General features: G+C 35.2%; 53 protein-coding genes and 4 tRNA genes (2 of these 57 cut by a window edge). 31 read left to right on the top strand and 26 right to left on the bottom strand.

Annotation, left to right across the window (positions count from 1 at the left end):
• The 5 genes from leuA to J3U63_RS08205 form a co-directional block, all read left to right on the top strand.
• A protein-coding gene (gene leuA, locus J3U63_RS08225) for a 2-isopropylmalate synthase (protein ID WP_267333502.1) crosses the window boundary here: on the top strand, nt 1-606 show its 3' end. It extends 942 nt beyond the left edge of the window; 606 of the gene's 1548 nt are visible here — the last part of the coding sequence; its start codon lies off the left edge, out of view; the stop codon is at nt 604-606.
• Between the two features lie 62 nt (nt 607-668).
• Nucleotides 669-1748 (top strand): 3-isopropylmalate dehydrogenase, encoded by a 1080-nt coding sequence (gene leuB, locus J3U63_RS08220; RefSeq protein WP_065633829.1) that lies wholly within the window; start codon nt 669-671, stop codon nt 1746-1748.
• A 64-nt stretch (nt 1749-1812) separates the two neighbouring features.
• Nucleotides 1813-3222 (top strand): 3-isopropylmalate dehydratase large subunit, encoded by a 1410-nt coding sequence (gene leuC / locus J3U63_RS08215; RefSeq protein WP_267333503.1) that lies wholly within the window; start codon nt 1813-1815, stop codon nt 3220-3222.
• Nucleotides 3223-3233: 11 nt separating this feature from the next.
• Nucleotides 3234-3836: a 3-isopropylmalate dehydratase small subunit gene (leuD, locus tag J3U63_RS08210; RefSeq protein ID WP_267371225.1), complete on the top strand. Its 603-nt coding sequence runs from the start codon at nt 3234-3236 to the stop codon at nt 3834-3836.
• Nucleotides 3837-3878: 42 nt separating this feature from the next.
• Entirely contained in the window at nt 3879-4643 is a 765-nt protein-coding gene (locus tag J3U63_RS08205; RefSeq protein WP_267371223.1) for a class I SAM-dependent methyltransferase, read from the top strand.
• 35 nt (nt 4644-4678) lie between these two features.
• On the opposite strand, the gene J3U63_RS08200 is transcribed toward J3U63_RS08205, so the two are convergent.
• The 10 genes from J3U63_RS08200 to manD all read right to left on the bottom strand — a co-directional run bounded on the left by J3U63_RS08200 (nt 4679) and on the right by manD (nt 14791).
• On the bottom strand, nt 4679-6094 hold the full coding sequence (locus J3U63_RS08200) for an RNA polymerase factor sigma-54 (protein ID WP_416381304.1): 1416 nt from the start codon (nt 6092-6094) through the stop codon (nt 4679-4681).
• The gene (gene lptB, locus J3U63_RS08195) at nt 6094-6819 is read right to left on the bottom strand and encodes an LPS export ABC transporter ATP-binding protein (protein WP_267371218.1); all 726 of its coding nucleotides are present in this window, start codon (nt 6817-6819) and stop codon (nt 6094-6096) included. Before lptB ends, J3U63_RS08200 begins: the two co-directional genes overlap by 1 nt.
• Before the next feature lies 1 nt (nt 6820).
• Nucleotides 6821-7372, bottom strand: a complete 552-nt coding sequence (lptA, locus tag J3U63_RS08190; RefSeq protein ID WP_267333508.1) for a lipopolysaccharide transport periplasmic protein LptA — start codon at nt 7370-7372, stop codon at nt 6821-6823.
• Nucleotides 7373-7375: 3 nt separating this feature from the next.
• Complete coding sequence (lptC, locus tag J3U63_RS08185; protein ID WP_267333509.1) at nt 7376-7939, bottom strand: LPS export ABC transporter periplasmic protein LptC; 564 nt, start codon at nt 7937-7939, stop codon at nt 7376-7378.
• Between the two features lie 99 nt (nt 7940-8038).
• Nucleotides 8039-8317, bottom strand: a complete 279-nt coding sequence (gene yccX / locus J3U63_RS08180) for an acylphosphatase (protein ID WP_267333510.1) — start codon at nt 8315-8317, stop codon at nt 8039-8041.
• Nucleotides 8318-8819: 502 nt separating this feature from the next.
• A complete protein-coding gene (locus J3U63_RS08175; protein WP_267371216.1) occupies nt 8820-9503 on the bottom strand; it encodes a GntR family transcriptional regulator in 684 nt (227 codons plus the stop codon).
• 137 nt (nt 9504-9640) lie between these two features.
• Nucleotides 9641-11122: a mannitol dehydrogenase family protein gene (locus J3U63_RS08170; RefSeq protein ID WP_267347618.1), complete on the bottom strand. Its 1482-nt coding sequence runs from the start codon at nt 11120-11122 to the stop codon at nt 9641-9643.
• A gap of 12 nt (nt 11123-11134) precedes the next feature.
• Nucleotides 11135-12478: an MFS transporter gene (locus tag J3U63_RS08165; RefSeq protein ID WP_267371255.1), complete on the bottom strand. Its 1344-nt coding sequence runs from the start codon at nt 12476-12478 to the stop codon at nt 11135-11137.
• 67 nt (nt 12479-12545) lie between these two features.
• Nucleotides 12546-13562: a Zn-dependent oxidoreductase gene (locus tag J3U63_RS08160; RefSeq protein ID WP_267371214.1), complete on the bottom strand. Its 1017-nt coding sequence runs from the start codon at nt 13560-13562 to the stop codon at nt 12546-12548.
• Between the two features lie 14 nt (nt 13563-13576).
• Nucleotides 13577-14791 carry a D-mannonate dehydratase ManD gene (manD, locus tag J3U63_RS08155; protein ID WP_267366770.1) on the bottom strand — a complete coding sequence of 405 codons (1215 nt, stop codon included), beginning with the start codon at nt 14789-14791 and terminating at the stop codon, nt 13577-13579.
• 288 nt (nt 14792-15079) lie between these two features.
• On the opposite strand from manD, the gene J3U63_RS08150 reads away from it, so the two are divergent.
• Together J3U63_RS08150 and pabB are read left to right on the top strand one after the other, a co-directional pair.
• Nucleotides 15080-15649, top strand: coding sequence for an anthranilate synthase component II (locus tag J3U63_RS08150; protein WP_267333515.1), 570 nt, complete (start codon nt 15080-15082; stop codon nt 15647-15649).
• A gap of 8 nt (nt 15650-15657) precedes the next feature.
• A complete protein-coding gene (gene pabB, locus J3U63_RS08145) occupies nt 15658-17403 on the top strand; it encodes an aminodeoxychorismate synthase component I (RefSeq protein WP_267371213.1) in 1746 nt (581 codons plus the stop codon).
• Between the two features lie 49 nt (nt 17404-17452).
• On the opposite strand, the gene J3U63_RS08140 is transcribed toward pabB, so the two are convergent.
• From J3U63_RS08140 to J3U63_RS08130, 3 genes are read right to left on the bottom strand one after another with little or no spacing between them, the layout of a single operon-like run.
• On the bottom strand, nt 17453-18037 hold the full coding sequence (locus tag J3U63_RS08140) for an ABC-type transport auxiliary lipoprotein family protein (protein ID WP_267371212.1): 585 nt from the start codon (nt 18035-18037) through the stop codon (nt 17453-17455).
• Nucleotides 18037-19674, bottom strand: a complete 1638-nt coding sequence (gene pqiB, locus J3U63_RS08135; protein ID WP_267333518.1) for an intermembrane transport protein PqiB — start codon at nt 19672-19674, stop codon at nt 18037-18039. Before pqiB ends, J3U63_RS08140 begins: the two co-directional genes overlap by 1 nt.
• Nucleotides 19675-19684: 10 nt before the next feature.
• Complete coding sequence (locus J3U63_RS08130) at nt 19685-20935, bottom strand: PqiA/YebS family transporter subunit (RefSeq protein WP_267366776.1); 1251 nt, start codon at nt 20933-20935, stop codon at nt 19685-19687.
• Between the two features lie 473 nt (nt 20936-21408).
• Here J3U63_RS08130 and recA point away from each other — a divergent pair, with 473 nt between their 5' ends.
• From recA to rarD, 10 genes are all read left to right on the top strand, one after another.
• Complete coding sequence (gene recA, locus J3U63_RS08125; RefSeq protein ID WP_267333520.1) at nt 21409-22455, top strand: recombinase RecA; 1047 nt, start codon at nt 21409-21411, stop codon at nt 22453-22455.
• 2 nt (nt 22456-22457) lie between these two features.
• Complete coding sequence (locus tag J3U63_RS08120) at nt 22458-22961, top strand: regulatory protein RecX (protein WP_267333521.1); 504 nt, start codon at nt 22458-22460, stop codon at nt 22959-22961.
• 206 nt (nt 22962-23167) lie between these two features.
• On the top strand, nt 23168-25801 hold the full coding sequence (gene alaS, locus J3U63_RS08115) for an alanine--tRNA ligase (RefSeq protein ID WP_267371209.1): 2634 nt from the start codon (nt 23168-23170) through the stop codon (nt 25799-25801).
• A 141-nt stretch (nt 25802-25942) separates the two neighbouring features.
• Nucleotides 25943-26143 carry a carbon storage regulator CsrA gene (gene csrA, locus J3U63_RS08110; RefSeq protein ID WP_065633847.1) on the top strand — a complete coding sequence of 67 codons (201 nt, stop codon included), beginning with the start codon at nt 25943-25945 and terminating at the stop codon, nt 26141-26143.
• Between the two features lie 124 nt (nt 26144-26267).
• Nucleotides 26268-26360: transfer RNA gene (locus tag J3U63_RS08105), tRNA-Ser, on the top strand.
• A gap of 21 nt (nt 26361-26381) precedes the next feature.
• A tRNA-Arg gene (locus J3U63_RS08100) sits at nt 26382-26458 on the top strand.
• 19 nt (nt 26459-26477) lie between these two features.
• Nucleotides 26478-26554: transfer RNA gene (locus J3U63_RS08095), tRNA-Arg, on the top strand.
• 19 nt (nt 26555-26573) lie between these two features.
• Nucleotides 26574-26650 (top strand) — tRNA-Arg (locus tag J3U63_RS08090).
• A 154-nt stretch (nt 26651-26804) separates the two neighbouring features.
• Nucleotides 26805-28097, top strand: coding sequence for a serine--tRNA ligase (gene serS, locus J3U63_RS08085; protein ID WP_267333523.1), 1293 nt, complete (start codon nt 26805-26807; stop codon nt 28095-28097).
• A gap of 68 nt (nt 28098-28165) precedes the next feature.
• Entirely contained in the window at nt 28166-29062 is an 897-nt protein-coding gene (gene rarD / locus J3U63_RS08080; protein ID WP_267333524.1) for an EamA family transporter RarD, read from the top strand.
• A 44-nt stretch (nt 29063-29106) separates the two neighbouring features.
• Here the strand turns inward: rarD and pflA are convergent, their stop codons facing one another.
• The 5 genes from pflA to J3U63_RS08055 all read right to left on the bottom strand — a co-directional run bounded on the left by pflA (nt 29107) and on the right by J3U63_RS08055 (nt 35061).
• Nucleotides 29107-29883, bottom strand: coding sequence for a pyruvate formate lyase 1-activating protein (pflA, locus tag J3U63_RS08075; protein WP_267333525.1), 777 nt, complete (start codon nt 29881-29883; stop codon nt 29107-29109).
• A gap of 254 nt (nt 29884-30137) precedes the next feature.
• Nucleotides 30138-32420 (bottom strand): formate C-acetyltransferase, encoded by a 2283-nt coding sequence (gene pflB / locus J3U63_RS08070; RefSeq protein ID WP_267343943.1) that lies wholly within the window; start codon nt 32418-32420, stop codon nt 30138-30140.
• A gap of 69 nt (nt 32421-32489) precedes the next feature.
• Nucleotides 32490-33338, bottom strand: coding sequence for a formate transporter FocA (focA, locus tag J3U63_RS08065; RefSeq protein ID WP_267333527.1), 849 nt, complete (start codon nt 33336-33338; stop codon nt 32490-32492).
• A gap of 374 nt (nt 33339-33712) precedes the next feature.
• Entirely contained in the window at nt 33713-34783 is a 1071-nt protein-coding gene (gene mltC / locus J3U63_RS08060; RefSeq protein WP_267333528.1) for a membrane-bound lytic murein transglycosylase MltC, read from the bottom strand.
• 8 nt (nt 34784-34791) lie between these two features.
• The gene (locus tag J3U63_RS08055) at nt 34792-35061 is read right to left on the bottom strand and encodes an oxidative damage protection protein (RefSeq protein ID WP_267333529.1); all 270 of its coding nucleotides are present in this window, start codon (nt 35059-35061) and stop codon (nt 34792-34794) included.
• Between the two features lie 212 nt (nt 35062-35273).
• On the opposite strand from J3U63_RS08055, the gene argD reads away from it, so the two are divergent.
• The 3 genes from argD to J3U63_RS08040 all read left to right on the top strand — a co-directional run bounded on the left by argD (nt 35274) and on the right by J3U63_RS08040 (nt 38167).
• On the top strand, nt 35274-36488 hold the full coding sequence (gene argD, locus J3U63_RS08050; protein WP_323849523.1) for a bifunctional acetylornithine/succinyldiaminopimelate transaminase: 1215 nt from the start codon (nt 35274-35276) through the stop codon (nt 36486-36488).
• Between the two features lie 68 nt (nt 36489-36556).
• Entirely contained in the window at nt 36557-37168 is a 612-nt protein-coding gene (gene yihA, locus J3U63_RS08045; RefSeq protein ID WP_065798425.1) for a ribosome biogenesis GTP-binding protein YihA/YsxC, read from the top strand.
• Nucleotides 37169-37180: 12 nt separating this feature from the next.
• Nucleotides 37181-38167, top strand: coding sequence for a serine/threonine protein kinase (locus J3U63_RS08040; RefSeq protein WP_267371206.1), 987 nt, complete (start codon nt 37181-37183; stop codon nt 38165-38167).
• Between the two features lie 47 nt (nt 38168-38214).
• On the opposite strand, the gene J3U63_RS08035 is transcribed toward J3U63_RS08040, so the two are convergent.
• A complete protein-coding gene (locus J3U63_RS08035) occupies nt 38215-38511 on the bottom strand; it encodes a GIY-YIG nuclease family protein (protein WP_267366783.1) in 297 nt (98 codons plus the stop codon).
• A gap of 185 nt (nt 38512-38696) precedes the next feature.
• Between J3U63_RS08035 and J3U63_RS08030 the strand changes: the two genes are divergently transcribed.
• Complete coding sequence (locus J3U63_RS08030; protein WP_267371204.1) at nt 38697-39401, top strand: lipopolysaccharide core heptose(II) kinase RfaY; 705 nt, start codon at nt 38697-38699, stop codon at nt 39399-39401.
• 200 nt (nt 39402-39601) lie between these two features.
• Nucleotides 39602-40189, top strand: coding sequence for a hypothetical protein (locus tag J3U63_RS08025; protein ID WP_267343947.1), 588 nt, complete (start codon nt 39602-39604; stop codon nt 40187-40189).
• A gap of 175 nt (nt 40190-40364) precedes the next feature.
• Here J3U63_RS08025 and J3U63_RS08020 read toward each other — a convergent pair whose 3' ends face one another.
• Nucleotides 40365-41024, bottom strand: coding sequence for an alpha/beta fold hydrolase (locus J3U63_RS08020; RefSeq protein WP_267347604.1), 660 nt, complete (start codon nt 41022-41024; stop codon nt 40365-40367).
• A gap of 223 nt (nt 41025-41247) precedes the next feature.
• Here J3U63_RS08020 and J3U63_RS08015 point away from each other — a divergent pair, with 223 nt between their 5' ends.
• From J3U63_RS08015 to J3U63_RS07975, 9 genes are all read left to right on the top strand, one after another.
• Complete coding sequence (locus tag J3U63_RS08015; protein WP_323849522.1) at nt 41248-42300, top strand: ABC transporter substrate-binding protein; 1053 nt, start codon at nt 41248-41250, stop codon at nt 42298-42300.
• A gap of 9 nt (nt 42301-42309) precedes the next feature.
• Nucleotides 42310-43323 carry a FecCD family ABC transporter permease gene (locus J3U63_RS08010; protein WP_267343949.1) on the top strand — a complete coding sequence of 338 codons (1014 nt, stop codon included), beginning with the start codon at nt 42310-42312 and terminating at the stop codon, nt 43321-43323.
• 1 nt (nt 43324) lies between these two features.
• On the top strand, nt 43325-44089 hold the full coding sequence (locus J3U63_RS08005) for an ABC transporter ATP-binding protein (protein WP_267343950.1): 765 nt from the start codon (nt 43325-43327) through the stop codon (nt 44087-44089).
• Nucleotides 44076-44831, top strand: a complete 756-nt coding sequence (gene modA / locus J3U63_RS08000; protein ID WP_267347601.1) for a molybdate ABC transporter substrate-binding protein — start codon at nt 44076-44078, stop codon at nt 44829-44831. Before J3U63_RS08005 ends, modA begins: the two co-directional genes overlap by 14 nt.
• A 96-nt stretch (nt 44832-44927) precedes the next feature.
• Nucleotides 44928-46247, top strand: a complete 1320-nt coding sequence (locus J3U63_RS07995; protein WP_267371202.1) for a 2-hydroxycarboxylate transporter family protein — start codon at nt 44928-44930, stop codon at nt 46245-46247.
• Nucleotides 46248-46372: 125 nt separating this feature from the next.
• On the top strand, nt 46373-47533 hold the full coding sequence (locus J3U63_RS07990) for an NAD(P)-dependent malic enzyme (protein WP_267366793.1): 1161 nt from the start codon (nt 46373-46375) through the stop codon (nt 47531-47533).
• 125 nt (nt 47534-47658) lie between these two features.
• Nucleotides 47659-49278 (top strand): DcuS/MalK family sensor histidine kinase, encoded by a 1620-nt coding sequence (gene dcuS, locus J3U63_RS07985; protein WP_267333538.1) that lies wholly within the window; start codon nt 47659-47661, stop codon nt 49276-49278.
• Nucleotides 49278-49949 (top strand): response regulator, encoded by a 672-nt coding sequence (locus J3U63_RS07980; RefSeq protein WP_267333539.1) that lies wholly within the window; start codon nt 49278-49280, stop codon nt 49947-49949. The genes dcuS and J3U63_RS07980 overlap by 1 nt, the downstream gene beginning before the upstream one ends.
• Before the next feature lie 122 nt (nt 49950-50071).
• On the top strand, nt 50072-52525 hold the full coding sequence (locus J3U63_RS07975; protein ID WP_267343953.1) for an autotransporter outer membrane beta-barrel domain-containing protein: 2454 nt from the start codon (nt 50072-50074) through the stop codon (nt 52523-52525).
• Between the two features lie 82 nt (nt 52526-52607).
• On the opposite strand, the gene yfbR is transcribed toward J3U63_RS07975, so the two are convergent.
• The 6 genes from yfbR to J3U63_RS07945 form a co-directional block, all read right to left on the bottom strand.
• Nucleotides 52608-53195 carry a 5'-deoxynucleotidase gene (yfbR, locus tag J3U63_RS07970; protein WP_267343954.1) on the bottom strand — a complete coding sequence of 196 codons (588 nt, stop codon included), beginning with the start codon at nt 53193-53195 and terminating at the stop codon, nt 52608-52610.
• A gap of 87 nt (nt 53196-53282) precedes the next feature.
• Complete coding sequence (lpxC, locus tag J3U63_RS07965; protein ID WP_065633869.1) at nt 53283-54197, bottom strand: UDP-3-O-acyl-N-acetylglucosamine deacetylase; 915 nt, start codon at nt 54195-54197, stop codon at nt 53283-53285.
• 65 nt (nt 54198-54262) lie between these two features.
• A complete protein-coding gene (gene ftsZ / locus J3U63_RS07960; RefSeq protein ID WP_416379582.1) occupies nt 54263-55390 on the bottom strand; it encodes a cell division protein FtsZ in 1128 nt (375 codons plus the stop codon).
• 93 nt (nt 55391-55483) lie between these two features.
• Nucleotides 55484-56737, bottom strand: coding sequence for a cell division protein FtsA (ftsA, locus tag J3U63_RS07955; protein ID WP_267333542.1), 1254 nt, complete (start codon nt 56735-56737; stop codon nt 55484-55486).
• A gap of 21 nt (nt 56738-56758) precedes the next feature.
• Nucleotides 56759-57592, bottom strand: coding sequence for an FtsQ-type POTRA domain-containing protein (locus J3U63_RS07950; RefSeq protein ID WP_267333543.1), 834 nt, complete (start codon nt 57590-57592; stop codon nt 56759-56761).
• Between the two features lie 13 nt (nt 57593-57605).
• Nucleotides 57606-57671, bottom strand: the end of a protein-coding gene (locus J3U63_RS07945; RefSeq protein ID WP_267371200.1) for a D-alanine--D-alanine ligase. Its footprint extends 843 nt past the window's final position; only the last 66 of its 909 coding nucleotides appear in the window; the start codon falls outside the window, past its right edge — the gene reads right to left on this strand; the stop codon is at nt 57606-57608.

The raw sequence follows: 57671 nt of genomic DNA, 5'->3' as shown, positions 1-57671 counted from the left end.
ACACCGGAATCTATTGGTTTAAATCAAATCCAATTAAATTTAACTTCACGCTCGGGTAGAGCTGCGGTAAAACACCGACTTGAAGAGTTAGGTTATCATGATAACGATTATAATTTAGACCAAGTATACGAAGCATTTTTAGAGCTTGCAGATAAAAAAGGACAAGTGTTTGATTATGATTTAGAAGCCTTAATTTTTATCAATCAATTAAAAGATGAACAAGAACATTATGTGTTGGACTATTTTAATGTTCAATCAGGCTCTACTGTTGTTTCAACTGCATCAGTAAGTTTAATTATTGGCGATCAAAAATTTTCAGATGCAGCAACGGGTAATGGTCCAGTTGATGCAGTTTATCAAGCAATAAATCGTATTACTGGCGAGCCAATTACGATAGTTAAATACCAATTAGCGTCAAAAGGGCAAGGTGAAAATGCTTTAGGGCAAGTTGATATCGTTGCCGATTATAAAGGTCGCAAATTCCATGGTGTGGGATTAGCAACAGATATTGTCCACTCCTCTGCATTAGCGTTAATTAATGTATTAAATAATGTTTATCGGGCAAATCAAGTTGCACAACAAAAACAAAAATTGCATCATGATTAACATATTAAATTATGTTGTTTTATAAATACTAAATATACCAATTAAATTGTTAAGGAATAAAAATGTCACAAAATTATCATATTGCAGTGTTACCTGGTGACGGTATTGGCCCTGAAGTAATGAAGCAAGCTTATAAAGTACTCGACGTTATTCGCCAAAAATATAATCTTTCAATAACTACCAGTGAGTATGATGTTGGTGGCGCCGCTATTGATATCCATGGCTGCCCATTACCAAAAGAGACGCTTGAAGGTTGTGAAAAAGCTGATGCGATTTTGTTTGGTTCAGTTGGTGGTCCAAAATGGACAAACTTACCCCCTGATCAACAACCAGAACGCGGCGCATTATTACCATTACGAAAGCATTTTAAATTATTTGCTAACATGCGCCCTGCTAGTTTGTATCAAGGTTTAGAAGAATTATGTCCTTTACGGGAAGATATTGCAAAACGTGGTTTTGATATTTTATGTATGCGTGAACTAACTGGTGGTATCTATTTTGGTTTACCTAAAGGTCGTGAAGGTTCGGGTCCTCAAGAGCGCGCCTTTGATACAGAAGTTTATCACCGTTTTGAAATTGAACGTATAGCTAAAATGGCATTTGAAGCTGCCAAAATTCGTCGTAAAAAAGTCACTTCTGTTGATAAAGCTAATGTACTACAAACATCAATTTTATGGCGTGAAGTTGTAAACGAAGTCGCTAAACAATATCCAGATGTCACACTTGAACATATGTATATCGATAATGCAACCATGCAACTTGTTAAAGATCCTTCACAATTTGATGTCATTTTATGTTCAAATTTGTTTGGTGATATATTGTCTGACGAATGTGCAATGATTACCGGTTCAATGGGGATGCTACCATCAGCAAGCCTTAACGAGCAGGGTTTTGGATTATATGAGCCTGCTGGTGGGAGTGCACCGGATATTGCCGGTAAAAATATCGCAAATCCAGCTGCACAAATTTTATCGTTAGCACTACTCGTGCGTTATAGTTTAAAACGTGATGATATTGCCAAAGCTATTGAAAATGCGGTTAATAAAGCTTTAGAACAAGGAACCCGTACTATCGATCTTGCTCGTGGTGGTAGTTATGTTTCAACCGATGAAATGGGTGATACCATTTGTCGTTTAATTTAATTTTTAGACTAAGGGTTAAGCAATCATATTAACCCTTTTAAAGAATATTAAAGGAATATAAGCAATGTCTACAAAACCCAAAACATTGTATCAAAAATTATATGATGCACATGTTGTTTACGAAGCACAAAATGAAACCCCTATTTTGTATATCGATCGCCATTTAGTTCATGAAGTTACCTCACCCCAAGCCTTTGATGGTTTACGTGCGATGAACCGAAAAGTGCGCCAGCCACACAAAACATTTGCAACTATGGATCACAATACTTCAACCAAAAGTAATGATTTAAGTGCGTGTAGTGAAATGGCTCGCATCCAATTAACAGAATTAGCAAAAAATGCTCAAGAGTTTGGCATTTCGTTATATGGTTTACAAAGTCCGTTACGTGGGATTGTCCATGTTGTCGGGCCTGAGCAAGGGATGACTTTACCAGGAATGACCATTGTATGCGGTGACTCCCATACAGCTACCCATGGCGCATTTGGAGCGCTGGCTTTTGGTATTGGAACATCAGAAGTTGAACATGTATTAGCGACCCAAACCCTAAAACAAGGTCGAGCGAAAACCATGAAAATTGAAGTCAAAGGTCAGGTTGCCGACGGCATTACCGCTAAAGATATTATTTTAGCGATTATTGGTAAAACGACCAGTGCTGGTGGTACAGGACACGTGGTTGAGTTTTGTGGTGAGGCGATTAAATCCTTATCAATGGAAGGCCGGATGACATTATGTAATATGGCTATTGAAATGGGTGCTAAAGCAGGATTGGTCGCACCTGATGATGTCACTTTTGAATACTTAAAAGGTCGCCAATTTTCACCTAAAGGAGAAGATTTTGACAAAGCCGTGGCTTACTGGAAAACCTTGAAAACCGATGAAGGAGCGCATTTTGACCGTGTAGTCACCCTTGAAGCAAAAGATATTGCACCACAAGTCACATGGGGAACAAATCCAGGGCAAGTAACCGCTATTGATAAGCAAGTACCCAATCCACACGATTTTTCCGATCCGATCGAAAAACAGTCTGCTGAACGTGCATTAGCCTATATGGGATTAACTGCTGGAACTAAGATGTCTGATATTAAGATCAATAAAGTATTTATCGGATCTTGTACGAATTCACGCATTGAAGATTTACGCGCTGCGGCTGCTATTGCTAAAGGACGAAAGGTGGCACAAGGTGTACAAGCCTTAGTCGTGCCTGGTTCTGGACCAGTCAAAGAACAAGCAGAAGCTGAAGGATTAGATAAGATTTTTATCGATGCGGGATTTGAATGGCGCTTACCGGGTTGTTCAATGTGCTTAGCGATGAATGATGACAAATTAGCACCAGGCGATCGCTGCGCGTCAACCAGTAACCGTAATTTTGAAGGGCGTCAAGGTCGTGATGCTAGAACCCATTTAGTGAGTCCTGCAATGGCGGCGGCGGCTGCCATTACTGGTCATTTTACAGATATTCGTAAACCATTTTAAGGAGACTTGTCATGGCAAAATTTACAAAACATACAGGTCTAGTTGTGCCATTAGATGCAGCTAACGTAGATACGGATGCTATCATTCCTAAACAATTTTTACAAAAAGTCACGCGTACCGGTTTTGGTAAACATGCTTTTCATGAGTGGCGATTTTTGGATGATGCAGGTCAAAAACCTAATCCCGATTTTGTACTGAACAAACCGCGTTATAAAGGGGCAAGTATTTTATTAGCGCGCGAGAACTTTGGGTGTGGTTCATCACGAGAACATGCACCATGGGCACTTGCGGATTATGGTTTTAAAACTATTATTGGTTCAAGTTTTGCTGATATTTTTTACAATAATTCGTTTAATAATCAGTTATTGTTAGTGAACTTATCGGAAGAAGACGTTGACGAACTATTTAAAATAGTTGAAGCCAATGAAGGAATTGAATTTACAATTGATCTTGAGAATGAAGTTGTTATCGCTGGAAATAAGCAATATTCGTTTAAAATCGATGCATTCAAACGCCACTGTTTATTAAATGGTTTAGATAACATTGGCTTAACCCTGCAACATGAAGATGCTATTAGTGCATTTGAACATAACATACCGTCATTTTTAGCATAATTTTAACTTTGGGCACAAAAGTGCCCAATACCGAGATTCCCTATGGCAACACATCACGATAACGTAAAACAGCAATTTGGTGAGCAAGCAAATGCTTATCTAACAAGTAAGGTACATGCTCAAGGTCCTGATCTTGAATATTTGGATAAGTTTCTTATCCCCTATTCTGATGCCCAGTTACTCGATATGGGATGTGGAGCCGGTCATGTCAGTTTCATTGCAGCAAAATATGTTAAACAGGTTACGGCATACGATCTATCTGATGAGATGTTATCGGTGGTTGCTTTAACTGCGCAAAGCCGTGGTTTTAGCAACATTTCAGTCAAACAAGGTTATGCTGAGTATCCACCCTTTGCCGATAACCAATTCGATATTGTGGTAAGTCGTTATTCCGCACATCACTGGCATGATGTCGGTAAAAGTCTACGAGAGTTACACCGCATCATCAAACCTAACGGAAAATTAATCATAATGGATGTTGTGTCACCTGGCCACCCTGTTTTAGATATTTGGCTACAAACTATTGAAGCTATGCGTGATACTTCTCATGTTCGTGATTATACTCCAGGTGAGTGGTTAACATTCTTAACCGAAGCAGGTTTTAGCATAGATAATATAAAACGCCATCGCTTAACCTTGTCCTTTGACACATGGGTTAAACGCATGCGAACACCTGAACGCTTAATTGATGCAATAAGGCTGTATCAAGAAACTGCAGCCAACGACACAAAGACCTATTTTGAACTTCAAACAGATGGATCTTTTACGACAGATATGATGATTATCGAAACAACAAAATTAATTTAGTATTAATTGTTGATAGTAACCAAACAATTTTATCCTTAAAGTTGTTTTCTTTGATTTGATGAAGGTATTGATAAAGCTTCACGGTATTTTGCCACAGTTCGACGAGCAATAATAATTCCTTGTTCTTCAAGAATTGACACTAACTTGCTATCACTCAGTGGCTTTTTACTATCTTCGCCTGAAATATACTTTTTAATTAATGCTCGAATGGCGGTAGAGGATGCTTCACCCCCAGAATCGGTATTTACATGGCTAGAAAAAAAGAATTTTAACTCAAATATGCCACTTGGACATTGTAAATATTTTTGGGTCGTTACGCGGGATATGGTTGATTCATGCATATCAATTGCCGCCGCTACATCCGATAGAATCATGGGTTTCATATACTCTGCGCCATGCTCAAAAAACTGCTGTTGATGTTCAACGATAAATTGGCTTACTTTAAGTAAAGTTTCATTGCGATTTTCAACACTTCTGATAAACCAATTGGCATCTTGTAGATGTGATTTTATGTATTGGCTATCACTTTCACTGGCTAACTTTTCCATCGCCGCATACTGCTGGTTAATACGCAGAGCCGGTACTGTATCAGTATTCAAATCAACTATCCATTTGCCATTTACTTTTTTGACTAGCACATCTGGGATAATATAATCTGGAGGGGTCGTGTTGACAGCATCACCTGGATAAGGATGTAAATGCTGAATAAAATTAATCGCTTCTTTTAATTGTTCATCACTGGCATTTAATACTTTTTTTAAAGTTCTGTAATCATGAGTTGCCAATAAATCAAGATAATTATCAATAATTTGTTTAACTAATGAAGGAACTGTTACATGTTGAGTTTGAATTGATAAACACTCTTGTAACGATCTCGCACCAACGCCTATTGGATCAAAATGCCAGATTCGCTTTAAAACCGTTTCAACTTCAGTCAATTCAATTTCACTATTACCCTGCTCTTCTAATATTTCATCTAACGAAACTGTTAAATAGCCGCTTTCATCAATCGCTTCAATGATCGATACCGCAATTGCACGATCAACATCGCTAAAAGGCGTTAATTCAAGCTGCCATTTCAAATAATCATGTAATGTTTCATGCGTTTCACCTTGATAAATAGGCAATTCATCATTACGATAATCAGAATGCGTGCCCGATGGTGTACCTGCTGTGTAAATATCATCTAACGAAGCATCTAATGGTATATCTTCAGGGATCTCCTGACTATCTAACGCTTCTCGAGTATCGATATTTTCATCTAATGTATTTTGTGCAACGCTGATTTCATCATACTGATCAGCTACTTCTAACAATGGATTATTTTCAAGTGCAGTTTGAATTTCTTGTTGTAGTTCTAAAGTTGACAACTGTAAAAGTCGAATCGCCAATTGTAATTGTGGTGTCATCGATAGTTGTTGAGAAACTTTCAGTTGCAAACTTGGTTTAATCATAATCGGAATTCATTTCCTAAGTAGACTCGTTTAACATATTCGTTACTTAAGATACTATTTGGTGTTCCTTCAGCAATTAAATGACCTTTATTGACAATATAAGCACGCTCACATACATCAAGGGTTTCGCGCACATTGTGGTCGGTAATCAATACACCTAGCCCTCGATCGCGTAAATGCTTAATAATATTTTTAATATCAATAACAGAAATAGGGTCGACACCTGCAAACGGTTCATCAAGTAAAATAAATTTAGGATTGGCTGCCAGCGCCCTTGCAATTTCAACTCTACGCCTTTCACCACCCGATAAAGACTGACCGATACTATCGCGGATATGGGTGATATGAAACTCTTCAAGCAATTCTTCAGCCCGATTTAATTTTTCATTTTTATCGATATCTCGACGCGTCTCTAAAATCGCCATAATATTATCAATTACAGATAGTTTTCTAAAAATAGACGCCTCTTGAGGTAAATAGCCAATCCCTTTTTGCGCTCTTTCATGTAGAGGTAAAATACTGATATCATGATCATCAAGATAAATTTTACCTGCATTCAATGTGACTATTCCTACCACCATATAAAACGTTGTTGTTTTACCTGCGCCATTTGGCCCTAGTAATCCAACAATCTCACCTGAGTTGACCGTCAAACTGACATCTTCAACAACCTTTCGTTTTTTATATATTTTGGCTAAATTAATCGCCTTTAAAATTGACATATTATTTTTTTATCTCTTTAATTTGACTTGGGATAATAGTACTTTTTACGCGACCATTTTTAGGCTGAGCCATAATTAGCTGTTTTTTAACATCATAGGTAATAACTTGGCTAACTATATGATTATCTTCTTGAAATAACTCTGCCTTTCCTTGTAAAACGACATTGCTTTGTTTCACATTGTAAATAATTTGATCCGAATGACCTGTAACAATTTTGTTATTCTCTGGCAATATTTGTTTAAACTTTACTGGATTACCATAAGCGGTAATTTTCTGTTTTGTCGAATCTTGCATATCAGTTATCACAACTTTATCTGCCCAAATAGTTAATCCCTCTTGAACAATTTGCACATGACCTATAAAAGTAATAATATTTTTATCAATATCAATTTGTTGGTTATCGGCATCAATAGTGATCGGTTTATTATCAACAAACATCTTTTGATCCGTTTTGGTTGGTGATGTTGGTTCGGCTGGTTCTTGTGCAAAACAAGCAAACGATGTTGATAGCATAAAAAATAATGGAAAAAGTAGCTGTTGTTGCAATTTCATGTTCTATTTTGCCTCGGTATTATAATATGTTTTAACATTCTCAAGTATGTTTGCAGTCTTTGCTTGCAAATCGCCAGCTAATCCTAGACCTGTTGAGTAAAAACCAACACCTTTGATAGTAACTGGATCTTTAGACGTTACAAGTTGTGTATTTAAATCAATGACAGCATTATCGGTATTAACACGCTGTAATTGAGCATTGGGGGTCAAATTATCCAATTGAACATCATTATAAAGATAAATGTGTTTATCATTAGTCAATGTCGCAGTTTTGGCTCGAATATGCCATGTGACAGTGTGGTCTTGATCATAAAGCGTTAAATTTGGAAGATCAAATTCCGTATTATTTGAATCATCAAAATGTCGTACTTTGCTAGATTCAATCTTGTATACAATTTCGCCTGATAAATCATACACATCTGTTGTCATGTCATCGCTCTGATAAATTGGCGTATCAGTTAAATTAACAGAGGATTGCGTGGTTGCGTCATTGTCTTTTTGATAATTATAATAGACGCCAACTACCACAATAATAAGCAAGATACAGATTATATTTTTTTTATTCATAACATACATTAATCACGCAAATAAGATTGATCAATAATAAGGAAAAATCATTATCTTGAAGTTTAATATTTTTTCCATTTTACTTTATTTTTTATTAAATTAATATCTGACATTGAAAGAAGTTAATCCATTTTCAGGTAATAATTCGCAACTTTTTATATTCGTAATATGAGCGGAAGCTGGTCCTCCCTGCTCAAGCCATTGTGTAAACTGAGTAAGTTGTAAATTATCGCCTTGTATGACAATTTCGACATTACCATTATCCAAATTTTTAACATATCCTAACAGACCAAGCTTTTGTGCTTGTTGATAAGTAAAAAACCGAAATCCTACACCCTGAACAAGGCCGCTAACACATATTTTAATTCGTTTTATCATATTAAAACCGAGTATTTTTATTTTAAAGTTGACAAAAATTAATCGCAAGGTAATGGCCATTAAAATAGGTAAACCATTATTTTATTCCTGATAATAAATCAACAATGATAAAATAGAAATCGGTAATTGATTAAATACATCATTATGTTCAAATCACCAATAAAATTAAATGATAAATTGATTCATTATTTAATCTAACTTTAAAAGTTTTGATAACAAAATGCATACCAATTTATCTATCAGTGATAGCCACATTCAGTGGCATTTAAAACAACTTTATCAGGGATAACTAAACCAGAATTTTTTGTTATCCATAATATTATCTAATCAGACAATAATCATGAGTCATTACGGTTAAGGAAAGGGTTAACACTTAACACACAATATTTGCCGTAAAACTGATAGGTTATGCATTAAGCTACTACTATTTATTGGTATAATTATCAAATGCTCTAAAATTTTTAAAAATTATATTAGACAAAATAAATTTGACTAATATAAGTTAATCAACAAACCAAATAGTATGTTGTTGTGATACAATTTTTATTGTTTTTAATATCGTTGCTAAATGCTCATGAAGCGCAAGTGTAGCCATTTCCGGATCATGCTTTTTTAATGCAATAACAATTTTTTCATGCTGTTTAACTAGGTCTTCTGGTGGGGATATATCTTCTAAAGTAAGGTATCTTACCCTGTCCATCATTGCTTTGATATTTTCGACGGTTTCCCATGCCATAGGACAATCAATAACATTCATTATAATCTGATGAAATTCATCATCTTTTTCAAGAAAATAACCAATATTTTTATGTTTGTTAGCATCAATTTGTTCTTTTAGATTTTTTTCGAGTAATAAAAGATCTGAATCACTAATTTCTTGTGCTGCACGTTTAATAATTGCACACTCAACAGCATCGCGAATAAATTGACCATCAATGACTTTTTTAACTGATATTTTCGTTACAAAAGTGCCACGTTGTGGAAGAATTTGGACCAATCCAGCTTCTGCTAGTTTAATAAAAGCTTCACGAACCGGTTGGCGTGAAACATTAAATTGACTTGAGATATCTTTTTCAGACAATAAAACACCCGGTAATACTTGGCAAGTGATGATTGCCTTTCTTAATTGACGATATATTTGTTGATTAACAGGTTCTGAGACAGTTAACACTTCAGATTTGAACATATATGTTTTTCAAATAACAAACTAGCATGAAAAGAATAGTAGGGGATTTTTGAATATAAGAAAAGTTTTTTATTTAATAATAAAAGTGCAATCATCTAATGATCATTGCACTTTGCTATTAATTATTGTTAGTGGAATTAAAAATTTTGAGTGATTTGTTTAACTGTTTGTTTTGCGCCTATATCGCGTAAAGAAAGATAAGCGTTAGTTATCTGCTCAATAAACAATGGATTTGTTGGTAGATCCTCTCCAAAAACATGTGTTAAAGATAACAACGCATTAACTCGTTCTTGATTATCAGAACTGTTTAAAACCAACGCTTTTAATTGTTCGACTGCTGGATCGCAAACGTCAATAACGTTACCATTATCATCCACGCCACTCACATAACGCATCCAAGCAGCAATACCCAAGGCTAAACAATCAAATGGAGTACCATTAGCCAAATGATAACGAACAGAATCAAGCATACGTTGTGGGAGTTTTAACGTTCCATCCATTGCAATTTGCCATGTACGATGTTTTAAACCGGTGTTGCGATAACGTTCAAGTAATGAATCAGCATAAGCTTTTAAATCAACACCTTTAACCCGTAATGTAGTTGCTTGTTCATTTAACATTAAATGTCTAGCTGCTTTTACATAATTAGGATCTTGCATGCACGCATCTATATGCAAATATCCAGCTAAATAACCTAAGTAAGCCAAAAAGGAATGACTACCATTTAACATACGTAATTTCATCTCTTCATAAGGCAATACATCATCCACTAATTCTGCCCCTGCTTTTTGCCACTCAGGACGACCAGACACGAAATTATCTTCAATCACCCATTGCCTAAATGGTTCACCAGCGATACCTGCCGAATCATCAATACCACCAAGTTGTTTTTTTATTTTAGCCATTGTTTCTGGCGTTGCCGCAGGTACAATTCGATCAACCATCGTTGATGGGAAAGCCACATTATCCGCAATCCATTGCGCTAAATTTTCATCTCGCTGCTTAGCCAAGGCTAACACAACATTACGAGTAACATGTCCATTTTCTGGCATATTGTCACAAGACATAACGGTGAAAGGTTTTAATCCTTGATCTTTACGTAAACGTAAAGCTTCTACAATAACACCAGGAAGCGATTTAGGTGTATGTGGATTAGCAATATCATGATTAATCAATGGATTATTGGTATCAATTGATGCTGTTGAGGGTAAATAGCAATAACCTTTTTCAGTTACTGTGATCGACACAATCGCAATTTCTGGACGAGTCATCACATCTAAGACTTTGTGTATTCCATCAATATCTGCATGTAATGCTTCTTTTGCAATACCTACAACACGAGTATTCCAGTTATCATAAGACATTTCACAAACACTAAATAAAAAGTCTTGCTGTTTTAAATCTTCAATCTGTTTTTCACCACCGATTAAATTAACTTCACAATAACCCCAATCGCTATTGTGTTCATTAGCTAAAATATCAGCAAATACTGCCTGATGAGCACGATGAAATGCCCCAAAACCAAGATGAACAATTTTGGTTTTAATTTTGCTTCTATCATAAGTTGGGACAACTACCTCTTTAGGTAGTTGTGATAAAGTTTTATTTGATAATTTCATTTTTTATTCCATCTAATTTTTACTATCTGCCGCATCGTGTAGGTCAGCTAAATCACGATCTTTTACCTCCGGCATAAGCATAGCCGAGATGAGACCAATACATGAGTACACAATAATCATAGCCACAATTGGCCACCAATCATTAACCATTTTACAGAAAATTCCAGCCAGAATTGGACCAAATCCAACAGCAACTAAACCGCCTGCTTCTTTAGATATTGCCATTTGAGTGAATCGATTGCGAGCACCGAACATTTCGGCCATAGTGATGTTTTCCAGGGCAAATAAACCTAAAACTGCAATATTATGAATAAGAATCAAACATAATGTAATCGTATTTACTGAATGATTTTTATCAACAATAATCGATAACATTGGGTAAGCAAGTATAATTGCAGACAATGTTAGTACAATATAAGGAATTTTCCGACCTATCCTATCTGATAACCAACCTAAGAAAGGAATTGTCAAGAAACCAACAATTGAACTAAACATGATTGCATCAGTTGGAATACTTTTATTAAATAACAACGCTTGCACTAAATATCCTGCTAAAAAAGTTTGGATTAGACCAGAATTTCCTGCTTGACCAAAACGTAATCCTGTAGCTAACCAAAATGATTTACTTTTAAACATTGCAAGTAATGAGATATGTTTTGTTACATCACTATCATTTTTTAGTGCAGTAGTATCATTAACCTCATCAAATACAGGGCTTTCTTTTAAATTCATTCTTAGCCAAATTGCAAAAATCATAACAACAACGCTTGCAATAAATGGAATACGCCATCCCCATGCAACTAATTGATCTTTGTCTAATAAAAAGAACATAAATGCCCATATTGCTGTTGCACTTAATGTCCCGCAGTTAGTCCCCATTGCAACTAATGAAGAAATTATCCCTCTTTTCCCTTTTGGTGCATATTCAGCGAGCATTGTACCTGCACCAGAAATTTCAGCACCTGCACCCAATCCTTGAATAATACGCAAAACAACCAACATCAACGGCGCTAAAATACCTACTTGAGCATAAGTTGGCAGTACACCAATGAGTGTGGTACATACCCCCATCATGGTAATAGTAATGAATAGAACTTTTTTACGGCCGATTGCATCCCCCATGCGACCAAAAATAAAGGCACCAATGATTCGTGCAACATAACCCGCACCATAAGTTCCCATCGCTAAAATCAACGCCATAATAGCTGATTGTTCTGGAAAGAAAATTTCATGAAAAACTAAAGCAGCACCTAAAGAATACAATTGAAAATCCATAAATTCTAACGCTGTTCCTAACCAGCCTGATACTGCAGCTTTGACTAAATCCGAAGTATCCCTCTCACTCTTATTTCCCATATTATTCATACTGTTCTCTCTTATAATATTTTCTTTAAAAAGGTTATTCACAAGGCTTTTTTGAGTGCTAATTAAAGGTCAATAAAACTTTGCAGCAATGTTTTTGATCTTTTTCAAACGTTTCAATCGCTTGAATTACTTGCGTATAATCAAATTGATGCGTGATTAACTTTTGCGGGTCGATTAATTTTTTCTTTAACCAATCAATAACAACTGGGAACTTATTGGCATTTAATCGGGATGAAAAAATAGATAACTCTTTACTGGTTATGCCTTGTTGTGTAATTTGACAAGGATCACTTGAAAAGCCCATGATGAGGATCCTTGCAGCAGGAGAGGCAATAGTAATTGCTTCTTGCAGGATCGAAGGATGACAGGCAGCATCAATTATAATCGTCGGTTTAATATCAAGTTTTTCTAGTTCATTCTTTAGTAATATATTTGTATTGTTTATTACTATATCTGCACCACTTGTTTGTGCCATAGCCAAACGTTCATCAATTCGATCGACAACAATAACTTGTTTAACTTTATAAACACCTTTTAGCGCTTGTACTGATGTTAGCCCCATTGGACCCGCACCATAAATTAAGGCAACATCGTTTTCAGTTGGTTTTAAATGACCTGTAGCATTCGCTGCAATAGTGAATGGTTCAATCATCACAGCAAATTCATTACTAATGTCATCAGGAATTCGGTAGGCATTTTTACTTGGCACTGTTGTATATTGACTAAATCCACCATCACGATGAACACCCAAAACAGTTAAAGATGAACAAACATTCGGACGACCAACAGAACAAGGATAACAACAGCCACAACTAATGACAGGATCAACAGAAACTCGTTCACCAATTCTTGATCGATCCACGCCTTCACCCACTTCATCAATGACACCAAAAAATTCATGCCCAATAACTCTAGGATATTTCGCAAATGGGTTATGTCCTCGGTAAATATGACTATCTGAACCACATATCCCAGCTAGTTTTACTTTAACTCTTACCTCACCTTTGGCTGGTTGAGGAACTTCTCGTTCCTCAATAACGAGTTCATTAGGCTGTTTTATTACAATACTTTTCATATAAACTCCTTAACTTACCAATTCCACAATGTGCCATCTTCTAAACGAGCAATTGGCAAATAGGCTGGGTTGTATGGATATTTTTGCGCTAGTTTTTCATCAAAATCGATACCTAAACCTGGTTTGTTACTTGGGTGCATATAACCATCAGTAAAGGTCCAGTTTGGCGAGAAGACTTCTAACATCTGCTCTGAGTAACCCATAAATTCTTGAACACCAAAGTTAGGTACCCACATATCAAAATGAAGTGCCGCGGCATGACAGATTGGTGATAAATCTGATGGACCATGTGAGCCAGTTCTAACTTGATAAAGCGACGCAAAATCAGCTATTCGACGCATATGAGTTATGCCGCCTGCATGGGTTATTGTGGTTCGGATGTAATCAATAAGCTGTTCTTCAATTAACTGTTTACAGTCCCAAATACTGTTAAATACTTCACCGACAGCAATGGGGGTTACAGTGTGTTGACGAATTAAACGGAAACATTCTTGATTTTCGGCTGGTGTTGGGTCTTCCATCCAAAATAGGCGATAATCTTCAACACTTTTACCAAATCGAGCCGCTTCAATTGGTGTTAGACGATGGTGCATGTCATGCAATAAATGTTCGTTAAAACCAAATTTATTCCTCACTGCCTCGAATAATTTTGGTGTGAAATCAAGATATTTGTCGGTTGCCCAAAACTGTTCTTCTGGATAGTTACCTCGTGTTGCCGGTTCATAAGCTAAGTTTTTACCTTTACTTTGACCGTAGGTGGTTTTCATTCCCGGTATGCCACACTGCACTCGAATGGCCTTAAAGCCCATTTCTTTATGTTTAGCATAATCATCTAATGCTTCTTCAATATCTTTACCTGTAGTATGGCAATACACCATTACACCGGTGCGAGAAGCGCCACCTAATAATTGATAAAGGGGCATATTGGCAACTTTACCTTTGATATCCCATAATGCCATATCAATTGCTGATATCGCTGACATCGTCACAGGGCCTCGACGCCAATAGGCACCTTTATAAAAATATTGAAAGATATCTTCTATTTGACTGGCATCTCGTCCAATTAATTGTGGGCAAAGATGATCTTTAAGATATGATGCGACGGAAAGCTCACGTCCATTGAGCGTCGCATCACCTACTCCATATACACCCTCATCTGTTGTAATTTTTAATGTGACAAAGTTTCTGCCAGGACTACAAACAAAAACGTCTGCTTTTACGATTTTCATTGAATACCTCATAATTAATTTGTGTAGCAACAAATTAATCGATTAAATACTACCATACAAGTAGAGTTGTATGTATTTGTGATTACTGTCACAAAAAGAGACTCAATTTAGTAAAAATTCAAGAAAAGCTAACTGGTTGATATCAAAAAATAAGAGTGAAAATAAAACATCAATTGAAAAGAACATCTCTTTTTTTAAAAGTTGTTTGTATAATGAAGGCACCCATGTGATTTTTGATTAACGCAAATTTGTAATAACGTTAATGACTGATAAAAAGTGGATACTATTTTGATTTTACTCATTGATAACTATGATTCTTTCACTTTTAATATTTACGACTACTTGTGCCGAGTGGGTGCTAATGTAAAAGTAATTAAAAACGATGAAATGTCGATTACTGAATTAAAACAACTCGATTTTACTAAAATCGTTATTTCACCAGGACCCGGAACGCCGAATCAGGCAGGCATATCACTTGAGGTTATTGCCGAATTTTCTAATACCTGTCCAATACTTGGAATTTGTCTTGGTCACCAAGCTATTGCCCAATACTATGGGTATCAAATTGGAAAAGCGCCACAACCAATGCATGGCAAAATTGATAAAATAGTTCATGATGGTCAAGGGTTATTTAAAGACATTAAAAACCCCTTATCAGTTGTTCGTTACCACTCCTTAATTGCCTATGATAATTTACCTTTAGATAAATCCCCTCTTATGATTACTGCGCGCAATAAACAAGGAATAATTATGGGATTACGTCATAAAATATTACCTATCGAATCCGTGCAATTCCATCCTGAAGCAATTAAAACTGAGTTTGGTTTACAAATCATTTATAATTTTGTACATAGGTAAATAATAACATGAGAATATATATCGACTTCGAAGGTCAGCATAAGTATTTTTGCAACCCAATCTCGATAATAAAGACTAATGATACCTCATTAGTCAATCAACATTTACAGGAGATCGAAGGATTTATCCAACAAGGCTATTATGCTGTTGGTTATTTAGCTTATGAAGCAGCAATGGGATTAAATCAATCAAATCAAACCAAAATTAATCGCCATAATAACCAAGATTTACCTTTACTGTTATTTGGTATTTTTGATCAGTATTCCATTGTTGAGTCTTTACCATGTCAAGATTACACCCCACAATCACTTGAATTGATGAGTGACACTACAATTAATGAATATCAACAAAAGATCAATTATATCCGTGAACAAATTGAATTGGGCAATACCTATCAAACTAACTATACGATCGCATTTAAAGCACCTTTTACACAATCGCCCCTTGATTACTATCATTTTTTACAAAAAAATAATTTTGCCAATTATTGTGCATATTTAGAATTTGATGATTATCACATTTTATCGATATCACCCGAGCTATTTTTTAAAATAGAAAACAGATTAATAACCACAAAACCGATGAAAGGGACAACGAAACGAGGGATAAATCAGCAACAAGATGCCCAACAATTATCGCAATTAATGTCAGAAAAAAATCTCGCTGAAAATATGATGATAGTCGATCTGCTGCGCAATGATTTAAGTCAAATATCAGAGCCAGGATCTGTCACTGTTCCTCAATTATTTACTGCAGAAAAATATCCAACTGTTTGGCAATTAACTTCAACAATTCAGGGAAGATTAAAAGAAAATATTCGGTTATATCAGATTTTTCAAGCTATCTTTCCTTGTGGTTCAATCACTGGTGCACCAAAAACAAGTACTATGCAAATTATTGCCAATATTGAAAATTCACCACGTGGGGTTTACTGTGGCACAATCGGCTATATTAATCCATATATGCAGCAAGCAACATTTAATATACCAATACGAACATTAACTATTCATAATCAACAAATGAGTTATGGCGTTGGAGGGGGAATTACATGGGATTCAACCGCAGAAGATGAGTACGACGAAATCCTCGCTAAAACAGCTATATTAACCCGTAAATCATCAATTCCTAATGCGATTATTGAATCTTTGTTACTTGAAGAAGGCCAATTTTTTTTATTAGAAGAGCATTTAGCTAGACTTGCTGATTCTGCTAATTATTTTGATGTTCAATGTGATACAAAATCAATAGAATTTCAGCTCATTGAGTTAGCAAATCGGTATCGCAAAGGTAACTATAAAGTCAGGTTGTTACTGAAAATTGAGGACGGTAGTTATCATTTAGATATTGATAAAATTGATTATGGTATGCCGTTAAATAAAATAACGTTGGCGCCAAAGTGTGTCAATAGCAATAATGTTTACCTGTACCACAAAACAACGAACAGGCAACATTTTGTGCATATTACTAAAGGACATGAGTATATTAATTTTAATGAAAAAGACGAAATTACCGAATTCGTTAATGGCAATATTGCCTTATTTATCAATCAACAGTGGGTCACCCCTGTTTTCAGTTCGGGGTTATTGCCCGGAACGATGCGACAATATTATATAAACAATCACCATTTGGTAGAACAAGTCATCACTAAAGCCGACCTATTAAAAGCACAAAAAATTGCTTTTATAAATAGTGTGCGTAAATGGGTGGAAATAGATAATGAAGTATTTAATCAATTCAAACACAATTTAACTTAAATAACGATTCATATTCCGTCATATTACTGACGGAATATGAATTTTTAAATTAACGCATGATTGAATTAGCAAAATCTTGTTCTTCTTCTTGCCAACCTTTAGATAACGCTTTAACCAATGCATCATAACCATTGGTCATAAGAGCAACATGGCGTTCAAAGGGTTTTGTCTCAATGTTATTATGACTATCTGTTATAACCCATCTTCCTTTGATAAGGGCATCGCCTGAATAACTACCATGAAAACCGTCAATAAAGAGTTTTACCGTTAAAGTTGGTGTTGACAGTGATTTACTGGAAACTAAATAATTAGGAAGAAAAACACTTAAGTCTTGAACGACGCGATCTTGAAGTTGTTGCGATAACGTTGATGCCCAAAGATGGTTTGATGCAGTTACATATTTAATATCGTCTGTTTGCAAAACAATTCCAGGCTTATTTAAAAAATTTGCCACATCTACCGTTTCAATCCAAATAAAATGCTGAGTTTTTTTCATTGTGTGTGACGTTTGCTCAGGTAAATCACTCGCTAATTGAAAATAGCTTTTGCTTGGCGCATCAGAAGAACATCCCACTAATAAACTCAGTGATATTGCAACAACAATTGAGATTAGGTATCGTATTATTTTAACCATCATTTTTTACCTTTAGCTTTAGGTTCTTGATCTTTCTTATTCGGTGCAGAAAAAATCAATGCATTACTTTTATCATTGAGGGTATTAAGTAATGGCGTTAATTCATCCATCATTTGTTGCACTTTTTGTAGACTTTCTTTCATTTGATTATTTAAATCAGAACCTGGTTGTAATCCTTTCATGGTCTCATTTAATGAACGCATTGCCTTTTGAAGATCTTTTGGCATATTTTGCATTTCTTTGCTTGCCATAATTTGATTTATCGAGTTCATTAACCGCTCGCTTGAAGCAAGTGATTTATTAAATTGAGACATCGTGTTATTAAGTGGTAAATTATTAAAATTATCAAGTAATTGTATAATTTTAGCTTGTATTTGAGCAATGCCTGTTGATGTGGTGTCAATCGTATCGTAACCAAATTGTTTTGACTTTTTAACATCATACTTATTTTTTAAATCGGAATAGAAATCCAGATCGATATAAAGTGCACCAGTAAACATATTTGATGTTTTCAAAGATGCCCTTAAGCCATTTTTTTGCTCATCCATAATAAGTGTAGCAATATCTATCTTCTGATCTACAAGTTCCGACAAGCGATCTGGTTCAATCCTTATCAGAACAGGAACTTTTTGATTAAGAATTGAAGATTGTTCTAACATTTCTGGGGTATAAAATGGAACCTTCGAAACTGTTCCTAATCGAATACCATGATATTCGACCGGTGCACCTTCAGAAAGCCCTGATATTGAATCAGAGAGCATAATAAGAAATTCTTTATATTCAGTATACTGTGAATCTTGAATGGATTTTTTATTTTCATATAACTTATATACAGAATATTGCTCAGCAGGTGCGCCTAATTTTGATCCATCCGGTAGATCAAAACTGATGCCGCCAGACAATAAAACATCCAATGAAGGCACATTTAAACTCGCACCCATTGATGATAACGTTAAATTAATACCACCTTCTTTCCAAAAACGTACGTTTTGGGTCACTAATGCATCATAAGGTTGAGTGATAAAAATTTGATATTTCATTTTTCGTGAATTAACATCAAACTGTGATGTTTCAACATTCCCAACACGATAACCATGAAACATAACCGAAGCACCACGAGGAACAACACCATTTTGATCACTTTCTAAATTCAACCGTATACCTTTGATACTAGGGTCAGATAACGGTGGTGTATCTGATAAAATAAAAGGATTATTTTTAAAGCTATGTGTATCATTACCTGATGCTAACTCAATATATACACCTGACAAGATAGTGTTCAAACCGGTAACACCATCTCGACCTATCTCGGGTTTCACAACCCAAAATATTGAATCATTTTTAAGTAATGGTTTCATATCGTTATAGATTCGACCTTTAACCACCACTTGGTTGTAATCATCCGATAGGGTTACTTCATCAACAATACCCACATCGACACTGCGATTTTTGATTACCGTTTTACCTGCAACAATACCACTTGCATCTTTAGCAAGTAAGGTAAATGGGGTGCCACGGTCAGCATAATGAGAATAAATAATCCAAAGCCCAACAACAGCAGTGACAATTGGTATTATCCATATTGCTGAAATAGCTCTGATTTTAATTATTTTTGCTAATTTACTTGTTGTTACCATATTGTTCCTATTATTCTATTTTTTTATTCGATGTACGATCCCAAATTAATCGAGGATCAAAATTTTGTGATGCAATCATGGTAATAATCACCACTGTTGCAAAAAATATTACGCCTATGTCGGGGTAAACACCCATCATTTGCTGATTTCTAACCAAAGAACAGACAACCGATACCACAAAAATATCAATCATTGACCATTTGCCAATAAATTCAACAACTGTATATAGTTTCTTCATTTTTAGACAATTATGTCTATGTTTTTTCTTGGCTGCTAAAGCAAAATAACAAAGCCAGCTAAGCGAAATAATTTTCAAAATCGGAATAACTACACTGGCGATAAAAATGACTAATGCAACCGGTATATCACCTGCTTGCCACATATAAATAACACCATCAAGAATGGTAGAACTTGATGGCGAACCAAAAACAACTGTTATCATAATTCCAAACAAATTAGCTGGAATATAGATAATTAACGATGTCACTAATAAAGCAATAGTCCATTGTATTTTATTTCTATTTCTTGTTTGGCTTTTTTGTTTACAACGAGGACATTTGACATAATGTTCAGGTAAAATCGCTTCACAATAATGACACAGTTTTAAATGCTGACAAATTCCTGTCTTACCTACTTTTAATTCATCACTCGCAAAATTATTGTTATGGATTTCGTTCCAAATCGTTTCTGGTGAAAAAATCACATCAGCTTTTATATAAAAAAAGACAAACAAACAAAAGGCCCAAAAAGTTTCAGTTACACCAATGCTACCGTAACTCATTAACTTAACAAAACTCACCAAAATACCGGTTAAAAATATTTCAGGCATACACCAATGTTGTAATTTTTCATAAGCAATTAATAGATCTCTTTTTCGATATTTTGACAATGGCAATTTAGAACAAAGGACAGTGATAATAGCAAGATTAAAAATAGGAAAAGCTAGAACAAATACAATAAATAACGCAGATAGATAACTGTACCTGTCAAAGAACATAATACTAGGAATATCTAAAATACTCACACCATTAAAATTGCCTACTAAGCGTATATCAATAAAAACAAATCTGCAAGCAATAACAATCATAATCAAAGAACAAACTGCATACATCGTTGCTCTAAATTTCATATTAATATTTTTTTTTATCAACGTTGTGTTGCAGCGAGGACATACGGCTTTGTGTCCTGATGTGACTGGTGAAAGTTCAGTGAGTAAATCACAATTTGAACATAATACGTAATGAGGTTGAGCGATGGTCATTATTTTCCTTAATTACAATAAATAATAGCCTTAATTGATAACGTTTTTTCTAGTTAACATTATATTTCATTAAAAAATTGATTCATTAATTCGAAAACAACTATTGGGAATAATTACTTCAACACACTACATATAATGGTTAAGATGTTTCGCTGCTAATCATAACAAATGGTTTTTTTTTATGAAAGTATTACCTAAGCAAATTGCTACAATTTGATGATAAAATTAAATCTATCCTAACAATAAAACTCTAGTTAACTGTATAAAATTTTAAAAGCCATATTTGATAAAAGTTGAGATACAAGCATCTTTAAACCCAAACTTTACTCTATTATTTCATTATCAATAAGTAAAATATTATCAACTAGTTGCTACTACTAATTAAATGCTTATTAAACATAAAAAAAACTTGATACTGTATAACAATACAGTATAATGTACATCAATATCCTTACTAATCGGAATTTTATAATATGAACGAAAACAAACAACGTGCACTTTCAGCAGCATTAAGTCAAATAGAAAAACAATTTGGTAAAGGTTCAATTATGCGTTTAGGGGATACCCAAACGTTAGATGTTGACGCGGTTTCAACTGGTTCATTAGGGCTTGATATCGCATTAGGAATTGGCGGGCTACCAATGGGTAGAATTGTCGAAATCTTTGGACCAGAATCATCAGGAAAAACTACATTAACTTTATCTGTTATTGCGCAAGCACAAAAAGAAGGGAAAACGTGTGCTTTCATCGATGCTGAGCATGCTTTAGATCCAATTTATGCAGCAAAATTAGGTGTGCAAGTTGATGATTTATTAGTTTCACAACCCGATACCGGCGAACAAGCGCTTGAAATTTGTGATGCATTAGTACGATCTGGTGCTGTAGATGTCATTATCGTCGACTCTGTTGCTGCTCTAACACCAAAAGCAGAGATCGAAGGTGAAATGGGCGACTCTCATATGGGATTACAAGCCCGCTTAATGTCACAAGCATTACGTAAATTAACTGCTAACATTAAAAATGCTAATTGCTTAGTCGTATTTATTAACCAAATTCGTATGAAAATTGGTGTTATGTTTGGTAATCCAGAAACAACAACCGGTGGTAATGCACTTAAATTTTATGCCTCTGTGCGTTTAGATATCCGTCGCACTGGTGCTGTTAAAGAAGGCGAAGATGTGATTGGTAGTGATACCCGTGTAAAAGTGGTCAAAAACAAAGTGGCGGCGCCATTTAGACAAGCTGAATTCCAAATTCTTTATGGATGTGGTATTTCTAAAGAAGGTGAATTAATTGATTTAGGTGTAAAACATAAGCTTGTTGATAAAGCTGGCGCATGGTACAGCTATAACGGTGAAAAAGTTGGTCAAGGAAAAGCTAACTCTATCAAGTTTTTACAAGAGCATCCCGAAATCGCCCAAGAACTTGAAACCAAATTACGAGATTTATTACTAAATAGCCCTGCTGTTTTCTCTGCTGATGAGGACGAAGTTTTATCAGAAGAAGATAACAACTTTTAGTTATGAATAAAAAAATCAATAAGTCAATTTTAAATAAAGCTGTGCAATTACTTGCACAGCGCGATCATTCATCTTATGAATTACACAACAAAATAGTGCAATTCTTTGCTAAAAAGATACAATGCTCAGAAGATGAATATCATGAACAGTTAAATCAATTAAAAATAGAAACCTCTGAGGTTATTCAATATTGTATCGATCACAATTGGATGAATGATAGACAATATATCGAAAAATATATTGCTATGCGTGCATGTAAAGGTTATGGTCAATATAAAATTGCATTAGAATTAAAACAGCGTGGCCTAGACGTCGATTTGAGCCGTGAACTATTACAAATAACAGATATTAATTGGAGTGAAATTGCTCATCAACAATTATTGAAAAAGTTTAAACACATTGATATTAAAGAAGATTATCGCCAAAAACAGAAAGTAATTCAATTTTTAACTGCTAGAGGCTATAGCCAAGATAATATTAAAACCGCATGTAATTTATTGACTTAAGTTTGTATAATACCTAGAATATAATACAGTTAAGTTAAACACAGCCCATTACAAAGAAAGCTCACTATATCATTTTTATTTTTCCTTATATTTACTTGTTATATTAGTTAGATTCACCGCAGTATAAAGAATATTTACTTTTCAACTTTAGTTGTAACGGGTATATTACTATGTTTAAAAATCTATCGTTTAATATGGAAGCCTAAATGAAAAGCACTGCAGAAATTCGTCAAAATTTTCTTGACTTTTTCCATAGCAAAGGACACGAAATTGTCGCAAGTAGTTCCCTTGTTCCACATAATGATCCAACTCTTTTGTTTACTAATGCAGGAATGAATCAATTTAAAGATGTATTTCTTGGAATAGATAAGCGTTCCTACACGCGAGCAACTACAGCACAGCGGTGTGTACGAGCTGGCGGAAAACATAATGACCTTGATAATGTAGGTTATACTGCACGACATCATACATTTTTCGAAATGTTAGGTAATTTTAGTTTTGGTGATTATTTCAAACATGATGCGATTCATTTTGCTTGGGAGTTATTAACCAGTAAAGAATGGTTTAATCTTCCTAAAGAAAAATTAACTGTCACTGTTTATGAAACTGATGATGAAGCCTACTCTATTTGGCAAAACGAAATTGGTATACCTAAAGAACGTATTATCCGCATAGGTGATAACAAGGGCGCACCTTATGCTTCAGATAATTTTTGGCAAATGGGTGATACAGGACCCTGTGGACCTTGTACCGAAATATTTTACGATCATGGCGATCATATTTGGGGAGGACCTCCAGGTAGTGCTGAAGAAGATGGTGACCGATTTATTGAAATCTGGAACATTGTATTTATGCAATTTAATCGCCATCCTGATGGGACTATGGAACCTTTACCTAAACCGTCTGTCGATACCGGTATGGGATTAGAACGAATTGCAGCAGTTTTGCAACATGTTAACTCTAACTATGAAATTGATTTGTTCAAAAAACTCATTAAAGATACGGCTCAAATCATTCAAACTAAAGACTTAGAAAGTAAATCACTACGTGTTATAGCGGACCATATCCGTTCTTGTGCTTTTCTAATTTCAGATGGCGTAATGCCTTCTAATGAAGGTCGAGGCTATGTATTGCGTCGTATTATTCGACGAGCAGTACGACATGGTCATATGCTTGGTGCAAAAGATATTTTCTTTTATAAACTAGTTAAACCATTAATTGAGGTGATGGGCAGCGCTGCAACAGAATTAGCGCATAACCAAAAAATGGTTGAAAATACCCTTAAAACCGAAGAAGAACAATTCCTAAAAACTCTTGAACGTGGATTATTTTTACTCGATCAAGAATTAGGTAAAATAACTGGTTCTGTGTTGCCGGGTGAGATTGCCTTTAAACTTTATGATACATATGGCTTTCCATTGGATTTAACAGCCGATGTATGTCGAGAAAAAAACATCACAATTGATGAAGATGGATTTAATAAATGTATGGAAGAGCAACGTAAGCGAGCTCGTGAATCTAGTGCATTTAGTGTCGATTACAGTAATGTTATTAAGCTTGATGATAAAACCGAATTTTTAGGTTATCAGGAAACTGAAGCTTCAGGTAAAGTGATTGCCATTTTCCAAGGTGGCCACAAAGTCGAAAGTATTAATGAAGGTGATGAAGCCATCATTGTTCTAGACAAAACACCTTTTTATGGCGAGTCAGGTGGACAAATTGGTGATAAAGGCGTGTTAACTGCTGCAAATGTTGAATTTAAAGTTATCGATTGCCAAAAATATGGTAAAAGTATTGGACATATAGGCAATATTACTAAAGGATCATTAAAAGTTGGTGATATAGTAACAGCAGCTATTGATGTTGAACTTAGGGAACGTATTCGTCGTAACCACTCAGCCACACATTTATTACAAGCGGCATTACAACAAATATTAGGTAAGCATGTTCATCAAAAAGGTTCCTTGGTTAATGATAGTTACTTACGTTTTGACTTTTCGCACAATCAAGCAATTACAACAGAGCAACTGATTGAAATCGAAAATCTGGTCAACCAACAGATACGTCGCAACTTACCTGTTGAGATAGAATTAATGCCAATTGATCAAGCAAAAAGCAAAGGTGCAATGGCATTATTTGGCGAAAAGTACGAAGAAATTGTACGCGTATTAACGATGGGTGATTTTTCAATCGAACTTTGTGGTGGTACTCACGTTAGTAGAACCGGTGATATAGGTTTATTTAAAATCACTTCTGAGTCGAGCATCGCTTCTGGTGTAAGAAGAATTGAGGCAACATCTGGGCAAAATGCGATGGAATACATCCATTATGAAGCTAATTTGTTAAATCAAATTGGATCACTGATAAAAAGTGACAAATCGACAATTTTAACACGAGTTGAACAATTAATTGATCAAACTAAAGTGTTAGAAAAAACTATTGAGCAATTGAAGGCTGAAAAAGCTAGCCAAGAAAGCCAACAATTGTTAAATCAATGTGAAAAAATCAATAATAAGAACTTACTAATTGCTAAACTTGATAACGTCGAAGCTAAGCTATTACGCACAATGATTGATGATCTTAAAAATCAATTAAAAACAGGTGTCATAGTTTTAGCTGCTGTCAATGATGGCAAAATCAATTTAGCAGCTGGTGTAACTAATGACTTATTAGGCATTGTTAAAGCTGGCGAATTAGTTTCTCAATTAGCATTAAAAGTAGGTGGTAAGGGCGGTGGGCGGCCTGATTTCGCTCAAGCAGGTGGAATGGATCTTTCGGCGTTACCAGAAGCTTTATCTTCTGTAAAAAAGGAAATCAGTAATAAATTACAAGCAAGTTAGCCAGATATACTCAAGTGAATATTAATTAAACATTAGAGTGTATTCTGTAAAATTCCGTCTTTCTGTCTCACCGATGGAAGGCTGACGAAGCTATATCTTAAAATTGTTTGGATATATACTTAACTGATATTAGGAGATCTAATGTTAATTTTAACTAGGAGAGTAGGTGAAACATTAATTATTGGTGACGATGTAGTCATTACTATTTTAGGCGTCAAAGGTAACCAAGTCAGAATTGGTATCAATGCCCCTAAAGAAGTTTCTATCCATAGAGAAGAAATATATAACAGAATCCATCATTCGCAAGACAAAATTGATGAGATATCTGAGCCCAAAGAGTAATATTGGGCAGGAAATAAACAACTAGTGCGCGCAAACGAAAAAATGTTTGACTTATTTTTTCTAGAACGTAATATGTGCGCCACACATTGTGATTTTGTTGTTGAAACCAAATCACAGTTGTTTTGGTGAGATGGCCGAGAGGCTGAAGGCGCTCCCCTGCTAAGGGAGTATGCGGTCAAAAGCTGCATCGAGGGTTCGAATCCCTCTCTCACCGCCATTTTTAAAAAATTTAAAATATGCATCCGTAGCTCAGCTGGATAGAGTACCCGGCTACGAACCGGGCGGTCAGGGGTTCGAATCCCTTCGGATGCACCATTTTAAAAAATTCTAAAACGCATCCGTAGCTCAGCTGGATAGAGTACCCGGCTACGAACCGGGCGGTCAGGGGTTCGAATCCCTTCGGATGCACCATTTTTTTACGAACTTACACGCATCCGTAGCTCAGCTGGATAGAGCACTCGGCTTCGAACCGAGCGGTCAGGGGTTCGAATCCCTTCGGGTGCGCCATTTCGGTTGAATCCCGGCATAATTCTAGTATACTAAGCTCACAAACTTTATATCTTTTATCAATCTACTTTTTTATTTATATATGTTGTTAGCTAGATTAAAATAACGGTTCAAGTAGATAGATAGCTTTAATAAATAATAATGGACTTTTTTTATGTTGGATCCAAACTTACTTCGAAATGAATTAGATCTTGTTGCCCAAAAATTATCTCGACGCGGATTTAAATTAGACGTTGAAACACTAAGTCAACTAGAAGAAAAACGAAAAGTTTTACAAGTTGAAACTGAAAATTTACAGGCTGAACGTAATGCCCGCTCTAAAGCTATTGGTGAAGCAAAAGCTCGAGGTGAAGATATCACGGCTGTACGTGAAGAAGTCAATAAACTTGGTGAAAAGCTCAATACCGCAAAAGCAGAGCTTGAAATCTTACTTAACCAAATCAAAGATATTGCATCAAATATTCCGAATATTCCTGATGATTCCGTTCCTGATGGCAAAGATGAGAATGACAATGTCGAAGTATCTCGTTTTGGTACACCAAGAACATTTGATTTTCCTGTGCTTGATCATGTTGCATTAGGTGAACGTTTTGGTGGGCTTGATTTTGCTGCTGGTGTAAAACTTACCGGTGCACGTTTTGTTGTTATGAAATCACAAATTGCACGTCTACATCGAGCAATAACGCAATTTATGCTAGATCTTCATACTGAGCAACATGGTTATGAAGAAATCTATGTGCCTTACCTCGTCAATAAAGCTACCCTATTTGGCACTGGGCAATTACCAAAATTTGCAGGTGACCTATTTCACACTAAACCACTTGATGAAGAGGCCGAAAGCAGTAATTATGCATTAATCCCGACAGCAGAAGTGCCCGTTACTAATTTAGTGCGAGATGAAATTCTAGATGAAAGTGTATTACCATTAAAAATGACGGCTCATACGCCTTGTTTCCGCTCTGAAGCGGGTTCTTATGGTAAAGATACCCGTGGCTTAATTCGAATGCATCAGTTTGATAAAGTGGAGCTTGTTCAGATTGTCAAACCTGAAGAGTCCATGAAAGCATTAGAAGAGCTAACTGGGCATGCGGAAAAGGTATTACAGCTACTTGAGCTGCCTTATCGAAAAATCGTATTATGTACCGGTGATATGGGCTTTGGCTCATGTAAAACCTACGATCTTGAAGTATGGGTGCCAGCTCAAAATACTTATCGCGAAATTTCGTCTTGTTCAAATATGTGGGATTTCCAAGCTCGTCGAATGCAAGCACGTTATCGCAATAAAGCAGATAATAAGACTTACCTAGTTCACACCTTAAATGGTTCTGGATTAGCGGTAGGACGAACTCTCGTTGCGATTATGGAAAACTATCAACAGGCTGATGGATCTATCAAAGTACCATCAGTGTTAGTACCCTATATGAATGGCGTAGAAGTGATTGGTTAAAGATAAATCAATTTAACTTAAGATAGCGCTACTAATAGCGCTATTTTTTTATTAATTTAGGTGAAAAAATGATAAAAGGTGTTGTCCTTTCAATACTTGCATCATGTCTTTTTGGATTACTTTATTATTATCCAGTATTACTACAGCCGCTTTCGGTTGTCGATATTTTTTGCTGGCGATTATTAACGTCTTTTCCTGCAATTATTATTCTTATCTGTTTTGAAAAACAATGGTCAGCTATTGCTGATCTATTTTTGCGAATAAAACAACGACCAGTATTACTTTTAGGATTGATAGCATCCTCATTACTTCTGACCATCCAAATGCTTATTTTTATTTGGGCACCGCTTAATGGCCATGGTTTATCTGCATCTTTGGGATATTTTTTATTACCCTTAGCGATGGTTATTTTTGGCAAAGTTTTCTATGGAGAAACATTAACATTTTTTCAAAAAATTGCTGTCACGTTTGCCGCTATTGGTGTATGTTTAGAAATTTACACAACAAGCGCTTTTTCATGGGAAACAGCCGTGATAGCACTTGGTTATCCAATTTACTTTATGACAAGAAGAAAACTAAAAATAGAAGGTATATCAGGGACCTTTTCAGATTTTTTCTTCATTTTTTTAGGTTGCCTTAGTTATTTTATTTTCAATTATAACGTACAACAAATTATTCATGATTTAACCCATTTTCATATCTTTATCCCTATGCTGGGGATAATTACCGCTATTGCCTTTGCTATGTATTTTGTTGCCAGAAGGTTACTACCTATGGGCTTATTTGGATTGCTCGGCTATGTAGAGCCGGTTTTACTAACTTGTGTTTCTTTATTATTCTTACACGAATCTATCTCATCACAGCATATTATTTCATATGGATTTATTTGGTTATCTGTTTGTGTTTTAGCGTTGGAAGGAAGTATATTTGTACTAAGAGCGATAAAACGAAAAAGAATTCGTTAATTAAACAGCCACAAATTTTGTAGCTGTTTAATTTAAGGATGATGTTACTTACTAAATGTCACGGGTTGACCATAGCTTTCTATAATAGATTGAATCCTATCAAGTGTTTCCCTTGGTGGGGCTTCAACGCCTTCCAATTGATACTTATCACCAAACGTTTCCCATTTGTAAGCACCAAGTTTATGATAAGGTAATAACTCTACTCGTTCGATATTACTCATGCCTTGAATAAATTTACCTAACAAATGTGCTGAGTCATCATCATCTGTCCAACCTGGAACAACAACATATCGAATCCAAGTTTTTTTATTAATTTTTTGTAAGTATTTGGCGAACTCTAATACACGTTTATTTGATACACCAACTAACTTTTGATGTATCTCATCATTCAACTGTTTCAAATCAAGCATAACCAGATCAGTCACGTCCATTAACTCTTCTAGAGTATGATCGATCTGTCTAGCATAACCATTGGTATCTAAACAAGTATTAATGCCCTCTTTATGGCAAGCTTTAAACCACTCAGTAATAAATTCAGACTGTAATGTCGCCTCTCCACCTGATGCGGTAACCCCACCACCATTAGGCATAATAAAGCTTTTATAAGAAACTATCTCTTTCATTAACTCATCAACTGTCACTTCCTTGCCCGCTTTTAAATCCCAAGTATCGCGGTTATGACAGTATAAGCAACGCATTAAACAACCTTGAAAAAAAACAATGAAGCGAATTCCCGGTCCATCAACTGTACCGAAAGATTCAAAAGAATGGATACGACCTTTAATCGGTTGTTTTGTTGTCATAATAATATCTTGTTCCATAAATGTTCTCTAATAATTACTCACATTGCTTTTATATTTATTTAAGTATTTTACTCATATAATGTTATTTTTTACCAATTACATTAATTGAATATACTCTTATTTGTTGCAATTATACAAAATAAATACTAACAAGTATTAAATTTATCCTATCTATTAGCAACATTTCTATAAGTGGATAACCAATAATTCAATTGGCAAAAAAATAGCGCCCAAATTGGACGCTATTTAATGCAAATCATCAATTAACTAAATTACATTGATTGTGTAAAAGTACGTGAAATTACGTCTTTTTGTTGCTCTTTAGTTAATGAATTGAAACGCACTGCATATCCAGAAACACGAATAGTTAATTGTGGATATTTTTCAGGATGATCCATCGCATCTAATAATGTTTCACGGTTAAGTACGTTCACATTAAGATGTTGACCGCCTTCAATAGTTGCTTCATGGTGGAAGTAACCATCCATTAAGCCTGCTAAGTTACGTTTACGTGCACTATCATCTTTACCTAACGCATTTGGAACGATAGAGAAAGTATACGAAATACCATCTTTAGCATAAGCAAATGGAAGTTTAGCAACAGATGTTAATGAAGCAACCGCACCTTTTTGGTCACGACCGTGCATTGGGTTAGCACCTGGACCAAATGGAGCACCAGCACGACGACCATCAGGTGTATTACCAGTTTTCTTACCATAAACAACGTTAGAAGTAATAGTTAACACTGATTGTGTAGGAATTGCATTACGATAAGTTTTAAGTTTTTGAATTTTCTTCATGAAACGTTCAACTAAATCAACTGCGATATCATCTACACGTGGATCATTGTTACCAAATTGAGGGTATTCACCTTCGATTTCAAAGTCCACAGCAAGACCATCTTCATCACGAATCGTTTTAACTTTCGCATATTTAATCGCAGACAGTGAGTCAGCAGCAACAGATAGACCTGCAATACCACATGCCATAGTACGAATAATATCACGATCGTGTAATGCCATTAATGATGCTTCATAGCTATATTTGTCGTGCATATAGTGAATAGCATTTAATGCAGTTACATATTGTTTTGCTAACCAATCCATAAAGTGGTCTAAACGAGCAAAAACTTTATCGAAATCAAGATATTCGTCAGTAATTGGCGCTTCTTTTGGACCTACTTGCATTTTAAGTTTCTCATCCACACCACCATTGATTGCGTATAGAAGAGTTTTAGCAAGGTTTGCACGTGCACCAAAGAACTGCATTTGTTTACCAACGATCATTGGGCTTACACAACATGCGATAGCATAGTCATCGTTGTTAAAGTCAGGGCGCATTAAGTCATCATTTTCATATTGTAATGATGAAGTATCAATAGATACTTTTGATGCAAACTCTTTAAATCCACTTGGTAATTGTTCAGACCAAAGAATTGTCATGTTTGGTTCTGGTGATGGGCCCATAGTGTAAAGTGTATTTAAGAAACGGAACGAAGTTTTAGTCACTAAAGTACGACCATCTACACCCATACCAGCGATAGATTCAGTTGCCCAAATTGGGTCACCAGAGAATAATTCATCATATTCAGGCGTACGTAAGAATCGAACCATACGTAATTTCATAACGAAATGGTCAACAATTTCTTGCGCGTCTTTTTCAGTGATTAAGCCGGCTTCAAGGTCACGTTGGAAATAGATATCAAAGAATGTAGAAGTACGACCAAGAGACATCGCCGCACCATTTTGTGATTTAACTGCTGCTAAATAACCAAAGTAAGTCCATTGTACCGCTTCTTGAGCTGTTTTAGCTGGCCCAGAAATATCGTAACCATATTTAGCGGCCATTTCTTTAATTTGACCAAGTGCACGATGTTGCTCTGCAATTTCTTCACGACGTTGCATAGTCATTGCTAAGTCAACACCATTTTCAAAATCAGCTTGTAATGAGTTAAACTGTGCAAATTTGTCTTGCATTAAGTAGTCAATACCGTAAAGTGCAACACGACGGTAATCCCCAATGATACGACCACGACCATAAGCATCTGGAAGACCAGTGATAACACCTGATTTACGACAACGTAAGATATCTGGGGTATAAATATCAAAAACACCTTGGTTATGAGTTTTACGATATTCAGTAAAGATTTTTTTGACTAAAGGATCAAGTGTACGGTTATAAGCCTTACATGAATTCTCGATCATTTTAATCCCACCAAATGGGATAATTGCACGTTTTAATGGTTTTTCAGTTTGTAAACCAACAATCTTTTCTAAATCTTTTTCAATATAACCTGCGTCATGAGCAGTAATTGTCGAAATAACACTTGTATCAAAATCCACAGGGGCATGGGTAGCATTTTCAATTTTAATGCCTTCCATTACTTTATCCCATAACTTAGTTGTCGCATCTGTTGCGCCAGCTAAGAAAGACTCATCACCCTCATATGGCGTGTAGTTCTTTTGGATAAAATCGCGGACATTAACATTATTTTGCCAATCACCATCTTTAAATCCTTTCCAAGCGACTGCTTGTACTTCGTTTAAATTACTCATAGTTTTTCACCTCAGGTTTACAAAAATAGTTATTTACCGCTCATATAAATGAGGGTAAATATTTTAAAATCAATGTGGCTTACGTAAATATAAAGCCCAATAAGGTAGCGCAACAGCTAATCCACCTAAAATATTCCCGATTGTTACCGGGATTAAATTATTTATAATAAAATGCTCAACGGTTAATTCTTTAAATGCATCTGCCGACAATCCAACAGCAGACCAAAATTCCGGTGAAGCAAAATTTTTAATTACAATTCCCATAGGAATCATAAACATATTTGCAATACTATGTTCAAATCCACTTGCCACAAACATAGCAACAGGTAATACCATAACTAACATCTTGTCGAGTAAACTGCGACCAGCATAACTCATCCAAGCAGCCAAACATACCATTAAATTAGCCAGTAAACCTAAAAATACTGCTTCAATAAAAGTATGGTGCAATTTATGATCTGCGGTTTGTAAAACGTTTAAACCCCACAAGCCATTAGCTACCATATATTGACCTGAAAGCCAAATAACTGCTACAAACAGTATAGCACCAATAAAGTTACCAATATAGACAAAAATCCAATTGCGTAGCATTTTTAGCCAACTCACTTTGTGAGTCATTTTAGGTAAAATAGTTAATACTGTTGAAGTAAAAAGATCTGCACCGCAGCAAACAACTAGCATTAATCCTAATGAAAAGCAGATACCACCGACTAATTTTGCTAAACCAAAAGCAACGCTAGCGGTTCCAGTTGTCACAGTGATATAAAATACAAATGCAATAGAAATAAAAACACCTGCAATAATGGCAGAAAGAAGCGTGCTACAAGGGTGTTTATTTACTTTGTAATTGCCGATGTCTTCAGCGATTTGGGTCATTTGCGCGGGGGAAAACGAATCCACGAGTTTATCTGTACTCAAACTAACATCCTCAAAAAAACTAGGGTTTTATGAGAGCCATAGTATACTCAAAATTTGAAGCAGATCACGTTTTTTTTATTAAAAAATTTTATAACAAAAAATCATTATTTGTTAAAGAAATTACTTTTACTATAAAAAATTCATCTAAGGTTATCCAAAAAAATTTAAAATATCTAATTAATTAAATTCATTTTTTTAGCATCAATATAAATATTTTTATAAGATAAACAGTTATAATACCGTTTAAAATTTTTAAAATAATCGATAGATTCACGTCCAAACTATCTTTACAAATTTGTTGTGATTGTTTGAAATATATCGTTTTCGCTTCATTACTAATTCTGCAAATGAAGCGTTTTCACTCTACTAGTCGTTTATTTATTATCTAAAATTCGACTCACTTTTATTAAGTAATTTCGGGATTCTTGAGAAACATGCGAAGTCACTAATTTTCGATAAACTTGCTGTGGAGTCATAGAATTAATAATGTTAATGGCTTCGTTACGGTCATTAGAAAACGTACGCAATACACTTCCTGCTCCACCATTATAAGAAGTAATCATGGCATATCTTAAAGAAATTGGGTTATTAATGCCTGCTAAATATTTAGTCTTTAATAAAGATAGATAGGCTGTGCCCATATCAACATTATTACGAGGATCGAGCAAAAACTTACGGCTCGGTTCGCCTGACTTACCTTTTAATTTAAAAATGTCACGACCTGCTGTATGTTGCTGAACTTGCATAAGACCTAATGCGTCGGTTCGACTTACTGCGTACGGGTTAAATGCCGATTCAACTTCCATAATCGCTAAAATTAATCGTTCATCAATAAAATAACGATTCGAAGCCTCAGTTACAAGTGGTAAGAACTTTTTAGCACGTTGATTAATGTGGTTAGGCACAAGTTTGATTTCAACATAAGTAATTAAATGAGAACCAGATTTACGCTGTTTTAAATTATTCGCTAACACATAATCAGCAAAACTATTAGCTCGTGCACTCCAACGAATGGGCTGGCGTTCTTGGTCAAGAACTTGGTTATATAAAAAAGGTTCTTTTGATAAATCCTGGCTAATTTTATCTTTACGTATAATATCAACAGGTTCAGGCATTAATAGTGTTGAAACGATAGCTTCTTTCAAATTGTCGAGAGGAGAACTGGATAACGTCTCAATGGTAATGACACCAGAAACAAAATTAATATGCACTCGAGTTTGTAAATTATCCTCATATTGCACATAATCTTTAGGGCCTGCTATAAGCACCTCTTTAGGCCCCCATATTTGTTCAATATTATTTGCATATTGACCAATTAAAATATTAAAAGCATTGGTATCTTTTACATAATAATCTTCGTCAATTTTATTGGAATTTTTACTAGGACAACCACTTAAAAGGCTCACTGTCACGAATAATGAAATAATTTTTATTTTGTTTTTCATTTGAGTTCTCAGTTTTTAGGTTTGTATCCGTCAATGACAATATCTTCACCTTCAAATAAAAATTTTACCATCTCACTTTCGATTTTTTTACGGTGTTCAGGATTCATCATATTATATTTGTTTTCATTAATTAACATAGTCTGTTTTTTTAGCCATTCTTGCCAAGCACTTTTAGAGATTTCATTATAAATTCGTTTACCTAGTTCACCTGGATACAGTTGAAAGTCTAAACCTTCTGCGTCTTTTTTTAAATAATGACAATAAATAACACGGCTCATCTTAGTTCCTATTGAGAGACAATTATCATTTGGCTAACGATTATACCCGAAAATGGTACGATAAAAACAATAAAATTGTTGCCTTAATCAATTTCGTTTACATGCTTTAAAAAGTGAATTTTAATTCAAATATAATGAATAATTATTTACTTTACTAAACATTTAAATCACATAAAATAGATGTAACAATTTAGATAAAATATAAGGATAAAATGATGAACACCAAAATCACTCGAGAATTATTTGATAAAGTTATTTTACCTGTTTATGCACCAGCTCAATTTATTCCGGTTAAAGGTCAAGGCAGTCGTGTTTGGGATCAAAATGGTGAAGATTACATTGATTTTGCTGGTGGCATAGCTGTTAATGCCCTTGGTCATTGCCATCCAAGATTAATGAAAGCACTACAAGAACAAAGCGAGAAATTATGGCATGTTAGTAATGTTTTTACTAATGAACCGGCCTTGACTCTTGCGCAAAAACTAATTGATAACACGTTTGCAGATCGTGTGTTTTTTGCTAATTCAGGGGCTGAAGCCAATGAAGCAGCATTTAAACTTGCACGATACTATGCCACTGAAAAATACAGCCCTTATAAAACAAAAATCATCGCATTTTATCAATCTTTTCATGGTCGTACTTTTTTTACTGTATCTGTTGGTGGGCAAGCGAAATATTCCGACGGTTTTGGGCCAAAACCGGCCGATATTGTTCATGTTCCTTTTAACAATCTAGATGCAGTAAAAGCAATAATTGATGACCATACTTGTGCAGTAGTATTAGAACCGGTACAAGGCGAAGGTGGATTAACTTCCGCAACACCAGAATTTTTGCAAGGTGTGCGTGAGCTTTGTGACCAATATAACGCACTGTTAATTTTTGACGAAGTACAATGCGGCATGGGACGTACGGGTAGCTTATTTACCTATCAACAATATGGAATAACACCGGATATATTGACTTCGGCTAAAGCATTAGGTGGTGGATTCCCTATTAGCGCAATGCTGACTACTAATGAAATTGCCTCGGTAATGCATCCTGGAGTGCATGGTACTACTTATGGTGGTAATCCTTTAGCTTGCGCGGTAGGTTGTGAGGCTTTTGATATTATTAACTCGCCAGAAGTCCTAGAAGGCGTTCAACAGCGAAGAGCAATATTTATTGAAAAACTAGAAGAGATTAATGATCAATTTAAAGTGTTTCGAGAATATCGCGGCAAAGGTTTATTATTAGGCGCCGAACTTCAACCGCAATTTCATGATAAAGCAAGAGAGTTTCTTAATGTTGCAACAGAATTTAACGTTATGATTTTAAATGCGGGCACCAATGTACTAAGATTTACACCTTCACTAATCATCTCTGAAAATGAAATACAAGAAGGCATGATGCGCTTTGCTAAAGCCGTCGAAAAGGTTGTCAACGCTTAAGTTTTTCTATACAGTAACGGCATTTTAATCAATTAGGTGCCGTTAATGCACTTAAAGGATACTTTGTTATGACCGATATTCGCCCTTTAAATTACGCAAAAACACACTTTATTCTAAGTGCGCCAGATATATCACACCTACCAAGTGATAGTGGCGTTGAAGTTGCTTTTGCCGGTAGATCTAACGCAGGTAAATCCAGTGCGCTCAACACGCTAACTAATCAAAAAACGTTAGCCAGAACCAGTAAAACACCAGGCAGAACCCAATTAATTAATCTTTTTGAAGTAGAAGAAAATTGTCGTTTGGTCGATTTACCAGGCTATGGTTATGCACAAGTGCCTGAAGCAATAAAACGAAAATGGCAAAAATCACTGGGTGAATATCTACAAAAACGAGAAAGCCTTAAAGGGTTAGTCATACTGATGGATATCAGACATCCACTTAAAGATCTCGATCAACAGATGATTGATTGGGCTGTATCGGTTGAAATTCCGGTGATGTTATTGCTAACTAAAGCCGATAAGCTTGCGTCTGGCGCGTTAAAAAAACAAGTCAATATGGTTAAAGAGGCAATCCTACCTTTTCAAGGTGATATTACTGTTGCGCCTTTTTCATCACCTAAACGAATTGGATTAGATGCATTAAAGCAAAAACTAGATCAATGGTTTAATCAACAGTAAGGAAACCATTTGATGAGTCAATTAGATTTTTCATTTCAATCATTATCACCGGAATTGATCATCGATAGTTTGGCAACTATTGGTATTGAGGTTGACTCAGGCTTAACAGCACTCAATAGTTACGAAAATCGCGTCTACCAATTTATGGATGAACAACGTGCTCGCTATGTAGTAAAGTTTTATCGACCCAATCGTTGGAATCGGCAGCAGATCCTTGAAGAGCATGAATTTACTAAGCAACTAGTTGACGCAGAAATTCCAGCTATTGCACCATTAACACTCAATGGCTGTACATTACATGAAAATCAGAACTATTTGTTTGCTGTTTTTCCTAGCGAGGGTGGTCGGCAATATGAACTGGATAATATTAACCAAATGGAATCGGTTGCCTCCTTACTTGCACGGATTCATCAAATTGGCGCAAAACAACGGTTTTTACATCGTCCAACTATCGGATTAGACGAGTATTTATATCACCCGAAAGAAATCCTATTATCAAGTAATTTAGTCCCCAATAAAGTACGATTAGAACTTAATGAAACGTTGTCTACATTAACCCAAACCATCGAACAGCATTGGCATAACGATTGGCAACCTATTCGTATTCACGCCGATTGTCATCCTGGTAATATTTTATGGCGTGATAATGCTATGTTTGTTGATTTTGATGATGCGCGAAACGGACCAGCAATTCAAGATATGTGGATGCTACTTTATGGAACCACGCAAGAACAACGGCTACAATTAGATACCTTAGTTGAAATCTATCAAGAATTTTTTGATTTCGACACTGCACAGCTTAAATTAATCGAGCCTTTAAGAGCAATGCGTATGGTGCATCATCTAGCTTGGATTATAATGCGATGGCAAGATCCCGCTTTTCCACCAGCGTTTACATGGATAACAGAAGAGGATTTTTGGCTTCAACAATTAGCAACATTTAGACAGCAAATTACTGCTATCCAATCACCCGCAATTCAATTGCTATCAGTGAGATAAATAAAACAGCCAAGCTTAAATTAATAAAAACGGGCAAATTGAAAGTGTTAAAGTCCTAACACCTTTAATAGCACCTCTAAATTAGGTTGTAGTTGAACTAATTGCTCTTTTTTGGGTTTGGAAAGTTGTTTAATACGATACTCAAGCCTTAAAGCCGTTGATCTATCACCAACACAAACTTGATACACAATGGCAAGCGCTTGATGACCTTTTAAATACTTTGCGCCCTTACCTATTTGGTGTTGATGTAAACGTCGGCTCGTATCGGTTGTGATACCGGTATACAATGATTGTTTAGCGGTTCTAATAATATATAAAAACCACATAATTGATTTACTATTCATAGTTATCTCAACGTGATAAATTTATTTATCTTTTATAGTTTATCATTATTAATTCATTATATGCATGTGCCTATTTGCGTGAATTTTGTTAGAATAGGCACTTAGGTAAGATTACTACTTCTTTTACTTTATTTAACTTACTGTTCTAGATAGTCCCCATGTTATATATTTTGAGGCGTTAAAATTTGAATAACTTTGCAAAAATTATTGAAGTTGAACGTGGCGATATGAAATTCGCTTATGTTGATAATGATGAAATTAATTATTTAGACCTTTTTGACCAATTTCTGGCAGAAGAAGGGCATCGCGAACTCCTCGACCCCAGTGATAAACTAGAGCGATATACTTATTTGATCAATCACAATCAAAGCAAATTTATCTTTAAAATTGATGGTGGGATCGAACATCGTTTAGAGCGTAAGCTTATTGCCAAAATTACGGGCGATTTTTATTTCAACCTTATTCGAAAGTTGGCAAAAATATCATTAGATAAATGTGATATTGCTTATGAGCTTTATTTGGTTGCTTTTGACAAAAAAACCCAGCGCCATTATATGATTTTCAATTTTATTGAAGGTCGCTCATTGAAATGGGAAGAAATGGAGCAGTATGGCGATCAAATAAAAAACTGTATTGAAAAATTACACAGTTATAATTTAGTCTCTAATGACGTACATGGTGGTAATTTTATTTTAACACCTGACGGCAAAATTAAAGCGATTGATTTAACTAACTCTGGTTTTATTTGGTTAACGAAAGCGAATGATGCTATTGAATTAAAAGAACGCTTCAATATCAAAATCAAAGTCCCTGTTTTAGCAATGGCAATTAAAAAATTTACCCATGGCTTTAAAAAATTATCACGAAAAATACGTGGTAAAAAAGATTAAATTAACCAGATGAGAGAAGGTCAAACTTCTCTCTTAATTTAGTAATACATACTGTTGCCTTTGAAGACTTAATTAGTAAAAATTAGCCCTCCATCTAGTTTATAGATTATCATTTTATTCGTTTTTCAAACCATAGAAACACTAGCAAATCTATGTATAACCAGCTAGAATTAATCAGTTAATTCTAATAAGGGTGTGGTATGAAAAAGTTAATTGGTATTGTGACAATATTTACGATGCTAACAGGGTGTACATCTCAAAAGATGATGTCAATTTATCAAACGCAAGGTGTAGAAATCGGTCAAAATTCATCTGGTGTTGATATAGTGAATAAATATACTACCTCACGCCCTATTACTGCCCTTCACTCCTCTTTAGCACTGTGTATAGCTCAAGAACTTGATAATAGCCCTGTGGTATTAACCAGTGATAACTATTTTGGTTCACGTTGGTGGTCATACTATAACATGCCAGTTCAACAACAGGCCGTCACAGTCAGTGGTGGTGATACAATTAAATTAGTTGAAGGAAATAGTGTTGTCGCTAACGCAGTTACAGACTACGAATATTATATTAAGTATTTTGTTAGTTATACCCTGACAACAACGCGCAATCAAAATGATATCCGTTATCTGTTTAGTAATATTAAACAAGCCCAGCAATTTACTGGTTCAGTGGCCAATGACGGTTTTGAAAACGTAAAAACACTTGAAAGCGCGCATCCAAACTTAGTTATTGATGCATTAAACAAAGAAGTTGATAAAATTCAAGCTTGCTTACTGCGATAATACAAAATTAAGCAATATTCTTAATCTTGTAAGATGTGTTTTAAAGATTATACCTTTCAACATATTTTGTAACAAAAATAACTAGTCATTATTCGATATTGACTAGTTTTATTCAAGTAAACATTGACTTACTATTTTTTAAAACGTCCAATCTTCTATTTTAACTAATTAGATCTTAATCTATTTCAAAAAATTTAACCAAATCAGGATATAACATATCATTATTAATGATATAGCTACCATGATCATGGTTTGTCATAATTTTCAATTGCGAGTTAGGTATATTGTCAGCAACTTCAACAAACATTGCAGGATTATAAATATCATTTTCTGCACCAATAATTAAAGTTGGGATCGTAATTTTCGTTAACGAACTTACTTCGATATTAGGTTGTTCAAGCATCATTTTAAATAATGGATCGTTTGTTTGTTCATAGTGCTGTAGTACGTATTGATAGCTTTGTTGCGTAAAATCAGATGGTTTTAAATTCACCCCCAATAATGCCATTTTTTTAATCATTTCTTTACCGCGTAAAGCTAACAATAATGCAATAATGGCGCCATCACTAAAACCTATAATATTAACGGATTTAAGATGTAATTTGTTAATTAACGCCTCAATATCATCAGCCATAACGTTATAATCATAAACATCAGTCTTATCACTGCGTCCATGATTACGACTATCCACTGCATAAATAGTATAATGTGATGTTAATTTGGCGATGAGTGGTAAAAAAACTTGATGATCTTCACCATTACCGTGCAACAGCATCAAAGGCTCACCTTTACCCGTTTTTAGATAGTAAAGGTTTACTCCGTTAACACATAGCATAATTCACCTTAATGACAGTTAGTTGATGTCAAAACAGTATAATTTTGATTTAATTTTTCACCTATCTAAACATAAATAATTTTCATAAACCACTCTAACCGGTCATTAATAAATATTAATTGTTAATAGACTAAAATTTCGCTATATTTAAAATTACATAACGAATATAATTTCAAATTAATTGGTTATTAATTAACACATTATATGTCTATTAGGATGAACGATGGAAATTTATAAAAAGTTTTTACTACTAGTTGGATTGTTTTTATCACAATGCTTAATTTTTACTTGTGAAGCTAAACAAGTGACTGATCAACTTAACCGCACTGTTCAAATCCCTGATAAAGTGGAAAGAGTAGTCGTTTTGCAACATCAAACATTAAATCTAATTGTACAACTAAACCGTCAACAAACCCTTGTGGGTGTTTTGTCTTCTTGGCAAAAATTATTAGGAAAAGACTTTGTCAGATTTGCTCCAACTTTGTCTAACCTACCGACACCGGGCGATCTAACTTCGGTTAATATCGAAAGTTTACTTGCTCTCAAACCACAAGTTGTCTTTGTCACAAACTACATGCCCAAAGCAGTTATCGATCAAATTGAAAAACTCAACATTCCAGTTATTGCTATCTCGTTACGCAAAGATATAACATCACAGGCAGATAAAATAAATCCCATTATGGTTGATGAAGAGAAAACTTACAATGAAGGATTAAAACAAGCGATACGCCTAATTGGTGACGTGCTTGATGCTAACAATGAAGCCGAGGACTTAATCAACTATTCTTTTGAGCATCGAAAAATTGTCACAGATCGATTACAACGTATAGCACCTGAAAAACGCATACGCGTTTATATGGCTAATCCAGATCTCACCACCTATGGTTCGGGCAAATATACTGGATTAATGATGGAACATGCAGGTGCCATTAATGTTGCTGCAGCAACGATTCAAGGCTTTAAACAAGTTTCGATAGAAAATGTCATACAATGGAATCCACAAGTAATCTTTGTGCAAGATCGATATCCACAAGTCGTTCAAACAATTTTATCCGATGATTTATGGAAAAATATTGATGCCGTTAAACAAAATAAAGTCTATTTAATGCCCGAATACGCGAAAGCATGGGGATATCCTATGCCTGAAGCTTTAGCCATCGGTGAGCTTTGGATGGCAAAAAAACTTTACCCAGATTTGTTCAAAGATATCGATATGCAAAAACAAGCCTATGATTATTATTGGCGATTTTATCGCGTCAACTATCATGGGGAATAACAATATAATATGATCAGCTTTTCCTATCGCCATTTACATGTTGGCCTGATTATATTAACCATAATATTAATAGTTGTTTCATTAATTATTGGACACTATTCAATATCTGTTAGCCAAGTTATCCATGTATTGCTTTCATTGCCAACATCACAAATAGATCAAACAATGGTGGTTGATAATCAAGTCATTTGGCAAGTAAGATTGCCACGAATTTTATTAGCTTTTCTTGCAGGTGCAGGATTAGCAATTTGCGGCGCCGTATTACAAGGGTTATTTTATAACCCGCTTGTTGATCCTCATGTCATTGGCGTAACATCAGGCGCGGCTTTTGGTGGGACTTTAGCCATTTTGTTAAATTTTTCAACCTTTGGACTGATGGTTTCAGCTTTTTCATTTGGGCTATTAATACTAGTTTTAATCTTATTATTAACTCACGTTATTAAACAAAACAATGTGCTAGTTCTAGTATTAGTTGGATTAATATTAAGTGGTTTTTTTAACGCACTGGTGAGTTTAATACAATACTTGGCCGATAGTGAAGAAACACTCCCCAATATTGTATTTTGGTTATTAGGTAGTTTTGCCACCGCTAATTGGGATAAATTAATGACATTAGCCATTCCAATTGTTATTGCTAGCTATTTATTAATCCGGCTAAGTTGGCGAATAAATATTTTATCATTAGGGGATAGTGAAGCTAAAAATTTAGGTATATCAATTCTTTTTTCTCGATGGTTAATTTTAATTTTGTGTACCTTAATTATTTCTATGCAAGTGGCAGTAAGTGGTTGTATTGGCTGGGTAGGATTAATCATTCCTCATGCCGCGCGATTATTGGTCGGTAGTAATCATCAACGACTACTGCCGATAACATTCTGGTTAGGTGGTGCTTTTATGATTATTGTTGATGATATTGCACGAACCCTCAGCACGGCTGAAATACCACTCGGTATTATTACAGCGCTGGTTGGTGCGCCTTGTTTTGTTTTGTTATTACGACATCAAATTTTACAGAAATCCTAAAATGACATCAGCGATTATAACAACACATAACTTAATTTGTGGTTATCAACAGAGTAAACCCTTAACTACTGCGATAAATATTACAATTCATACCAATGATATTATCGCTATTCTTGGCGTGAATGGCCGAGGAAAAAGTACTTTGCTTAATACGTTAATGGGAACGCTTAAGCCTTTAAGTGGCACTATTAACAATCCTCATTGTTGCAGCTTTGTCCCACAAAATTTTATGCCTAATATAGATTATAAAGTATGGGAAATTGTGGTAATGGGAAGTGCTAAAAAATGGGGATTATTTGGAAAACCCGATCGACACCTTTTACAGTTAGTTGAAGATAAGTTAGCCCAATTTGGATTAGCACATTATAGTCATCACCTATTTTCACAGCTTTCTGGCGGTCAAAAACAGTTAGTGCTTATTGCCCGTGCATTAATGAGTGAATCGAAAATTTTATTACTCGATGAGCCAACAAGTGCATTAGATTTACATAATCAACATAAAGTGTTAAACATTTTGTCCTCATTAGTACAGAAACAAAATTTAACTATTGTGTTTACAACGCATGATCCAGCTCATGCAATGAGTTTAGCTAATAAAGTATTATTACTTGATGAAACAGGTTATCAATATGGTCTCACCCAAACGTTATTAACCGAGACACAATTAACCCAGTTATATAACATCACAATGAAAAAAATAGTTTTTTCTGACTGCCAAACCATCATTCCTCTTTACACATTGAGTAATCATTATGACAACACTTAATATTTATGCAGCGGGAAGTTTACGTATTGCATTTCCTGCATTAGCTGAACTATTCAAACAAAGCTTTTCAACCGAAATTCATATAAAATTTGGACCGGCTGGATTACTATGTGAAAAACTATTGCAGAAAACGCCTGACGATAATATTCATTTATTTGCATCGGCTAACACGTTGCATCCTAAAACACTCATAGATCACGGAAAGGCTATATCTGATTATGTTTTTGCCCATAATCGCTTATGTGTCACTGTCAGAAATGAATCAAAATGGACATCAAGCGATATCATCAAATTATTATTACATCCTGAAACACGTATTGGGATGTCTACTCCGCAAAAAGATCCTTCTGGGGATTATACTTATCAGCTATTTGATAACATAGGTGCCAGTTATGCGGGTATGAATGAACAATTAAAACACCGCGCCAAACAATTAGTCGGGGGATCACTAGAGAGCAATATCCCTAAAGCGATGCATCCGGCTGAATATTTTTTATTAAACAATACCGTTGACGCCTATATTGGTTATGCTAATTATGCACAAACAATTTTACAAAATCCGAAATTAGCTATGATTAATTTGCCTGACAAGTTTAATCCTGCTATAGATTACAGTATTGCCTTACTTAAACCAGCTCATAAAATGGCGAAGTTATTTATTGGTTTTTTACTTAGTGAAAACGGTCAAAACTGCTTGATGGCTAACGGCTTTGGTAAAATAACGAACATAAAAACAAATTAACTACTTACATTAATTACAAAACGAGTTAGATAAGTTTCATATTCTTCTGATTTCGAACTGTATAACTATACTACTGTTATTTAGAGAAATAATAAAATGACAGAAAGGAGAGATACAGTTATGGGCATGATGCAGAAAATACAAGAAAATAAAATTTATATTGGTTCGTTACCCTTACCAATTTTTATTGTGTGCTCAATTATTGTTATCATTGCAGCCCAGTTGAACATGTTACCTAAAACATTAATTGGTGGTTTTGCGGTGATTTTACCCCTTGGATGGTGTTTAGGCACTATTGGGCAAAATATTCCCTTTTTTAAAAAATTTGGTGCACCAGCTATACTTTCCTTAATTGTGCCTTCAATCCTTGTATATTATGGCGTTTTTGATGAAAACACATTAGCCGCCACAAAAATGTTAATGAAGGATTCTAATTTCCTGCTGTTTTATATTGCGAGTTTAGTTTGTGGTAGTATTCTTGGTATGCATCGAGTCATTTTGATTCAAGGTTTTATTCGTATGATGATTCCTATGCTGCTTGGCATGTGCATCGCAGCTGTTGTTGGCGTTGCAGTTGCTGTCGCTTTTGGTGATACATGGGAACATGCATTTTTCTACACAGTATCCCCAGTGATGGCAGGCGGAATCGGTGAAGGTGTGTTACAGCTATCTAATGCTTATAGTAATATCCTTAATCAAAATTATGATTTCTTTGTGAGTGCATTAATCCCAGCAACCGTTGTAGGTAACTTTTTTGCTATTACTTTCACCGCTATTATGAGTCGAATCGGTGAGTTAAAACCACAGTTAAGTGGTCATGGTCAGTTAGTCAAAATTGAATTTGATGGACTTGCCGACGCATTAAAAGAAGATAAAACACCATTAGATGCTAGAGCCATGAGCGGTGCGATAATGATTTTAGCTACCTTATTTATTTTCGGTATGATTTTAGAAAAGATAACTCACTTCCCTGGACCAGTTTTAATGATCATTGCTACTGCAATAGTGAAATACTTCCGTTTGCTACCTGAAAGTGTAGAACGGGGTAGCCAGCAATGGTATAAGTTTATTTCTGGCAATTTTACCTTCCCATTAATGGCAGGATTAGGGTTGTTGTATATTGATTTAGGTAGTGTAGTCAATGTATTAACCGTGCCTTATTTTATAACCATCATTTCGGTTGTATTAACTGTTTCGATGACCGGTTTTGTATGTAGTTTCTTCCTAAAAATGTACCCTGTTGAAGCCTCGATTATTTCATCTTGTCAAAGTGGTATGGGGGGAACAGGCGATGTTGCGATACTTTCAACCGCTAATCGAATGAATCTAATGCCTTTTGCGCAAGTCGCAACGCGATTAGGAGGCGCATTAATGGTGATATGCACAACAGCACTATTAAGATATTTACATATGTAGTCGCAAAAAAGATGAGTTAAAATAATTAATAATTATCATGTTACATGATTAGGTTAACAGTTTAGATATCCAATTATCTAACCTCTTATAAAAAATTGATTGAGTATAATTAAAAAGGAATAATTATGACAACAGTGCAAGAAAAAGCCTTAGCTATCAGTAAACAAATGCATGGCAAATTTGAAATAAATGCTAAAGTCCCGGTTAACTCTATGTCGGATTTGAGTGTGGCTTATACCCCTGGAGTTGCTGCAGTGTGTACTGAAATTGCTAAAAATCCTGAATCAGTTTATGAGTATACCAGCAAACGCAATCTGGTTGCGGTTATAACTGATGGTTCAGCGGTATTAGGGCTAGGAAATATAGGACCTGAAGCAGCAATACCCGTCATGGAAGGCAAAGCGATATTATTCAAAAAATTTGCTAATGTTGATGCCATTCCATTATCACTCAATACGCAAGATCCTGATGAGTTAGTTAAGCATATTGCAGCATTAGCCCCATCTTTTGGCGGAATTAATCTTGAGGATATTAGCGCGCCAAGATGTTTTGAGATTGAGAAAAGATTGCAAGAAATATTAGATATCCCTGTTTTCCATGATGATCAACACGGCACAGCTATTGTTGTTTTAGCCGCGTTATATAATGCTTTAAAAGTGGCGGGTAAAACAATTGAATCGGCCAAAGTTGTTATTAACGGCGGTGGAGCTGCCGGTTTAGCTATTGCCGATATGCTTTTAGCTGCAGGTGTTACCGATCTAAAAATCGTCGATAAAATTGGCATTTTATCTGAAGATGATCAAAGCCTACCACCTCATCATTTAGCGATAGCCAAAAGAACAAATAAATCAAAACAAAAAGGTACACTTGAAGATGCAGTAAAAAATGCCGATGTTTTTATTGGCGTATCTGCACCTGGGGTTTTAAAAGCCGATTGGGTCAAAACCATGGCAGAAAAAGCAATTATTTTTGCAATGGCAAATCCGACACCCGAAATTTTTCCTGATGAAGCAAAAGCCGCTGGTGCTTACATTGTCGGAACAGGGCGCAGTGATTATCCGAATCAAATTAATAATGTACTGGCTTTTCCCGGCATCTTTAGAGGTGCGCTTGACGCGAGAGCCAAAAATATTACGTTAGCCATGCAGTTAGCAGCAGCTAAAGGTTTAGCTAACATTATTACGCCCGATAAATTATCTGTAGAGTGTATATTACCCAACGCTTTTGAGCCTAATGTCGCCAAAGTCGTAGCCGAAAGTGTGAAAAATGCGGCTAAAAGTGAATAAGTAATAGAGGATCAATAACTAAACTTAACAATCAAAACCTACTATCAAAATAATTGGGTAGTAGGTTTTCACCATTAATAAGTTAATATAATCAAACTATTAATGATTTAGCATGAATGATGAATATGAAGTATCTTTTTAATCGATTAACACTCAAAATTAAATTAATTAGCTTAATTTGTTTGGTATTTATACTATCGGTTATTGCCCAAAATATTTATATTGTACATGTTGTTAATGACGAATATTTAATGCATTCACGTCAAGGGGTTGAAAATATTGCTAATATCATCTCAACATCCGATGACATCATCCATAAAATGCAAACCCCAACACCAGAACATTTAGCCTCCATTCAAACTATTGCTGAACAAGCACGGATAATGACTCAAGTCGATTTTGTGGTTATTTTTAATATGCAAAGCATACGCCTTTCCCATCCAGATAAAAACAAAATTGGGCAACTTATTGTTGGCGGCGATGAGCAACCGGCATTAAAAGGCGAATCCTATTCATCCATTGCTAAAGGAACCCTAGGCGATTCAGTGCGTGCTTTTAGACCTATTTTCAATCAATTACACCAGCAAATTGGGGGGGTTCTAGTTGGACAAACGCTAAAAAAAATTAATCATTCAGCAGCCAAAACCAGCCAACCTATTTGGTTATCATTAGTCGCATCATTAATCATCGCCATTATCTTAGCGTCTTTACTTTCTCGAAACATAAAAAAAATATTATATGGACTCGAACCATTAGAGATGGCTCACTTATTTGAAGAACGAAATGCAATTATACGAACAGTTAAAGAAGGTATTGTGGTTGTTAATCGTGAAGGGCTGATAACTCAAATTAACGACGAAGCGAGAAGAATATTACGTTTACCAGATAGCAAAGATAATATTATCGGCTATCCAATTGCAAAGATTATTCCCAATACTCGATTGTGTGATGTCATGATGACAGGTATTCCTGAATATGATTGTGAACAAAACATCAATGGCGTTGTTATTTTAACTAACCGAACACCATTATTTGTAAAAGAATCACTTGTTGGCGCGATTGCCTCATTTAGGGATATGACAGAAGTACGACAATTAGCCGAAAACCTAACGGGGGTGAATCGTTATGCTGATGCATTACGTTCACAATCTCATGAATTTAATAATAAATTACATGTTATCTATGGGTTAGCCTTTAATGATAATAAACAAGAGTTAATCGATTATCTTGAAGAGATAATAGGTAACAAACAAGCCGAATCTAAGTTAATTAGTCAAACAATAAAAGATCCTATTATTGCGGGATTTTTAAATAGCAAATTTAGTCGAGCTCGTGAGCTCGGTATATCATTATCTTTAAATGTTAAAGGTGAATTAAAACTCATCCCGAATATCTCTGTGACCCACAGTTTAATTACCATTCTTGGCAATCTCATCGATAATGGATTAGATGCTATTCAATTTTTAGATGATAAACAGATCATTATTAATTTAGTGATAAGTCATGAAATTTTTGAAATTGAAGTCATTGATAATGGTGAAGGTATTGCACAAGAAGATATACAATATATCTTTAACAAAGGCTATTCAACCAAAGGAGATAACCGAGGTATAGGACTTTATTTAGTATTAGCTAGTCTTGATGAACTTGGTGGGCATATTCAATTGTGTGATCCAATTAATAAAAAAGGGGCTTGTTTTAAAGTATCATTACCACTTTGTGAACTTTATAGAGAGAAAGAGTAATGGTTGATGTATTGATTGTTGAAGACGATCCAATGGTGGCGGAGTTAAATAAAAAATACCTACAAAGGATGACAGGATTTCATTTAATTGCCAATGTGAGTAATGGCGAACAAGCACTCCATTTTATTCATGACAATCATATAGATCTTATCTTACTCGATGTCTTTATGCCTAAACTTAATGGGCTTGAGTTGTTACAACATATTCGTATCAGTTATCCACAAATTGATATTATTATGGTGACAGCAGCATGTAATACCAGTGATATCCAAACAGCATTACGTTTGGGCGTAATTGATTATATTGTCAAACCATTTACCTTTGAACGTTTAAGAACTGCACTTATTTCATATCAAGAACGAGTACGTTTATTGTCGTCATCAAAAATACTTAATCAACATCAATTAGACGATCGTATTTTTGCCAAACCATCGATAAACCATAAAGAGTTACCCAAAGGAATTGATAGCCAAACATTAAAAAAAGTCCGTGAAACTATTATTCACTATAATCATGAATTTTCGATGAGCGATATTGTCGAGTTAATACCATTATCGCGCATATCATTAAAAAAATATCTTGATTACTTAGAAGAACGTGAAGAGCTTGAAAGTCATTTGACCTACTTATCCATTGGTAGACCAGTAAAACGTTATACTTATCAGAATTAATTTGTGATTATTTTTAATTAACATATTGATTATAAAATAATAACAGTCAAGAAATAAAAATTATTGATTATTATTATTGATGGTTTATTATCCTCATTTTTAAAAGGATTTTTAGATAAACCATGAAACTCAAATCAATTTCTTTATTAATCATCACAGTATTTAGTGCCAATCAAGCACAAGCTTATAACTATGTCGCTTCTTCTGATGTCATTTTACCTTTTAACCAGATTAATGAACGTTATTTCATAACTAACAGTACTACTAATGCGGTTAATATTAACGTTTCTGACGGTTTGACTGTTAATAGTGATGGTTCATTTCACTTAGGTTTTAGTGGTAAAACCGATAGTGAAACAGCTTCACTTGCCGCAGGTGATATCAATATGAATATCAATGGTAACTTTCAAATTCATAATGATACATGGATTGGTAAATTTGATACAAAATTCTTTACTCAATATTTAGGGTTGCATAAAGATTATCCATATAACCCTATCAATCAAGACATTAACGTTCATGTAACAGGCGATATTAATGTTGAATTAGGTGCAGATAAAGAAAGAGGCGGACTCATGATTTTGGCTGGTAATGTCATGGGAACAGGCGTAAATACGACAGGTAAAACCACCGTAAAAGTAGATGGCGATACCAATATTCGAAGTGGCGATAATCATTTAGCCGGTACCGCTCTAGCACCAGCTAAGTTAATCACTCGTAGCTTTAATTTAACTGGTGGTGATATTGAAATCATCGGAGCAAAAACAGTACTAGAAACGACCAATAACGATATCAATAAGTCTTCTGTGACCATAGGTAAGACCGGTAAAATGATCATTATGCGAGGAGGGACTGTTGATGTCAGCCTTGGTGGTAATTTCAACGTGATTGATCAAGGTATTTTAAGTGCTAGCCGAGGTAATGGTTTTGTCAAACTGGCATCAAATGGACAGGTATATATCGGTAAAAATGCGACAATCGAATCCTCTAAAGGCTCTCTTTTCATTAGTGATCAAACTAACCGAACATCACAATTAAATATTGATGGCATTATTAGTTTTGGGGTTTCTGATACCAAACAGATTAATGAAATTAATGGTGATAATGTTAATGTTAATACAACAGCAAAATTTTCTGCAACAGATGACTTTTTAAAGAACGCATTTAAATATACCTCTTCTGAAGCTAATGCCACCGTATTATCAGCAAATAATTCTTTGAAAATTGCTAATATTCAAAATAATGAAACAAAAGCACTTATTCAAAACATTTATGGCGATCTGAACTTTAAATTAACAGGCAATGAGTTAAAATTTGTTAACGCGACTAATGTCACTGACTTTAGTAATGCCGCTCAAACAAAAGCTGCTGCTGATCGTCAAATTTCCCGTTATTATCAACAAGTCGGTACTAATTCAAAAAATGTAGCAAAACGATTTGCACAAAATGTAGCTAAAGTTTCGTATGAATCATTCTATAATCCGACTAATAAAGGCAGTGTTATTTCTGATAAATCGTTAGCTGGCGATTTAAACTGGGCAATATTAAGCGCAATAGGACGAGGTAATTTAGCTATTGAAAATCGTGGCACGAGTTTACAATTTAATCGCACCTTAGCTGGATTATATAATAATAATCAGGGTTTACACTTGTCTGAAATTGCACTTAACAACTTCAATTACACGAAATCAATCTTAGACAAACAAGTTGGACAATATTTTCAAAATAAAAAATTAGTCAATAATAATGATAATTTATGGATAAACCTTACCCATCATGATGAAAATACCGATAACCATGATGGTATTTCTGGTTATAAATACTCTTCTAACGGATTTATGATGGGATACGACAACGAGTTGCTAGATAACCTACTTGTAGGCTCAGCAATCGGTTATTCGTCAGGTGATTATAAAAATAAAGCAGCTTCATCCAATGATTCAGATATCAATAATTATCAAATTCAGCTTTATTCTACTTATAAATCACCAACAAATATCATTGCATCAACTTACGCCGGCTACTCTTATGGAAAAAACCGATTAAAAGCAGACGACAATCACAATACTATCAAAGAAAAATTCCATAGTAATACGTGGAATATTGGTGGTTCGATTGGTTATGACTGGCAAAGTACTGATCAATTAACATTAACACCTGCGATTGGTTTAACTTATGTGCATACTGAAAATAGCGCACATGATGTCAGTTATAACAGTATTGATTTAGTTAAATATGCTAAATCATCTAACTCATCATTATTGCTTCCTGTCGATTTAACAGCAAATTATTTAGTTTGGCAAAATCAGGATAGTCAATTATTGTTAACCGCAAAAACAGGTTATGCATTTAATTTGAGTAATGATAAATTTGATAGTGATATCACTATTAATGGCATTGATAATTTATCTAAAATGCGTGCCTACTCATCCAACCGTAGCAAAAATCAATATAACTTTGCTAGCGGCATCACCTATAAATATAATTTAGTTGATGTAAATATTAATTATCAATACTTTGGTGAGAGTAAAAGAAATTCAAATTATATTACGGCTCTTACAAAAATTAGTTTTTAATCACTGAAACTAACCAGACAAAGATGATGCTCTACTGTTTTTTCAAAAAAGAGCATCATCAAATCGACATAGCAATAATTCTCTATGCAGTGATCTCATCTAAAGAAAGATTAAAACTCGGTACAAAAACATCTAAAAAGTAATCCATTTCAGGGCTGCTTCGCTCAGATAAAGTTTTTTTAAGGCGCTGTTTTGCCAGTTTAAACTCGTTATTACCCGCACTTAACTCTTCAATTGTTTTAAGATATGCACATAAAGCATCAGCTTGTTTCACAATGCTTTTTTCTTCTTCAGTATAAAAATCATCATCAATTAGGCATCTAAAATCGTCTTGTAACTCTTTGGGTAACATATTAATGAGTTTATTTTGTGCTATTTTTTCAATTTTTTTATATTCAACCGTTATTTGTGGATTGTAATATTTGGTTGGTGTGGGTAAATCGCCCGTGATAACCTCTGATGCATCATGATACATAGCTAATAATGCAATTCGTTCAGGATTAACATCACCATTAAATCGTTTATTTTTAATAATAGCTAAAGCATGGGCAACAAAAGCCACTTGCAAACTGTGTTCAGATACATTTTCAGTTCTCACATTACGCATTAAAGGCCAGCGATTAATCAATTTTAATCGTGACAAATGAGCAAAAAAATGACTAGTATTCATAGGGAAAACTCTTTCTGATTTAAAAATAAAAAACGCTTCCATTACTGTATGGAAGCGCTTATTAGATAAATAAATGTATTTAAATTTTTAAGCTAAAACAAGTTGCTGCGTACCTAAAGCAAGTGGAACAGTTTGCTCTTCGGTAAAAGTGACATATTCCCACGCATCTTGTTTTGCTAATAAAGCTTGTAATAATTGATTATTTAAAGCATGACCAGATTTATAACAAACGACTTCGCCAATCATATTATGGCCACACATATATAAATCACCGATAGTATCGAGCATTTTATGACGAACAAATTCATCTTCAAAACGCAAGCCATCTTCGTTAAGGACTTTATAGTCATCAACCACAATTGCACAATCTAAACTACCACCTAAACACAAACCTTTTGATTGTAATGCTTCAATATCACGCATAAAACCAAATGTTCTTGCTCGGCTAATTTGACGAATAAATGATTCAGACGAAAAATCCAACTGATAACGTTGTGAACTACTATCAATTGCCGGATGATGAAAATCGATAGTAAAATCTAATCTAAACCCATTATATGGTCTAACTTCAGCCCATTTGTCACCATTTTCAACGCGAACAGTTTCTTTAACGCGTAAAAATCGTTTAAGTGCATTTTGCTCGGTAATACCTGCATCAAGCAGTAAATAAACAAACGGACTTGCACTACCATCCATAATTGGGATTTCAGGCGCATCAACTTCGATAATAATGTTATCGATGCCAAGACCTGCTAGCGCTGAGTTAATATGCTCAACAGTTGAGATACGAACGTTATCTTCATTCACTAAGCATGTACAAAGCATAGTATCACGCACTGATTTTGCATCCACCGGAAAATCAACATATGGATTCAAATCAGTACGACGATAAATAACACCTGTATTTTCAGGCGCAGGGCGTAACGTCAAAGTAACTTTTTTGCCGGTATGCAAACCAACACCTGTTGCTTGTATTGTCCTTTTTAATGTTCTTTGTTTCACTTTACACCTACTATTCTATTTGTTTCTATTGACATTAGACAATAAAAAACCAAATAAGTTCAACACTAATTCGCTTGCTTACGGATAAAAGCAGGAATATCTAAAATTTTATTTTCTTCAAGAGGAGAAATGCTTTGCTCATTAACCACTTTAGCTAATTTCTCTTCTTGATGTCCTAAATTACTGCTTTGACCAAATAGCGAGTTTTGTGAAATTGGTTTAGCAATTTTAACTTCTGGACGCTTATCCATACCAATGCCTGTTGCAACAACAGTAACTCGAATTTCATCTGACATATCAGGATCAAAAGTTGTCCCGACAACAACAGTGGCATTATCAGAAGCAAATGCTCTGACTGTACTACCCACTGTTTCGAATTCTTCTAAGCCAAGATCTAAACCGGCGGTAACATTAACTAAGACGCCGCGCGCACCAGATAAATCAATATCTTCTAATAATGGGCTAGAAATGGCCATTTCAGCAGCTTCTTCAGCTCGATTATCACCACTTGCACGACCTGATCCCATCATGGCATATCCCATTTCTGACATCACTGTTCTAACGTCGGCAAAGTCCACGTTGATATGACCAGGTTTAGTAATTAATTCTGCAATACCTTGTACCGCACCTTTTAATACACCATTTGCTGCCGCAAAAGCATCTAATAACTTAACGCCTCTACCCAATACTTTTAGTAATTTATCATTTGGTATAGTAATAAGTGAATCAACATGCTTAGCTAATTCAGCAATACCTTGCTCAGCAAAAGCCATACGCTTTTTACCTTCAAAACCAAATGGTTTTGTCACTACAGCAACGGTCAAAATACCTAACTCTTTAGCGATTTCAGCAACGACTGGGGCAGCACCTGTTCCTGTTCCACCACCCATTCCCGCTGCGATAAATACCATATCAGCGCCTTCAATAGCACTACGAATGACCTCACGATCTTCCTCGGCAGAATTTCTACCCACTTCAGGATTAGCACCAGCACCAAGTCCTTTGGTTACATTGGTACCGATTTGGATAGTTTGACCTACCTTAATTCTTTTTAATGCTTGTGCATCTGTATTTGCCGCAAAAAATTCTACACCTTCAATATGTTCAGCAATCATGTGTTCAACGGCGTTACCACCGCCACCACCAACACCAATAACTTTAATGACTGCTGCTGGTTCATCATCTGCAACCATAGGCTCAAACATAACTTATCTCCAATTATACGATCTTAGAACATTGTACAGATAACCGTCTACAATGTCCACGAAGTTCTTGAAATATATTAGCTAAAATTCTTTTTTAAACCAACCGGTCAAACGTTTAGCTATCCCTTTTAATGATGATTTGTCACTATCTTTGCCATCATCATTTAATAAACTCTGTTTCCCATAGTGTAATAACCCAACTGTCGTTGAACAATAAGGTTTTTGTACATAATCAGTTAGGCCCGAAATATTTAAAGGCTGACCTATACGCACTTGATTTTGAAAAACTTTTTCCGCACACTCAACCATACCTTTGATTTGAGCTGCACCACCAGTTAATACAATACCGGCTGCGAGTTGATATTTGACATTTTGTTTTTTTAGTTCGTCTTGTAGCGAAAGTAATTCTTTTTGAACTAAGGAAAGAAGTTCAGAATAACGAGGTTCTATGACATCAGCAAGTGTCTGTCTTTGTAAAGAACGAGATGGTCTACCGCCGACACTCGGTACATCGATGACTTCATCTTTACCAATTAATGAACCGACAGCACAACCATAGCGAATTTTAATATTTTCAGCATCCATTGGCGGGGCACCAAAGGCATAAGCGATATCGCTAGTAACAACATTTCCCGCATAAGGAATGACAACAGAATGACGTAAAGCACCACCTGTATACACCGTCACATCCATTGTACCGCCGCCCATATCAATAACACAGACGCCTAATTCCTTTTCATCATCAGTCAATACTGCATAACTCGATGCTAAGCCAGAAAAAATAAGCTGATCAACTTTTAAACCACAACGTTCAACCGCTTTTACAATGTTTCTGGCCATATCATTATGGCAAGTGACTAAATGCACTTTAGCTTTCATACGTACGCCAGACAAACCAATCGGATTTTTTATTCCTTCTTGTAAATCAATGGAATATTCTTGGGCAATAACATGTAAGATTCGATGTTCATCTAAAATTCTGACTGATTTTGCTGTATGCACCACATTTTCAACATCTTCGGCGGTCACTTCCTCATCGGCAATTGGCACCATACCAATTTCATTTTGACAACGAATATGTTTGCCAGAAAGACTTAAATAAACCGAAGATATTTGGCAATCTGCCATTAGCTCAGCTTGATCAACAGCACGTTGGATTGATTTCACCACAGATTCTAGATCGTTAACACCACCTTTATCAACGCCTTTTGATGGGCAGTGCCCTACACCAATGATATTAATAATACCATCGGGAAGAACCTCACCAACAAGAGCAAGTACTTTTGATGTACCAACTTCTAGTCCTACAACCAATTTTTTTTCTGTTGCTTTCATACTTCAGCCTTTATTTATTCCTTACTGCGCTATTTTTTCTCTTTGTACTGAAATACCATTTTCATAACGTAAATCAGCGACCGTTATTCTTTCATTTGTTGGTATTCTTGATTGTATTTCAGGAAATAATTTCATAAATAGTTGATAACGCTCTTCGATGTTTTCACTTCCTAACACCAATTTTATTTCCTGATCTTCAACACATATACCAGCAATACATTGTTTTACCATCAGTTGCCAAGCATTTCGCTCATCGGATATTGCCGCGTCAATCTTTAATGCCAACTGATTATTAGCCAGTTTTTTAGATAAATTATCTAATTTATAATATGTTTCGAGTACTGATTTTGCTTTACCTTCAGGTCCATATAGCCTTGGTAATTTTAAATCGTTAATACGATCCAAAGGTACACTAAATACAACGCCATTTTCATCAAGTAAAAATAAATCATTCCAATAAAATGCCGGTTTATACTCTTCGACATGAACAATCAATCGATCCGGCCACTGTTTTCGTACACTGGCATGCTTAACCCATGGAAAGCGCATGACTTCTTGCTGAATATCATCAACATCTTGTCCAATATAAGTATTTGGTAAACCTAAACCTAAAATCGCTTCCCGAAGGTCATTTTCCGTTGTATAAGTATGTTCTCCGCTCAATGTTAACTGAGACAATACCATTTGTTCTGGATCATCCATCCACTCTTTAATACTTTGCACAATCCAAGTGCTAATTAAAATAATCATAATAAAGAACAAAAATCCCATGAATTGTTCTGTATTACGAAAAATAAGCAGGCGCCTTTTTTTTCTTTCTTCTCGTCGATGTGCTGCTTGCCTAACTTGTTTCATAAAAATAGGGCCATTATATAGTTGCCAGTTTTAAAATTCGTGTAACTAGTTCACTAAATGACCAACCGTATTGCTTGGC

Source organism: Gilliamella sp. B2838 (assembly GCF_026536185.1).
Classification (GTDB): domain Bacteria; phylum Pseudomonadota; class Gammaproteobacteria; order Enterobacterales; family Orbaceae; genus Gilliamella.
Note: the sequence above shows the minus strand (reverse complement) of the source record. Positions and strands in the feature narration are given on the sequence as shown.

Coding starts and splice junctions, on each gene's coding strand:
- leuB (WP_065633829.1), top strand. CDS start 669: ATGTCACAAAATTATCATATTGCAGTGTTACCTGGTGACGGTATTGGC.
- leuC (WP_267333503.1), top strand. CDS start 1,813: ATGTCTACAAAACCCAAAACATTGTATCAAAAATTATATGATGCACAT.
- leuD (WP_267371225.1), top strand. CDS start 3,234: ATGGCAAAATTTACAAAACATACAGGTCTAGTTGTGCCATTAGATGCA.
- J3U63_RS08205 (WP_267371223.1), top strand. CDS start 3,879: ATGGCAACACATCACGATAACGTAAAACAGCAATTTGGTGAGCAAGCA.
- lptB (WP_267371218.1), bottom strand. CDS start 6,819: ATGTCAATTTTAAAGGCGATTAATTTAGCCAAAATATATAAAAAACGA.
- lptA (WP_267333508.1), bottom strand. CDS start 7,372: ATGAAATTGCAACAACAGCTACTTTTTCCATTATTTTTTATGCTATCA.
- lptC (WP_267333509.1), bottom strand. CDS start 7,939: ATGAATAAAAAAAATATAATCTGTATCTTGCTTATTATTGTGGTAGTT.
- yccX (WP_267333510.1), bottom strand. CDS start 8,317: ATGATAAAACGAATTAAAATATGTGTTAGCGGCCTTGTTCAGGGTGTA.
- J3U63_RS08175 (WP_267371216.1), bottom strand. CDS start 9,503: ATGTTCAAATCTGAAGTGTTAACTGTCTCAGAACCTGTTAATCAACAA.
- J3U63_RS08170 (WP_267347618.1), bottom strand. CDS start 11,122: ATGAAATTATCAAATAAAACTTTATCACAACTACCTAAAGAGGTAGTT.
- J3U63_RS08165 (WP_267371255.1), bottom strand. CDS start 12,478: ATGGGAAATAAGAGTGAGAGGGATACTTCGGATTTAGTCAAAGCTGCA.
- J3U63_RS08160 (WP_267371214.1), bottom strand. CDS start 13,562: ATGAAAAGTATTGTAATAAAACAGCCTAATGAACTCGTTATTGAGGAA.
- manD (WP_267366770.1), bottom strand. CDS start 14,791: ATGAAAATCGTAAAAGCAGACGTTTTTGTTTGTAGTCCTGGCAGAAAC.
- pabB (WP_267371213.1), top strand. CDS start 15,658: ATGAGAATATATATCGACTTCGAAGGTCAGCATAAGTATTTTTGCAAC.
- J3U63_RS08140 (WP_267371212.1), bottom strand. CDS start 18,037: ATGGTTAAAATAATACGATACCTAATCTCAATTGTTGTTGCAATATCA.
- pqiB (WP_267333518.1), bottom strand. CDS start 19,674: ATGGTAACAACAAGTAAATTAGCAAAAATAATTAAAATCAGAGCTATT.
- J3U63_RS08130 (WP_267366776.1), bottom strand. CDS start 20,935: ATGACCATCGCTCAACCTCATTACGTATTATGTTCAAATTGTGATTTA.
- recA (WP_267333520.1), top strand. CDS start 21,409: ATGAACGAAAACAAACAACGTGCACTTTCAGCAGCATTAAGTCAAATA.
- J3U63_RS08120 (WP_267333521.1), top strand. CDS start 22,458: ATGAATAAAAAAATCAATAAGTCAATTTTAAATAAAGCTGTGCAATTA.
- alaS (WP_267371209.1), top strand. CDS start 23,168: ATGAAAAGCACTGCAGAAATTCGTCAAAATTTTCTTGACTTTTTCCAT.
- csrA (WP_065633847.1), top strand. CDS start 25,943: ATGTTAATTTTAACTAGGAGAGTAGGTGAAACATTAATTATTGGTGAC.
- serS (WP_267333523.1), top strand. CDS start 26,805: ATGTTGGATCCAAACTTACTTCGAAATGAATTAGATCTTGTTGCCCAA.
- rarD (WP_267333524.1), top strand. CDS start 28,166: ATGATAAAAGGTGTTGTCCTTTCAATACTTGCATCATGTCTTTTTGGA.
- pflA (WP_267333525.1), bottom strand. CDS start 29,883: ATGGAACAAGATATTATTATGACAACAAAACAACCGATTAAAGGTCGT.
- pflB (WP_267343943.1), bottom strand. CDS start 32,420: ATGAGTAATTTAAACGAAGTACAAGCAGTCGCTTGGAAAGGATTTAAA.
- mltC (WP_267333528.1), bottom strand. CDS start 34,783: ATGAAAAACAAAATAAAAATTATTTCATTATTCGTGACAGTGAGCCTT.
- J3U63_RS08055 (WP_267333529.1), bottom strand. CDS start 35,061: ATGAGCCGTGTTATTTATTGTCATTATTTAAAAAAAGACGCAGAAGGT.
- argD (WP_323849523.1), top strand. CDS start 35,274: ATGATGAACACCAAAATCACTCGAGAATTATTTGATAAAGTTATTTTA.
- yihA (WP_065798425.1), top strand. CDS start 36,557: ATGACCGATATTCGCCCTTTAAATTACGCAAAAACACACTTTATTCTA.
- J3U63_RS08040 (WP_267371206.1), top strand. CDS start 37,181: ATGAGTCAATTAGATTTTTCATTTCAATCATTATCACCGGAATTGATC.
- J3U63_RS08035 (WP_267366783.1), bottom strand. CDS start 38,511: ATGAATAGTAAATCAATTATGTGGTTTTTATATATTATTAGAACCGCT.
- J3U63_RS08025 (WP_267343947.1), top strand. CDS start 39,602: ATGAAAAAGTTAATTGGTATTGTGACAATATTTACGATGCTAACAGGG.
- J3U63_RS08020 (WP_267347604.1), bottom strand. CDS start 41,024: ATGCTATGTGTTAACGGAGTAAACCTTTACTATCTAAAAACGGGTAAA.
- J3U63_RS08015 (WP_323849522.1), top strand. CDS start 41,248: ATGGAAATTTATAAAAAGTTTTTACTACTAGTTGGATTGTTTTTATCA.
- J3U63_RS08010 (WP_267343949.1), top strand. CDS start 42,310: ATGATCAGCTTTTCCTATCGCCATTTACATGTTGGCCTGATTATATTA.
- J3U63_RS08005 (WP_267343950.1), top strand. CDS start 43,325: ATGACATCAGCGATTATAACAACACATAACTTAATTTGTGGTTATCAA.
- modA (WP_267347601.1), top strand. CDS start 44,076: ATGACAACACTTAATATTTATGCAGCGGGAAGTTTACGTATTGCATTT.
- J3U63_RS07995 (WP_267371202.1), top strand. CDS start 44,928: ATGACAGAAAGGAGAGATACAGTTATGGGCATGATGCAGAAAATACAA.
- J3U63_RS07990 (WP_267366793.1), top strand. CDS start 46,373: ATGACAACAGTGCAAGAAAAAGCCTTAGCTATCAGTAAACAAATGCAT.
- dcuS (WP_267333538.1), top strand. CDS start 47,659: ATGAAGTATCTTTTTAATCGATTAACACTCAAAATTAAATTAATTAGC.
- J3U63_RS07980 (WP_267333539.1), top strand. CDS start 49,278: ATGGTTGATGTATTGATTGTTGAAGACGATCCAATGGTGGCGGAGTTA.
- J3U63_RS07975 (WP_267343953.1), top strand. CDS start 50,072: ATGAAACTCAAATCAATTTCTTTATTAATCATCACAGTATTTAGTGCC.
- yfbR (WP_267343954.1), bottom strand. CDS start 53,195: ATGAATACTAGTCATTTTTTTGCTCATTTGTCACGATTAAAATTGATT.
- ftsZ (WP_416379582.1), bottom strand. CDS start 55,390: ATGGTTGCAGATGATGAACCAGCAGCAGTCATTAAAGTTATTGGTGTT.
- ftsA (WP_267333542.1), bottom strand. CDS start 56,737: ATGAAAGCAACAGAAAAAAAATTGGTTGTAGGACTAGAAGTTGGTACA.
- J3U63_RS07950 (WP_267333543.1), bottom strand. CDS start 57,592: ATGAAACAAGTTAGGCAAGCAGCACATCGACGAGAAGAAAGAAAAAAA.